Annotated in this window: 32 protein-coding genes and 1 pseudogene (2 of these 33 running past the window's edge); 19 read left to right on the forward strand and 14 right to left on the reverse strand. The window is 69.9% G+C overall.

From position 1 onward, the window contains the following. The 4 genes in view from OO70_RS30625 to OO70_RS30640 are tightly spaced (at most 55 nt apart) and all read left to right on the forward strand, a layout consistent with a single transcriptional unit that may run on beyond the window. Positions 1-884, forward strand: the end of a protein-coding gene (locus OO70_RS30625; RefSeq protein WP_043678187.1) for a non-ribosomal peptide synthetase. 2,470 nt of this gene lie to the left of the window's left edge; the window shows 884 of its 3,354 coding nt (coding positions 2,471-3,354); the start codon falls outside the window, past its left edge; the stop codon is at positions 882-884. Further along, the gene (locus OO70_RS52815) at positions 877-3,435 is read left to right on the forward strand and encodes a type I polyketide synthase (protein ID WP_158711535.1); all 2,559 of its coding nucleotides are present in this window, start codon (positions 877-879) and stop codon (positions 3,433-3,435) included. Before OO70_RS30625 ends, OO70_RS52815 begins: the two co-directional genes overlap by 8 nt. Positions 3,436-3,457: 22 nt before the next feature. Next, entirely contained in the window at positions 3,458-6,706 is a 3,249-nt protein-coding gene (locus tag OO70_RS30635; protein ID WP_234336976.1) for an aminotransferase class III-fold pyridoxal phosphate-dependent enzyme, read from the forward strand. A gap of 55 nt (positions 6,707-6,761) precedes the next feature. After that, positions 6,762-8,474: a carbamoyltransferase N-terminal domain-containing protein gene (locus OO70_RS30640; RefSeq protein WP_043678191.1), complete on the forward strand. Its 1,713-nt coding sequence runs from the start codon at positions 6,762-6,764 to the stop codon at positions 8,472-8,474. Positions 8,475-8,571: 97 nt separating this feature from the next. Here the strand turns inward: OO70_RS30640 and OO70_RS56900 are convergent. After that, positions 8,572-9,249: pseudogene (locus OO70_RS56900) on the reverse strand (transposase); the annotation flags it as partial. Between the two features lie 51 nt (positions 9,250-9,300). Between OO70_RS56900 and OO70_RS56220 the strand changes: the two are divergent. Continuing rightward, the gene (locus OO70_RS56220) at positions 9,301-9,699 is read left to right on the forward strand and encodes a helix-turn-helix domain-containing protein (protein WP_267881241.1); all 399 of its coding nucleotides are present in this window, start codon (positions 9,301-9,303) and stop codon (positions 9,697-9,699) included. 10 nt (positions 9,700-9,709) lie between these two features. Then, positions 9,710-10,000, forward strand: a complete 291-nt coding sequence (locus OO70_RS53960; protein WP_043678194.1) for a hypothetical protein — start codon at positions 9,710-9,712, stop codon at positions 9,998-10,000. On the opposite strand, the gene OO70_RS30655 is transcribed toward OO70_RS53960, so the two are convergent. The 11 genes from OO70_RS30655 to OO70_RS30700 form a co-directional block, all read right to left on the reverse strand. Then, a complete protein-coding gene (locus OO70_RS30655; RefSeq protein WP_051741751.1) occupies positions 9,978-10,757 on the reverse strand; it encodes a thioesterase II family protein in 780 nt (259 codons plus the stop codon). The genes OO70_RS53960 and OO70_RS30655 overlap by 23 nt on opposite strands. After that, positions 10,757-11,491, reverse strand: coding sequence for a thioesterase II family protein (locus OO70_RS30660; RefSeq protein WP_043678196.1), 735 nt, complete (start codon positions 11,489-11,491; stop codon positions 10,757-10,759). Before OO70_RS30660 ends, OO70_RS30655 begins: the two co-directional genes overlap by 1 nt. Further along, complete coding sequence (locus OO70_RS30665; RefSeq protein ID WP_234336977.1) at positions 11,488-12,756, reverse strand: cytochrome P450; 1,269 nt, start codon at positions 12,754-12,756, stop codon at positions 11,488-11,490. Before OO70_RS30665 ends, OO70_RS30660 begins: the two co-directional genes overlap by 4 nt. After that, positions 12,743-14,950, reverse strand: coding sequence for a non-ribosomal peptide synthetase (locus OO70_RS30670; protein ID WP_234336978.1), 2,208 nt, complete (start codon positions 14,948-14,950; stop codon positions 12,743-12,745). The genes OO70_RS30665 and OO70_RS30670 overlap by 14 nt, the downstream gene beginning before the upstream one ends. A 234-nt stretch (positions 14,951-15,184) precedes the next feature. After that, positions 15,185-15,403: an MbtH family protein gene (locus tag OO70_RS52830; RefSeq protein WP_078651620.1), complete on the reverse strand. Its 219-nt coding sequence runs from the start codon at positions 15,401-15,403 to the stop codon at positions 15,185-15,187. A gap of 170 nt (positions 15,404-15,573) precedes the next feature. After that, entirely contained in the window at positions 15,574-16,629 is a 1,056-nt protein-coding gene (locus OO70_RS30675) for a TauD/TfdA family dioxygenase (RefSeq protein ID WP_234336979.1), read from the reverse strand. Positions 16,630-16,675: 46 nt separating this feature from the next. Next, entirely contained in the window at positions 16,676-20,461 is a 3,786-nt protein-coding gene (locus OO70_RS30680; protein WP_043678199.1) for a non-ribosomal peptide synthetase, read from the reverse strand. Between the two features lie 19 nt (positions 20,462-20,480). Next, positions 20,481-21,791, reverse strand: a complete 1,311-nt coding sequence (locus OO70_RS30685; RefSeq protein WP_043678201.1) for an MFS transporter — start codon at positions 21,789-21,791, stop codon at positions 20,481-20,483. Positions 21,792-21,963: 172 nt separating this feature from the next. After that, positions 21,964-28,587 carry a non-ribosomal peptide synthetase gene (locus tag OO70_RS30690; RefSeq protein ID WP_051741754.1) on the reverse strand — a complete coding sequence of 2,208 codons (6,624 nt, stop codon included), beginning with the start codon at positions 28,585-28,587 and terminating at the stop codon, positions 21,964-21,966. Between the two features lie 258 nt (positions 28,588-28,845). Further along, complete coding sequence (locus OO70_RS30695) at positions 28,846-30,648, reverse strand: flavin-containing monooxygenase (RefSeq protein ID WP_043678204.1); 1,803 nt, start codon at positions 30,646-30,648, stop codon at positions 28,846-28,848. A gap of 89 nt (positions 30,649-30,737) precedes the next feature. Next, the gene (locus tag OO70_RS30700; RefSeq protein ID WP_078651621.1) at positions 30,738-33,941 is read right to left on the reverse strand and encodes a non-ribosomal peptide synthetase; all 3,204 of its coding nucleotides are present in this window, start codon (positions 33,939-33,941) and stop codon (positions 30,738-30,740) included. 667 nt (positions 33,942-34,608) lie between these two features. Between OO70_RS30700 and OO70_RS30705 the strand changes: the two genes are divergently transcribed. From OO70_RS30705 to OO70_RS30765, 13 genes are all read left to right on the forward strand, one after another. Then, positions 34,609-35,283, forward strand: a complete 675-nt coding sequence (locus OO70_RS30705) for an LmbU family transcriptional regulator (protein WP_043678207.1) — start codon at positions 34,609-34,611, stop codon at positions 35,281-35,283. 337 nt (positions 35,284-35,620) lie between these two features. Then, complete coding sequence (locus tag OO70_RS30710) at positions 35,621-36,328, forward strand: thioesterase II family protein (RefSeq protein ID WP_043678209.1); 708 nt, start codon at positions 35,621-35,623, stop codon at positions 36,326-36,328. Then, the gene (locus OO70_RS30715; protein ID WP_043678211.1) at positions 36,325-37,173 is read left to right on the forward strand and encodes a mycofactocin-coupled SDR family oxidoreductase; all 849 of its coding nucleotides are present in this window, start codon (positions 36,325-36,327) and stop codon (positions 37,171-37,173) included. The genes OO70_RS30710 and OO70_RS30715 overlap by 4 nt, the downstream gene beginning before the upstream one ends. 59 nt (positions 37,174-37,232) lie before the next feature. Next, positions 37,233-40,130 carry a non-ribosomal peptide synthetase gene (locus OO70_RS30720; RefSeq protein WP_043678212.1) on the forward strand — a complete coding sequence of 966 codons (2,898 nt, stop codon included), beginning with the start codon at positions 37,233-37,235 and terminating at the stop codon, positions 40,128-40,130. A 370-nt stretch (positions 40,131-40,500) separates the two neighbouring features. Beyond that, positions 40,501-41,964, forward strand: coding sequence for a 3' terminal RNA ribose 2'-O-methyltransferase Hen1 (locus tag OO70_RS30725; protein WP_043678214.1), 1,464 nt, complete (start codon positions 40,501-40,503; stop codon positions 41,962-41,964). Next, on the forward strand, positions 41,961-44,507 hold the full coding sequence (locus OO70_RS30730) for a polynucleotide kinase-phosphatase (protein WP_043678216.1): 2,547 nt from the start codon (positions 41,961-41,963) through the stop codon (positions 44,505-44,507). The genes OO70_RS30725 and OO70_RS30730 overlap by 4 nt, the downstream gene beginning before the upstream one ends. A gap of 284 nt (positions 44,508-44,791) precedes the next feature. After that, entirely contained in the window at positions 44,792-46,222 is a 1,431-nt protein-coding gene (locus OO70_RS30735; RefSeq protein ID WP_234336980.1) for a VMAP-C domain-containing protein, read from the forward strand. After that, positions 46,219-47,301, forward strand: coding sequence for a MoxR family ATPase (locus tag OO70_RS30740; protein ID WP_043678217.1), 1,083 nt, complete (start codon positions 46,219-46,221; stop codon positions 47,299-47,301). The genes OO70_RS30735 and OO70_RS30740 overlap by 4 nt, the downstream gene beginning before the upstream one ends. 73 nt (positions 47,302-47,374) lie before the next feature. Beyond that, on the forward strand, positions 47,375-51,730 hold the full coding sequence (gene fxsT, locus OO70_RS30745) for an FxSxx-COOH system tetratricopeptide repeat protein (RefSeq protein WP_324604885.1): 4,356 nt from the start codon (positions 47,375-47,377) through the stop codon (positions 51,728-51,730). A 106-nt stretch (positions 51,731-51,836) separates the two neighbouring features. Next, positions 51,837-53,009, forward strand: coding sequence for a hypothetical protein (locus tag OO70_RS30750; protein ID WP_043678228.1), 1,173 nt, complete (start codon positions 51,837-51,839; stop codon positions 53,007-53,009). After that, on the forward strand, positions 53,006-54,112 hold the full coding sequence (locus OO70_RS30755) for a caspase family protein (RefSeq protein WP_043678230.1): 1,107 nt from the start codon (positions 53,006-53,008) through the stop codon (positions 54,110-54,112). Before OO70_RS30750 ends, OO70_RS30755 begins: the two co-directional genes overlap by 4 nt. 101 nt (positions 54,113-54,213) lie before the next feature. After that, positions 54,214-54,441 carry a hypothetical protein gene (locus tag OO70_RS30760; protein WP_043678603.1) on the forward strand — a complete coding sequence of 76 codons (228 nt, stop codon included), beginning with the start codon at positions 54,214-54,216 and terminating at the stop codon, positions 54,439-54,441. A gap of 63 nt (positions 54,442-54,504) precedes the next feature. Beyond that, complete coding sequence (locus OO70_RS30765) at positions 54,505-56,208, forward strand: HEXXH motif domain-containing protein (protein ID WP_043678232.1); 1,704 nt, start codon at positions 54,505-54,507, stop codon at positions 56,206-56,208. A gap of 5 nt (positions 56,209-56,213) precedes the next feature. On the opposite strand, the gene OO70_RS30770 is transcribed toward OO70_RS30765, so the two are convergent. Both OO70_RS30770 and OO70_RS30775 read right to left on the reverse strand, forming a co-directional pair. Then, positions 56,214-57,113 (reverse strand): NAD(+)/NADH kinase, encoded by a 900-nt coding sequence (locus OO70_RS30770; RefSeq protein WP_043678234.1) that lies wholly within the window; start codon positions 57,111-57,113, stop codon positions 56,214-56,216. Continuing rightward, positions 57,110-57,671, reverse strand: the 3' portion of a protein-coding gene (locus tag OO70_RS30775; RefSeq protein ID WP_043678236.1) for an SPFH domain-containing protein. 476 nt of this gene lie beyond the right edge of the window; 562 of the gene's 1,038 nt are visible here — the last part of the coding sequence; its start codon lies beyond the right edge, outside the window; the stop codon is at positions 57,110-57,112. Before OO70_RS30775 ends, OO70_RS30770 begins: the two co-directional genes overlap by 4 nt.

A 57,671-nucleotide genomic window follows, 5' to 3' on the forward strand; every position in this document is an offset into this window, starting at 1 on the left:
TGCCGCCGGAGTTCACCGGCGAACTGCACCTCGGCGGACAGTGCGTCAGCCGGGGATACGTCAACCAGTCGCAGCTGACGAAGGAGCGCTTCCTCGACAGCCCGCTCGAGCCGCGGGGCCGGCTGTACCGCACCGGCGATCTGGCGCGGGTCAACACCCGGGGGCACCTGGAAATCCTGGGACGTGTCGACAACCAGGTGACGATCAACGGGTTCCGGGTCGAGCTGGCAGGCGTGGAAGCCCAGCTGGACAAGGTGCCCGGTGTCAGAAGGTCGACGGCGTTGGTCGTCGGCGCGGGCGTCGACGACAGCCGCCTCGTCGCCTGCGTGATTCCCGAGCCGGGGTCGAACTTGACGGAGAGCGCCCTGAGAGCGGAGTTGCGTTCCACGCTGCCGCATTCCATGGTGCCCACCGCGATCGGGTTCCTCGACGCGTTCCCGCTCGACGCCGGTCAGAAGGTCGACCGCGCGCGACTGGCCGCGCAGTTCGCGAGCGTGGCCGCTCGAACCGGCGTCGCCGGGGCACCGAGCGACCACGAGCGCCGGGTGACGGCCGTCTGGCAGCAGGTGCTGCAGCGCCAGGACATCGGCCGCGACGACAACTTCTTCGATCTCGGCGGCAACTCCGTGCTGCTGCTTCAGGTCCACGAACTGCTCGCCGGCGACGCCGCAGACCCGCCGTTGAAGGGGTCCGAGCTGTTCCGCTATCCGACCGTGGCCAGTCTGGCCGCGCGCCTTGGCCGGGCCGATGCCGCGCCCGCCGTCGGCGGCGGAGGCGAGGGCCGCGACCGGGATCGGACGTCGGGCCGACGCCCCCGACTGGCGGACGACACGGTCCGCGGCGCGCGCCTGCGGGCCCGGGAACGGGGCGGGAAGAATGCCTGACGCCGACGAGACCGACGTAACGATCCAGCCGAACGACGTGGCCGTGATCGGGATGTGCGGCCGGTTTCCCGGCGCCCCCGACGTGGACACGTTCTGGAGCCGGCTGCGGGCCGGCGACGAGCTGCTGACCACCCGCACCGACGACGAACTCCTCGCGGCCGGTGTGCCCGAGCGGGTACTCCGCGATCCGCGTTACGTCCGGCGAGCGGCCGTCCTGCCCGACGCCTTCGACTTCGACCCCGAGTTCTTCGGCTATACCCGGCGCGAGGCGAAGCTGATCGATCCCCAGCAGCGGATCATGCTGGAGGTCGCGTGGGAACTGCTCGACACCATCGGCTACTCCGGCGGGGCCGACGGTCAGGCGGTCGGGGTGTTCGCCGGCGCGGCGATGAACACGTACCTGACGAACGTCGTCGCCCGGTCCTGCGACCTGCTGACCTACGACGGCATCGAGCTCATGGTCGCCAACGACAAGGACTATCTGACCACGCGGATCTCCTACAAGCTGGGCCTGAAGGGGCCGAGCGTCGCCGTGCAGACCGCCTGTTCGACCTCGCTGGTCGCGGTGCACGTGGCCGCGCAGAGCCTGATCGCGGGGGAATGCGACATCGCGCTGGCCGGCGGCGTCTCGGTGATCGCCAACGCGTATCCGGGCTATGTGTACCGCGAGGGGATGATGTTCTCCCCGGACGGCCGGTGCCGTCCCTTCGACGCGGACGCCGACGGCACCACGTTCGGCGACGGCGTCGGCCTGGTGGCCCTGAAGCGGCTGGCCGAGGCGATCGAGGACGGCGACCGGATCCTGGCCGTGCTGAAGGGATCGGCGGTCAACAACGACGGGTCCGACAAGATCGGCTACACCGCCCCGAGCGTCGAAGGGCAGCGGGCGGTGATCAGCGAGGCGCACGCGGTCGCCGGGGTGGACAGCGACACCATCACATACGTCGAGGCGCACGGGACCGCGACCGCCCTGGGCGACCCCATCGAGTTCGCCGCTCTCAGCGAAGCCTTCGTCGCCGGCGGCGCCCAGCCCGGGCAGTGCGCGCTGGGCTCGGTCAAGGCGAATGTCGGGCACCTGGCCGCCGCCGCCGGGATCACCGGGTTCATCAAGACGGTGCTGGCCCTGCGGCACCGGGAGATCCCCGGCCACCCGACCTTCACCCGGCCCAACCCGGAGATCGAGCTGGCCGGCAGTCCGTTCCACATCAATACCCTGCCGATGGCATGGCAGCCGGGCCCGACCCCGCGGCGGGCCGCGGTCAGCTCGTTCGCCATCGGCGGCACCAACGCGCACGTCGTGCTGGAGGAGGCGCCCCCGCTGCCCGCGCGGCCGACGCCGGACGCCGGTCCCCGGCTGCTCGCGGTGAGCGCCAGGAGCGACCGGGCGCTGCGCGAGCTGGCCGGCCGGCTGGCCGACGTGCTGGCGCGGCCGGACGCCCCCGACCTCGCCGGCGCCGACTACACGCTGCGGGCCGGCCGGCGCGGGTTCGCGTATCGCCGCGCGGTCGTCGCGGACGACCACGCCACCGCCGTGGCCGGACTGCGGGCGATCGCCGCGGGGGCCGCGGCGGCGCCGACGGCGGTGACCGCCCCGGCCGTGTCGTTCCTGTTCGGCGAGGTCCCGGTCGAGGATTTCCGGGTGCTGGCCGAGCGGGTGCCGGCCGTGGCCGCCATCGCGCGGCGGTCCACCGACAGCGTCCTGATCGGCGCGCAGAGTCCGCCGGCCGCGCGGGTGACCGCCGGACTGGTGCTCGCGACGCTGTGGGCCGAATCCGGCGCGCGGCCCGACGCGGTCGGCGGCGCCGGAGCCGGTGAAGTCCTCGCGGCCTGCTTCAGCGGGGTCCTCGACGAGACCGAGGCGCTGGCCCTGCTGTCCTGGCGGGCCGGGCTGCTCGACGGCCCGCCGGAGGTGCGGCCGCGGGTCCCGCGCGTCCCGATCCTGTCGGCCGTCGTGGGCGGCGAGCTGCCGGAGTCGCGAGCCCTCGACCCGCTGCACTGGACTCGGGACGTGTGGGAGGGCGGCCGGCTGGCCGAGGCCTTCGGGGGCCGGACCGCGGACGGGGCGACGGTGGTCGTCGTCGGAACCCCGGCCGAACCGCTGCCGGGGGACTTCGGCCCGGCCGGCGGCACTGAGTCGTCGCCGCTGGCACGGCTGCTCCACGACGCGGCCCGGCTGTGGACCGCGGGTGTGCCGGTGGACTGGTCGCACTGGTCCGGCCAGGAGCCCCGCCGGGTCCCGCTGCCGGCACATCCGCTGTATCGCAGCAGGCTGCGGCTGGACGAACCGGACCAGGCGCCGCCGGCGGCCCCGGCCGGCCCGCCGCGCGGCGAGGAGCTGAAGCGGCTGCTGGCGAAGCTGTGGACCGAGGTGCTGCGTACCGAGGTCGTCCGCTACGACCAGAGCATCTTCGACATCGACGACGACTCGATGCTCGCCGTGCGGCTCGCTCGCCGGATCGGGACGGAGCTCGGCGTCCCCCTGCCGACGATCGATCTGCTGAGGAACCCGACGATCGACCGCCTGGCGGCGCACCTGGCCCGGGTCGGCTGACATGAACCACGAGGAGAACACCGTGGAGCCACTGCTCCCAGAGGTCGTCGCGATGGTCGGCGGCTATTTCGACATCCGGCCGGACGCGCTGGATCCGGACGTCCCGTTCGGCGATCTCGGTGCGGACTCGATGGCGCTGCTCGGCATGCTGCGGCTGGTCGAGGAACGCTTCGGCTGCAAGGTCTCGCTCCGGCAGCTGTTCGGCGACTTCCGGACGCCGGCCGCGCTGGCGGCGCATCTGGCGGCGAACGCGTCGGCCGGGACGCCGCCGGAGGCCGCGGCGACCCCGGCCGCCGGCGCGGTGATCGCCGCGGCCGTCGACGTGCCGCGGACCCTCGCACCCGTGCCGGTGGCGCCGGTCTCGGCCGACACCCTTTCGGTGCCCGGAGCCACGACGGCCGTCGAGCGGCTGATCACCGAACAGCTCGCCGTCATGCGGAGCCAGCTCGAACTCCTGGCGGGCGGTATCGCCCCGGGCGCCGGACCGGTCGTCGTCGAACCGGCGCCCGCGGCCCGTCCGGCAGGGCGACCGGCCTCATCCCGGCCGGCCGTCCCGCTCGCACCCGGTGCGCGCGGCGGAGCCGGCCTCGTGGAGTCGGCGCAGCGTGCCCGGTATCTCAAGGTCCTGGCCGAGCGGTTCGGCAGCAGGACGAAGGGGTCGAAGGAGTTCGCCCAGCGGTTCCGCCCGCTGATCGCCGACAGCCGCTCGTCCATCGGCTTCCGGCCGACGACCAAGGAGATGCTGTACCCGATCGTCGCCGAGCGCGGGCAGGGCGCGCGGCTGTGGGACATCGACGGCAACGAGTACGTCGACCTCACCTTGGGCTGGGGCGTCCACCTCCTCGGGCACAACCCGCCCGCGGTCATGGCGGCGCTGCGCGAGCGGCTGGACCTCGGCTTCGTCATCGCCTCGCGCACCGAGGTGGTCGAGGAGGTCGCCGCCGGCCTGATCGAACTCACCGGCATGGAGCGGGTCGCCTTCCTGAACACCGGCACCGAAGCGGTCATGACCGCCCTGCGCATCGCCCGGGCCGCCACCGGCCGCGACGACGTCGTGGTCTTCTCCACCGCCTACCACGGTCACGCGGACAGCGTGCTCGCCGCGGCCTCCTCCGAGAACGGCGTGCGGACCACCCGGCCGATCACCTCGGGCATCCCGGCGCGCGCGGTGGAGAACGTGCACGTGCTCGAATTCGGCACCGACGAGGCGCTGGAGTTCATCGACAGGCACGGTCCGCGGCTCGCCGCGGTGATGACCGAGCCGGTGACCCTCCGCACCCCCGGAGTGCAGAACCCCGAGTTCCTGCGCCGGGTCCGGGAGATCACCCAGCGGCACGGCACGAAGCTGATCTTCGACGAGATGGTGACCGGTTTCCGCTGCCACCCGGCCGGTGTCCAGGGGCTCTACGGCATCGAGGCCGACCTGGCCACGTACGGCAAGATCATCGGCGGCGGGATGCCGATCGGCGTGATCGCCGGCCGGGGCGGGATCATGGACACGATCGACGGCGGCGTGTGGGACTTCGGCGACGACTCCCGCCCGACCGCGGAGTCCACCTTCTTCGCCGGCACGTTCTGCCAGCATCCGATGACCATGGTGGCGGCCCGGGCGGTTCTGGACCACCTCCGCGGCGAGGGCCCGGCCCTGCAGCGGGACCTCGATCGCAAGACCGAGGTGTTCGTCGACCGGCTGAACGCCGACTTCCGCGAGCTCGACGTGCCGATCGAGGTCCACCGGTTCTCCTCGCTCTTCCGGTTCGAGCACGAACAGAACATGGACCCGCTGTACTTCAACCTGCTCGACCGCGGCGTGTTCGTCTGGGAACTGCGCAACTTCTTCCTGTCCACGGCGCACGAGCAGGCCGACCTCGACCACATCCGGGCAGCGGTCCGCGACTCGGTCACCGAGCTGCGGGAGCACGGTGTGCTCGGCCCCGGCCGGGCGGCCCCGGCCGGGGCCGTGGTGCCGCCGCCCGCGCCGCGCAGCACCCTCGCGCAGCGGCAGCAGGCGGCACTGGACGAGGGTGGCGTGCCGGCGTATCAGATGTCCGTCGGCTTCTGGCTGGACGGCCGGCTGGACCGGGACGCGCTGCGCGGCGCCGTGCGGAGCCTGGTCGCGCGGCACGAGACCCTGCGGACCACGCTCGCTGCCGACGGCGTGACGCTCGTCGTGCGTCCCGCCGCGGAGACGGTGCTGGACGAGGTTCTGACCGAACACGTCTGCCCGGACGACGACGACCTCGACCGCTTCCGGCAGTCCTGGGCCGAGCAGCGGCTCGACCTCGCGGCCGGGCCGGTGTTCCGCGCCGCGATCGTGCGGACCGCTCCGGAGCGGCATCTGCTGCTGATCTCCGGGGCGCACGCCGCGGTGGACGGCTGGTCGTTCGGCGTCCTGGTCGACGACCTCGTCGCCCTGTACAACGCCGGCTGCCAGGATGTCCGGCCCCTGCTGCCGCCCGCGGTGCAGTTCCGGGACTACGCCGCGTGGCACGAGCGGGTCGTCGGCGGTCCCGACGCCGCCGAGCACCGGGACTACTGGCGCACTCTGCTCCAGGGCGCGGCGGCTCCGGAGCTGCCCGGGTCCGGCACGTCCGGACCCTTCCCCTACAGGGCCGTGCGGCACAGCGTCCGGCTCGACTCCGAGTTCTGCGACCGGATGCGCCACACCGCCCGGGAGCAGGGCGCGACGGCGTTCGCCTACCTGGTCGCGGCCTGGGGCGCCGTGCTGCACCAGGTGACGGGGCACGACGACATCGTCGTCCCGGTCCTGGCCGCCCGCCGACCGCCGGAACTGGACCAGGTGGTCGGGTACTGCTCGAACCTGCTGCCGCTGCGTCTGCGACGGACGGCGGACGTCCTGGCCGCGGACTACGTGGCCGAGGTCATGGAACACCTCGTGACCGGGCTCGAGACCCAGGACCACCCGTTCGCCGACCTGATCGTGGAGCTCGCGCCCGGAACCGGCCTGCGCGCCGACCTGCTCGCGACGTCCATTTCGTTCTACCGCCGCGTGGCGGCGCCCCCGATGGACGGGCTCACGGTGTCGGATGCCGACCCGCTGCCGATCGTTCACACGGGCCACCCCCTGGCGCTGAACATCGTCGAGGGCGCGGACGGCTTCCGGTGCGACTTCGAGATCGCGACGGACGTCGTCGCCCCCGACCTCGCCGCCGACATCGCGCGCCGCTACCAGAACCTGCTCGCCGGCCTGGTCGCGCACGGCGAGCGCCCACTGGCCCAGCTGGACCGGCCCGACCATGACGACCTCTGAGCACCACCTCCGACACGACCACATCAGCCCTCGGACACACGGGAGCCGTAAGACCATGATCACAGCAGGCTTGAAGCTCACGCAGAGCGGCGGCATCGCGATCCTCGACGAGGACCGTCTGGTGTTCAACGTCGAGATGCAGAAGATCGCCAACGGCGCCCGGTACAGCAACGTCGACGAACTCGACGACCTGGTCGGCGTCATGGACAAGTTCGACCTCAAGGTCGGCGACGTCGGCACATGGGCGCTGGACGGCTGGGACGGCGCCGCCGGCGGGCGCGTCAACGTGCTCGCCGGCGGGATCCGGACCGAGGTCCTGGTCGCCCCCTACCGGGAGACCGACCTGGTGCCCGACCCGGCGCTGCCGGGCCACCGCGGCCGGATCGTGATCGGCGGCCAGGCGCTGGACTACGACAGCTACGTCCACGTCGCCGGCCACCTGGCCTCGGCCTACTGCACCAGCCCGTTCGCGCGCCGCGGCGAGCCGTCGATGGTGCTGGTCTGGGACGGCGGCTGCTTCCCGCGGCTGTACTGCGTGGACGCCGACGGCCGGATCGAGGCCGGCGGCGAGGCGTTCCCGCTCATCGGCCACACCTACTCGATGACCTCGCAGTACTGGGGCCCGTTCAAGCGGCAGAACAAGTCGAAGAACGTCGACGACCTCTCCGTGGCCGGGAAGATGATGGCGTACATCGCCCTGGGCACCTCGCAGGAGCGGATCAAGCAGGTCTTCCGCGAGGAGTTCTTCGAGTTCTTCGACGCCGACTCGCCGCGGGTGCGGGAGTACCGGCGGACCATCATCGGCTGCGGCAGCACCGGTGAGCAGTCGCACGCCTACGTGCACCAGTTCCTCTCCGCCGTGCAGGCCCGCACCGCCGTGCTCGGGGTCTCGGACGTGGACGTGCTGGCCAGCGTCCACACGTTCATCGAGGACCTGCTGATCGACCGGGTGACCAAGAAGATCCAGGCGTGGAAGGGCGGCGGCGCCTGGAACCTGTGCTTCGCCGGCGGCTGCGCGCTGAACATCAAGTGGAACAGCGCCCTGCGCTCCCACCCGACGATCAAGGCCATGTGGGTGCCGCCGTTCCCGGACGACTCCGGCGTCGCCATCGGCACGGCCTGCCTGGCCGCGGCCGGCGGCTCCGGGCTCCGGCCGATCCAGTGGGGCCCCCGGCTGGGCCCGGCTCTCGAACCGACGCCGGAGGTGCCGCGCGGCTGGAGCACGTCGCCCTGCACGCCGGAGGAACTGGCCCAGATCCTGCACACCACGGGCCAGCCCGCGGTCGTGCTCGACGGCCGTGCTGAACTGGGACCCCGCGCGCTCGGCGGACGCAGCATCATCGCATCGGCGGTCGAGGGGTCGATGAAGAGGCTCCTGAACGACGTGAAGAGCCGGGAGCCCTACCGGCCGGTCGCGCCCATCTGCCTGGAAGAACATGCCCCGACCGTCTTCGACCCGGGCACGCCGGACCCGTACATGCTGTTCGAACACTGGGTCCGTCCCGAGTGGATCGACCGCGTCCCGGCCGTCATGCACCTGGACGGCACCGCACGGCTGCAGACCGTCAACGCGTCCGACGACCCGAACCTGCACGCCATCCTGCGCGAGTACTACAAGTGCAGCGGCATACCGGTCCTGTGCAACACGAGCGCGAACTACAACGGCCGTAGCTTCTTCCCCGACGTCGCGTCGGCGATCGAGTGGGGCCAGCTCGACCTGGTGTGGAGCGAGGGCGTCCTGTACCGGCGGGAGGACTCGGCGTTCTGACTGGGCGTTTGGTCCGGTGATTCGGGTTTGGTCCCGGGTCAGGTTCCGCGCCGGTTCGGGGTGGCTTCGCCGGTGAGTCTGCGGGCCATGAGGTGGATCATCGCTTCGGAGCGGTGCGGGTGGCGTTCGTGTCGCGGGCGAGGCGTCGGTGGTGCGTGAGCCGGCCGATGCCGCGCTCGATGGTCCACCGTCTCGGGATGATCGTGAATCCGCGGGTGCCGGGCGGGCGTTGGACGGGGTGGACGTCGATGCCGAGGCGGGCGCCGTGGTCGATGGCGGTGGTGCGGTAGCCGTCGTCCACCCAGGCCTTCGTGATGTGCGGGTGGGCGGCGGCGATGCGGGACAGCAGGGTCACGCCGGCGTCGACCAGCACGGTCAGCAGCAGGCCGAGGGTGTCGCAGCCGAGGTGGCGCCTGCGCCCGATGATCCGTCGGGCCGCCACTTTTTGCCGGGCCTTCTCCGCCGCGTCGGCGGCCTTCTCCAGGGCCGCCAGGGCGTCGGGGCCCAGGTGCATCCCGGCGGCGTCGTGGTGAGCCCGAACGGTGGTGGAATCCACGCTGACCAGCGACAGGTCCACCTCGCCCCGCCTCGCGGCCTCCGCGATCGCGCCCTCCATCAGGACTTCGAAGACGCCCGCGTCACGCCATTGCCGGAAGCGACGGGAGACGGTCGACCACGCACCGAACTCCGACGGCGTCTCCCGCCACTGCCCTCCGGTCTTGAACCGCCGGATCCCGCCCTCGAACTGCTGCCGCAGCCGCTCCGGGTACGGACCGCAGAGCTGACCCGGTGGGCCCGGCGCGCGAGAACCGCCCAGTTCCTCGCGTTGCGGGCGAAGATCGTGCTGCGGTGTGCGGAGGGCGGGACGAACAGACCGGTCGCGGCGGAGCTCGGGATCGCCCGGGCGACGGTGAACCGCCGGCGTGCCCGGTTCATCGAAGACCGCCTGGACGGCCCGGCCGACGAGCCACGCCCGGGAAGGCCGCCCGCGATCCTCTTGGACCGGGTCGAGGAAATCGTCGTGGCGACCGTACCGGCCTGTCGAAGTCCACCATCGGGCGCACCCGAAACCCTTTACTTGGACCAAGACCGCCGACGAGATCCTCAACTCGCTCGCCGACTGCCTCGCAAAGATCGCCCCGCCGGCAGCGCGTACCAGCCGTCGGCCGCCTCCTCGTCGTCCAGGACCTGCCCGCGACGAGGGCAAGGACCCCGGCCGGCGTGATGTCTACCGGGTGCTGGAGGACGTCCACACCGTCAACGGCCCCCGCAAGCGGGACCCGGTGCTGACCGTGCGCCGGATCCTGGTCGACTCCACCGGCAACGCCGCAGGCCGGCAGGCCTGCGTACCGAGGTCGGCCAGGGCGACAGCCTTTGCCGCCGTCGGCGTCCGCGTACCCCTCGGTGACAGCGATTGCCGCGCAGGGGGCGGGGGAGCAGGTGGGCGAGGCCGGGCCGACCTTGTGGCCGAGGCGTGGGAGTTCGCCGTGGACGCGCCGGACATCACCTTTGATTCCGCACCGTGAATTCCAGATCGGACGCGATCTGGTTGATCATTTTGGTGGTGCCGGCGGGGTCGAAGAAGTGCCCGCCGGACACCGTGGTCAAGCTGAACGCCCCTGAGGTTTCCCGGTACCAGTCCCGCATGAGCTCGGGTGGTGCTTGCGTATCGTCTGTGCCGGCGAAAGCCCGCAGCGGCACCGCCAGAGGCAGCCCGCTTCGCGGCGGGCAGGTGCCGACGACGGTGAGGTCGGCGCGGACGATCGGCAGATACATGTCCAGCAACTCTTTGTTGTCGAGGATTTCCGCGGCTGTGCCGCCGAGCTCACGCAGGTAGGCGATCAGCATCTCGTCCGACTCGTTCCAGCCACGCACCGGCAGGCCTCGGAAAGGAGCGCAACTGCTCGCGGAGAACATGTGCGAGGGCTGCGGCAGGCCCCGCTCGCGCAGCAGGTGCGACACCGCCAAGGCCACACGCGCGCCCATGCTGAATCCGAAACAGGCATACGGCGGATTCAGCTCTCCCGCCATCGCGTCGGCAACGGCCTCGGCCAGCGGTCGCATGTCCCGGAAGGGTTGCTCCGCGAAGCGGTTCCCGCGGCCGGGCAGCTGCACGGCCACCACCTCGACGTACGGCGGAAGCAGGAACTGCCAGTCTCGGAATGAGGCGGCACTGCCACCCGCGTAGTGGAAGCAGAACAGGCGCAGTGCCCTGGCTTCGTGGGCCGGACCAAGCCGCTGGAACCACTTGGTCTCTGCCCCGCGCCGTGACCGAGCAGCCATTAGGCCCCCTTCGTACCCAGCCCGGCGGCGAACAGTTCGAACAACTCCGGTGGTCCGTCAAGGAACCGGTAATGCGCCCCCGGAAGCACATGGTGATCCGTATCTCCGCACCGGTTCCAGCCACTCATTGTGTGGTGCTGGACTTCGCGGTCCTCACTCCAGCCAATGGTCGTGATCGGCATGGTCAGCCTGACGGGGTCGGGGACGACGTACCGTTTGTTGACCTCGATGTCGGAACGCAAGACTTCCAGCGCCAGTTCGAGAACCTCCGGGCTCGGGTTCCCGCCGCGGCCTTCGATCAGGATGCGGAGCTCGTCGGTCAGCCCATCGTCATCGAGTTCCAGGAACCGTCCGGTCGGGCCGTCCTGCGGCGCCACCTGTGAGGAAATGAACAAATGGCCCGGAACAGCCGGGTCTGTCGCCTCGGCCTGGACGGCTGCCTGGTATGCCGCCAAAGCCGAGCCGCAGTGCCCGAAGAAGCCGTACGGCCGGTCGAGGTAAGGCGCCAGGCCGGCCACAAGGTTCACGGCCAACTCTTCGTACGTGGTCGGCATCTGTTCGCGCATCCGGTTCGCGCGTCCAGGCAGTTGTACCGGCACGAGTTCGACACTGCCCACGCTGGACGGCCAACGGCCGTACATCCCTGCGCCGGTGCCCGAGTAGGGGATACAGAATATCCGGGCGGTGGCCAACGGATCGGGCTTGCGCAGCAGCCAAGGATTCATGCCCTTCATGACTTTCTCCCTCCGATGCGCCGCTTCGCGGTTATTGGGATGTGTTTGAAGCCCGAAACAAAGTTCGACCGCAGTCGTTCCGTCGGTCCGGCGGCCTGAAAATCATCGAAGCGTTCGAACAGCTCGTTGAACAGGATGCGAAGGGTCAAGCGCGCGAGTGAGTGACCGACGCAGTAGTGCGGCCCCACCCCGAAGGCGAGGTGCCTGTTGGGCTTGCGCCTCAGATTGAAAACCTCGGCGTCGGGGAACGCCTTTTCGTCACGGTCGGCCGCACCGAGCCATACCACCACCGCGTCTCCGGCGGCGATCGGCGTGTTGTGCATGACTACGTCCTGGGTGGCATAGCGCAGGAAGTGATTGACCGGCGATGCCCAGCGCAGGGCCTCCTCGGTGGCGGTCGCGTCCACCTCGGGGTGCGCGGCCCAGTCGTCAAGAACGTCCGTGCCGATGAACTGGGCCATGACGAAGTTGGGTGAATGCGGGGTGGTGACGTTCGCACCGAGCAACAAGCTGTAGCAGTTGGAGGTGATCTCCCCCGGGGACATATGGCGCCCCTCGAAAGTGGTCCCGATCAATACGCTGAGCAAATCGTCGCCGGGGTTGGCGCGCCGGAACTCCACGAGGTCCTGAAAATAGGCGAACAGCTCGCGGTGCGCGGCCTCCAGAGTGGCGGCCTTGCCATCTGGGCCCTGATACTCCGGATCGTCGGCGGCAATGCAGACCGTTGTCAGCCGGCTCAGCCACGGCCAGTCACGCCGCGGGATGCCCATCAGTGTGCCGCTGACGGCCATGGGGAGAGCCAGAGTGGCTTGAGCGAAGTCGAAGACTCCTCCGTCGCCGAGTGGTTCGATCAGTTCGACCAACAGACTTGTGATCATGTCGCGCTGCCGGTCGACAGCGCGCGCGGTGAGCGCCTTCTGGAGCCGGACCCGCATCTCGGTGTGCCGGGGCGGGTCGGTCACGGCGAGCTGCCGTCCACCCGCAGGGTCGTCGTGTCCGAGCAGGTCCACGAGAGTGCCGCGTTCGGAGGTGAAGACGGCCCAGTCACGCAGGACGCGATCGGCGTCGTCGTAGGAGACGACCGACCAGAATCCGTTCTCGTCGTCCACCTGCTGCCAGTGCAGGGTGTCCAAGGCACGCAGGCGACGCCAGATCGCCGGAGCGTCACCGTCGCTGTACAGCATCGGATCAACGAGGTCGATTCCGCCGTTGTGGACCGGGCAGCCCGGTATTCGCGCCGAGTGGATGGAGTCAGACGTCGTCACGAGTGATCTCCCGGCTGAGGTCGGAGATCTGAGCGGCCAGCTCGCCGATGGTCGGTTGCAGGTACAGGGTCCGGGCGGCCAGCTTGACCTGGAACTCGCGCTGCATCCGGCTGAGCAGCTCCGCGGCGAGCAGTGAGTGCCCGCCGAGTTCGAAGAAGTCGTCCTCGACCCCGATCGGCTCGACGTTCAGCGCCTCACCCCACAACTCCGTCAGGCGTTGTTCGAGACTGTCGCGGGCCGGGACGTATTCGTTCCAAACCGAACGCGCGATGGCGCTGTTGGCCGGCAGCGCCCGGCGATTCACCTTGCCGCTGGCAGTCAACGGAAGCGCGTCGCGGACCAGGATCGCGGCCGGCAGCGAGTACGCGGGCAACGTCGTGGCCAGATGGGTTCGCAGGCGGACCGCGAGATCGGCATGGCTTCGCACCTCCCCACCTCGTGCCTCGACGTACGCGATGAGGCGAGGATCCCCCGAGGGGTCGCGCTGCGCCACGACGGCGGCCAGCCGCACGTCCGGGTGAGCCAGCAACTCGGTCTCGACGGCGCCGGGCTCCACCCGGTATCCGCGGATTTTGACCTGGCCGTCGCGCCGGCCATGGAAGAGCAGCGTGCCGTCCTCGGTCCAGCTGACCAGGTCGCCGGTCCGGTACATGCGTCGGCCCGGCCGGTCGGTGAACGGGTCTGGAAGGAAGCGTTCGGCGGTGGACGCGGGGTCGCCCACGTAACCGAGGGCGACACCCTCGCCGCTGGCCCACAGCTCGCCGCGCACACCGATCGGAACCAACCGCATCCGGGAGTCCATGACGGCGACCGAAGTCCCGGCGATCGGCCGGCCGATCGGCACGGGATCTCCACCGGTCGGGCCGTCGGCGACCCAGCATGTCGTGAAGGTGGTGTTCTCGGTCGGACCGTAACCGTTGGTGAACGTCAGGCCGGGCTGGGCGGCCAGCAGATGGTTGAGGTGAGCCGGAGAAATCACGTCGCCGCCGGCGATCAGCCGTCGGACGTCGGCCAGCGCCCGCGGCCGGGCGGCGACGAGCTGGTGGAAGAGCCCAGCAGTCAGCCAAAGCACGCTGACCCTCTCGGCGGCCAGGGTGTCGGCGAGGGTATCAATGTCCATCGGCCCGGGCGGGAGGACCGCCAACCGCGCGCCGTGGACAAGGGGGGCCCACAACTCGAGGGTGGAGGCGTCGAAGGCCAGCGGTGCCGCTTGCAGGAAGACGTCGCGGGGTATGGGGTCGAGCCAATCGGGGTCGGCGACCAGGCGGCTGACGGCGCGGTGCGGCACGAGAACACCCCGGGGCTGACCCGTAGTGCCCGAAGTGAAGGAGATATAGGCCGGAGATCCATGAGGGAGGTCAGGAAGCGTCGGCGGTACGGTCGTGCCCGCCGTGCTGTCGAACGGGATGGCCCGCACCCTGTCGGGCAACCCGACGGCCAGGTCCGGATCGGTCACAGCGACGTGCACATCGGCGGTGGCCAACAGCCGGTGCATCCGCTCGGCCGGATCGTTGAGATCCACGGCCAGGTACGCGCCACCGGCACGAAGCACGCCGAGCAGGGCGATCACGGCTTCCGGGGAGCGGGGCATGAGAACGGCGACGACCGAGCCGGTGCGAACCCCCGCCGTGCGGAGTTCCGCGGCCAGGGCGCCGGATCGATCCATCAGCTCGCGATACGTGACGTGGTCGCCTCCCTGGCTGAGCGCGACGGCATCGGGAGTCGACGCGGCTCGCTCGGCGATCAGCACTGGCACCGGACGCAGTTCCTTCGCCGGTGGGCCGGCCATGAAGCCGCGCACTGTCGCTTCGTCGGCTTCGGTCAGCAGATCGAGCCGACTCAGGCAGAGGTCCGGCTGCGCCGCCGCTCGCCGCGCCTGCCTGGCGATCGGCGTGTCACCTGCCGGCCGTACGGTCAGCGCTGCCCCGGCTTCTTCGGTGTCCGCGTCGGCAGCCAATACCTCGACGTCCACCGATCGTGCGTCACCGTAGTAGTCCACCTCGGGCGGCGCCGCGTCCCACTCCGCCGCTACCCGCTCGGCCAGAGCGACGAGCGTCGGATCGCCCGAGACATCCACATCCAGCGGTCCGCGTACCCCGTCCGCGTCCCGATACAGAACGCTCATCCGCTCGTCGCCCGTCCGCCGGTGAATTGCCGCGACCACTGTCGCGATCGTCGTAGCCGCGCTGGTCATTGGGACCTCCCGATCGCCCGCACCGGCAAGCGGTTGAAGCCGAACATGAAGTGGGAACACAGCCGTGAAGTCAGGGCTTGCTCCTGGTCTGAGACAGTCGGCTGGTCCGCGTGGACCGCGGTGTTCCGCCCGAACAGTGTGATGGCGCTGGATTTGCTCACGGATGACTCTTCTTTTCGTCCTGAGCACCAGATTCTTGAAGATGATGCGGACGATGCGGTGTGTTCCACGTTCTTATCGCGGTTCATCGACTATCGACCTGATCAGGCTGACCGGCCTTATGTCCGTCCAGTGCGCGGAAACGTATTCAAGGCAGTTCTTTCGAGTTTCCTGGCCGTACACCACCTTCCAGCCGGCCGGTACCGCGCCGAAGGCGGGCCACAGCGAATGCTGGTTCTCGTCGTTCACCAGAACCAGACATGTGCCTTCTTCATCGTCGAAAGGATTCGCCACGGATTCTCCTGAGAAATCGATCAAACGGCCGTCAGCGTAACAGTGACGATAATCAGCCGTCACCGTTGCGGCAGCTGGATAAATTGCCTCGCATCGGGTGTGTCCCGCCGGCGAGACACCGGCGTCGGTGTAATGGGATATCGCTATTCCTGATCGCCGTTTCGAACCGCTCAGCTCATGGCAGGCACGGTCTCGCCGGTCATGTCGCCGAGCGCCACCACGATCTTCCGCGGCCCGGTGAAGGGACTGCGTGAGTGCGCGACCAGCATGTTGTCGATGACGAGGACGTCACCCTCCTGCCAGGTGAAGGCGACCGATTCCCGGTCCATCAGGTCGCGGACCTCGTCCACCAGGGCGTCGTCGATGACAGTGCCGTCGCCCCAGAAGACGTTGCGCGGCATCCCCTGGTCGCCGCAGATCTCCAGCAGCGAGGAGCGCGTTTCCGGGTCCAGTGACGACGGGTGGTGCAGCGCCAGCTGGTTGAAGAACACGGCCTCGCCGGTCGCCGGGTGGCGCAGTACCGCCTCGGCCTGACGCGAGGTCCGCAGGCCTCCGTCCGGCGTCCACTCGAAGCTCGTCCCCTCCGCGGCGCACTTGCGCTCGACCTCGGCGGGATCGTCGGTGCCGAAGAAGCGCGACCAGCTGACGTCGACGCCTTCGATGAAGTTGCGGACATAACGGAGCTTCTTGGTGGCGAAGAGCTCGGCCAGCTCCGGACGCATCCGGGTGAGAACCGTCCGGCAGTCGACGATCGGCGTCTGGCCACCGGACCGCGGGGCCACGATGCACGAGAAGAACTGCCGCATCGGCCACTGCGGCAGATGCGAACTCTCGTTGTGGAACAGGATCGAGAGGTCTTCCGGATACGGTGTCGACTTGTATACGCGGGCCGAGTCGCCCTCTCGCGGAAGGTCCCCGTACTCGGGGAAGAGGGTGCTGCAGATCGCCGAGGCGGCCAGTTCGAACTTCTCCACCGAACCGGCGTGGAACCCCCTGAGCAGGACCGCGCCGTGCCGCAGCAGCTGTGCCTCGAGGTCTTCCCGGTTCGCGCGCAGCCAGCCGGGCAGGTCGACGCCGGGACCGGCCGGAGTGATGAGGACGGGGGTCGTCGGTGACTCCGGCAGGAAGCCGATGTGCACCGCATCCCCGGCCGGTATCCGCACCTGCCGCCGAGTCGCGCCCAGAAGGGAGCGCGGACCCGGTGTCCTGGAAGTCGCTTCGTTCATGTCCTGGTCCTCATTTCCTCGGCGCTGAACCCGGCCGTGCTCTGTGTCATGCGTCGATCTCCCGTCGGATCAGCTCGGCGAGTTCCTCCACCGCGGGCTGTCGCATGATGCCGTGGTGGGTCGTCGCCACCGAGGTGAAGCCGAGCTCGGGTCCGACCACCGATCCCCAGCCCCACGTACGGTCCGGATCCTGCGGCTCGTCGGCCGGCTCGGCGCGCACCAGCAGCACCGGGAAGTCGGCGCGGCCCAGTTCGCCCTGCTCCTGCACGAGGTGGCGGTCCAGCGCGGTCATGTTGGTCATGTAGACGTCCAGCAGGTTCTTCAGCTCCGCCTCACCGGAGTCGGGAGGCAGCCGCCCCACGTCCTGGAGGGCCTTGAGCAGTTCCTGATGACCGAGCCGGCCGACCGACTCCTCCGGCAGGTCCAGCTGGTAATGGAAGGCGAAGCGGCGCAGGAGATAGTCGTCGGGCTGCCGGGCCAGGGCGTTCTCCGCGTTCCCGGGGACCCCGCAGTTGACGATGATCAGCTGCGCCACCTCGCGCCCGGCACGGCGCAGCGCCTGGGCCGTGGCATAGGCCATGACGCCGCCGAAGCACCAGCCGACGATCACCGGAGCGGCGTCGCCGGCGGCCGCGATGTTCGCCGCGTACTCCTCGGCCATGGCGACGAAGTCGTCCTGCGGGGGCCTGCCGTGCAGTCCCCAGGCCTCTATGCCGTAGACCGACCGCTCCGCCGGGATCAGCCGGGCCAGCTCCCAGTAGCTGAGGGTGTTGCCCCCGCCGGGGTGGACGCAGAAGACCGGGGCCTGCTCCTGCGGGCCGCGGCCGGCGCGCAGCGGGACCAGGTTGGAGTCCTGGACGTCGCTCCTGCGCACCAGCTCCGCCATCGCCGCGACGGTCGGGGCGCTGAACACCGCGGACATCGGCAGGCGGCAGCCGAAGGAGTTGTTGATCTGGGCCATGAGTTTGATCGCCCGCAGCGACTGGCCGCCGAACTCGAAGAAGTCCGCGTCCGGGGAGGAGATGTCCTGGTCGAGGATCGAGGACCAGATCGCCAGCAGACGCTGTTCCACCGAGTCGCGCGGCCGGCCCGCCCGGGCCTTCGGCGGCGCGATCGGGGCGAGGGCGCGGCGGTCGAGCTTGCCGTTGCGGGTCAGCGGGAGCCGCTCCAGCACCTGCCACCCGGTCGGCACGAGGGCGGCCGGGAGGTGCAGACCGACGGCTGCTCGTACGTCCTCGACGGAGAGGTCCGCCGCGCCTGCGGCGGTGAGGTAGGCGTCCAGGTGCGTGACGAGTCCTTCGGCGTCCGCGCGCGCCACGACCGCGGCGGCGCCGACGCCGGGCCGGTCCGCCAGCAGCGTCTCGATCTCGCCGAGCTGTACTCGGTATCCGCGCAGCTTCACCTGGTCGTCGATCCGGCCGAGGATCTCGATGCCGTGGCCGGGCACCAGACGGCCGAGGTCCCCGGTCCGGTGGGCGTCCGCGCTGTCCGCCGTACCGAAGCCCGACGCGCCCTCGCGCAACCGGGCGAGGTAGCCGAGACCCACGCCGGGCCCGCTGATCAGCACCTCACCGGGGCACCAGGGCGGCAGCGCGGCACCCGCCGCGTCGACCACCGTCAGGGTGTTCGCCCCGAGGCCGGAGCCCACCGGGACCGAGGCGCAGCGTTCGTCGATCGACTCGGCCGGCGGGAGGCAGGCGGCGCCCACCGTCGACTCGGTCGGACCGTAGTGGTTGTACAGGCGCAAGGACGGCGCGATCTCCCGCAGCCGCTCGTACAGCGGACGCGGCAGCCGTTCGCCGCCGAGCACGAGAACCTCGCTCGGCAGGAGCGCGAGCGGATCGGCGGCGTCGGCCAGCAGCGCCGAGAGATGCGAGGGGACCAGCTTCATCGCGGCCGCGGGGTGCTGCTGGAACCACTCGGTGAGCACCGCGGGGCTCGTGGCGGTCTCGGTGGGGACGAGCTGGACGCAGCCGCCGTCGGCCAGGGTCGGGAAGAGGGCCGTGTAGGCCAGGTCGGCGGCGAGGGTGGAGACCGCCGCGAACTCGGCGCCCTCGGACAGGGCGAGCGTCTCGCCGATCGCCGAGACGTAGTGCGCCAGCTGCTCGTGCCCGATGACGACGCCCTTGGGAAGCCCCGACGTGCCCGACGTGAAGATCACGTAGGCGGTGCCGGTGGCCGCCGCGCCGGAAGTCACCGCACGCCCCGGGTCGACGACCGCGTCGGCCGTGCACACGATGCGGACGGAGGTCTGGTGATCGGCCTTCGGATCGGGGGTGAGCAGCAGCGCGGGGTCGGCCTCCCGCAGGATCGTCTCGATCCGCTGCTGCGGCCACGTGGGGTCGAGGGGGACGAACGCCGCGCCGGCGAGCCAGACGCCGAGCATCGCGACGACCGTTTCCGCCGAGGCAGGAACGAACAGCGCGACCCGCTGCCCGGCCCGCACGCCGTGCTCGCGCAGCAGGTGCGCCACCGCGTCCGCGCCCTGCGCCGCGTCCCGGTAGGACACGACGGTCTCGCCGCAGCGCAGCGCCGGCTGCGCGGGCGTGCGCTCCGCCTGCCCGAGGAAGCGGTCGAGCACCGAGGCGTACGACGCACGGGGCCCGGCCTCGGCGTTCGGCGCGTTCGGCGCGGTGAGGCGCAGGCCGCCGACGGCGCGCTCCGTGCCGCCGGACACCAGGTCGGTCAGCTGATGTCCGAAGGCCTCGGCGACGAGGTCCAGGTCGGCCCGGGCGACGCGGCCCGCGCCGCCGACGAAGGTCAGGCGCAGGCTCCGCGGCCCGCGCACGCAGTCGAGGTGCAGCGCGCCAGGAGCTTCGTGGCCGGACGCACCGGCCGAGAGTTCCTCGGCCCACCGGTCCAGGCGGTGCCGGTACGAGAGCCGGCCCCCGTCCGCCGTACGGTGTGCGGCGGCCGCGGTCCCCGGGTCGACCTCGTTCTCGATCGCCGCCACGGAGCCGAGCGCGTCCTGCGACGCCCGCAGCGCGTCGGCGACCGGGGTGTCCGCGTCGATCTCCAGCCGTACCGGTACCGGACGCTCCAGCAGGCCGAGTACGTTCTCCAGGCCTTCGGTGGCCCGGCCGGCGCCGAGCACCAGCACGGGGTCGTCGGCGTCGGGGCAGTACCGGCCGTACAGCGAGCGCCAGAGCGCCAGCAGCACCGCCGCCTCGCTCACGCCGTACCGTCCGGTGAGCTCGTCCAGCCGGTCCAGAGCCGGCCCCTCGACGACGGCCGAGGCGCTCACCGGCTCGGCGGCCGGGTCCCGGAGGGCGACGGGCGTGAGGAAGGGCAGCGCCGAGGACGGCTTCGACGACTGCCGGGCCGCCTCGTCGGTCACCGGTGGCCGCGGCGACTCGTCCAGCACCTCACCGAGCCAGGCGGCGACATCGGCGTACTGCAGCACCGCGTCCTCGGCCGGGGCGGCCGTGTCCTCCAGCAGCAGGCCGACGAGCAGGGTCCAGGAGGCGTCGTCGACGCTCAGCCGCGGCAGGGTGAGAACCAGCCGCGTGCCGTCCGGACCGAGTTCGTGCTCGACGGTCAGCGCGCCGGCACGGAACACGGTGCGATCCGTTCCGGACCGCTCGATCGCGACCGGGCCCACCGGATCCACGACCTGGACGAGGGTGGGGAATCCCGCGAACTCGGTGTACCGGGTCCGCAGGCTCTCGTGCGTCGCGACCGCCGTCGCGATCCGGGCCTCCAGGTCCGGCACCGGTATCCGGGTGGCGGTGCGGACGGTGCGCACCGCCGTGCTCCGGGCCTCGCCCGACCGGGCGAGCTGTTGCGGGGAGAGCTGATAGCCCTCCTCCTGCGAGGTCTCGACGCTCGTCATGATGTCTGCTCCTGAATGGTCATGCGGGCTCCGGCGCGGCGACCGAGTCGGAATCGGTGGCGTGCGCCTCAAGGCGGCGTACCGTGCGCACGGGCGAGAACAGCAGGGCCAGGGAGGCCAGGAACGTCCCGCTCGCGGCCAGCACGATCGCCGTCCGCAGCCCGGTTCCGGAGGCGAGCGCACCGCCGAGCAGCGAGCCGAGCGAGAACGCGCCCAGGGCGCAGGTACGGGCCGTGGCGTTCACCCGCCCGAGCAGCTCGTCCGGGGTGGAGACCTGCCGGAAGCTGATCACCGTCACGTTGAAGACGGGGATGCTGAACTGGACCACGAAGGAGGAGGCCGCGACGACGGCGAGGGCCACCAGTGAGTGGCCGTGCACGGCCGCCAGGACGAGATAGCCCAGCCCGGGCAGCGCCATCGTCAGGATCAGGGTCGGGCCGACGCCGAACCGGTCGGTCAGCGGGCGGACCAGGAGGACGCCGACCAGGGCACCCACGCTGCCGACCGCGACGATCAGGCCGACCTGCTTCGAGCCCATGCCGAGCATCCGCAGCAGATAGAGGAAGAACACCGACATCAGGGCGCCGGAGAACAGATTGATGATCAGCGCGGCCGTGGTGAACCAGCGCAGCATCGGATGCCGCACGATCGCGGCGAATCCCTCGCGGATCGAGGCACCCACCGAGAGGGTCGCCGCCGCCCCGGGCTGGGGCTTCGGCCGCTCGTCGGCCGGCAGTCCCGCCACCATGAAGAAGGACAGGGCGTAGCTCGCCGCGTCCACCGCGATCGCCACCGGCGCGCTGAGCGCGCTGATCAGCAGGCCCGCCGCGCCCGGCCCGACGACCTGCGCCATCGAGCCCGACAGTTCCAGCTTCGCGTTCGCCTCGCCGAGCCGGTCCCGGCCGATCAGACCGGGTGTGTAGGACTGGTGGGCGAGGTCGAAGAACACGGTCATCACGCCGACGACGAAGACCACGACGAAGAGCTGACCGATGTTCAGCACATCGAGCCAGTGCGCGACGGGGATCCAGGCGAGGGCCGCGGCACGCACGACATCGGCGACGATCAGCACGGAACGGCGCGCCCGGCGGTCCAGCATCACGCCGACGAAGAGGCCGAAGAGCAGGAACGGCAGCGTCTCGAGGGCGACGAGCACGCCGGCTTCCATCGGCGTCGCGTGGAGCAGCAGGACCGCGGTCAGCGGCATCGCGACGTAGGTGATCTGGGAACCGAAGAGCGAGGCCGACTGACCCGTCCACAGCAGCACGAAGTTCCGTCGGCGGAACAGCGAAGCCGGCTTCTTCCCGGCGCTCGCGGCATCCTCGCTCATGAGCGCCACACCGCCGCACGGATCTTGGCTCGCGGTCGGGAGCGCCGGGTCTCGGCGTGTTGGTCCATCACAGTCTTCCTATCGGGTCGAGTTCGCTGCACGGGTGATCGAGGGCGTGCCCGGCGGTGTGGGGACGTGCCTGGACTTCCCCCGGGCACTCGGTCACGTGGGGTCAGGCGAGCGGCTGCTCCGGCGGGACACCGGGACGGGCCGGCACCCGCCGTCTTCCGGGGCCGAGCCCCGGCCGGGTCGCCGGCCGGTCCGGGTTCGCGTTCCGGCGAGCCGGTTCCAGGACGTCGACCTTGCCGAGGGGCCGGTCGGGGTCGGAGGTCAGCTCCGCGAGCAGCAGGCTGAGCCGCTCGGCCCATGCCCGGACCGTCTCGTGGTCGAACAGGTCGGTGGCGTACGCGATGATCCCCGTGATACCGGTCGGTCGCCCGTCCGGCTCGTACGACCCCCGCAGCAGGAAGTTCAGGTCGAACTTGGGCGATTCGTGTTCCGGGATGTCGAATTCGCCGATGTCGAGTCCGGGGAGTTCGAAGGCGACCTCGGTGTTGGTGTCGAAGGACAGCATGACCTGGAAGAGGGGATGGCGTGCCGCGGTCCGCGGCGGGGCGATGATCTCCACCAGGCGTTCGAGAGGGAGGTCCTGGTTCTCGAAGGCGGCGAGATCTGATTCCCGTACCCGGGTGAGGAGTTCGGTGAAGGTGGGGTCGCCGGAGACGTCGGTGCGCAGGACGAGGGTGTTGAGGAAGCAGCCGACCAGGTCGTGCAGGGCCTCCTCGGCGCGTCCGGCGACCGGCGTGCCCAGCGGGATGTCGGTCTCGCCGGTGAGCCGGGACAGCAGGACGGCGAGGGCGGCCTGGACCACCATGAACGGTGTCACTCCCGTCCGCCGGGCCAACTCCGCGACACGGACGTGGACTTCGGCGTCGACGGTGACGGGGACCCGGGCGCCGTGTCGGGCGGGGGTGGCGGGGCGCGGCCGGTCGAAGGGCAGGTCGAGTTCCACGGGCAGTGCGGCCAGGGCGTCGCGCCAGAAGGCGGACTGGCGGGCGACGGTGCTGGTGGGGTCGTCCTCGGAGCCGAGCAGGTCGCGCTGCCACAGGGCGTAATCGGCGTACTGGACGGGCAGTTCGGTCCAGGCCGGTGCGGTGCCGGCGGTCCGTGCGGTGTAGGCGGTGGCGAGGTCGTTGCCGAGAGGGCCGACCGACCACCCGTCGCAGGCGATGTGGTGCACCAGCAGCACCAGGACGTGTTCGTCGGGGCCGGTGCTGAAGACCTGTGCCCGTAGCGGGATTTCGGTGGCGAGGTCGAAGACATGTCCGGCGGCCCGGATCACCAGGTCTGTCACCTGCTCGTCGTCGGTGTCCGTCCAGGCCGACGGCAGCGTGACCGCGTCGGCGGGCAGGATCTGCTGGACGGGTTCGCCGTCGACGACCGGGAAGACGGTCCGCAGGCTCTCGTGCCGGCCCACCACGTCGGCCAGTGCCGCCGCGAACGCCTGTCGGTCCAGCGGTCCGGACAGCCTCAGCACCAACGGCATGTTGTACGCCGCGCTCGGCCCCGCCAACTGGCCGATGATCCACAGCCGTTGCTGTGCGAACGACAACGGCAGCGACTCCGGACGCACCCCGGCCACCAGCGCCGGACGCGAGGAGCCCCCCTCGACCAGCGCACCGGCCAGGGCGGCGACCGTCGGCGCCTCGAACAGCGTGCGGATGGTGATCTCCATCCCGAGCAGGGCGCGGACGCGGGCGACCAGCCGGGTCGCGAGAAGGGAGTGCCCGCCGAGTTCGAAGAAGTGGTCGTCGACGCCGACACCGGGCAGACCCAGCACCTCGGCGAACGCCGCGCACAGCATCTCCTCCCGCACGGTCGTCGGAGCGCGGTGGGTCGAGGCGACCGCGTAGTCCGGGACGGGCAGGGCCTTGCGGTCCAGCTTGCCGTTGGCGGTCAACGGCAGCCGGTCCAGGACCACGACCGCGGCCGGCACCATGTAGTCCGGAAGCGGCCCCGCGGCATGCCGGCGCAACAGGCCGGGCAACTGCGCGATCTGTTCCGGGGACTGCCCCGGAGCGGGTACCGCATAACCGACCAGACGCTTGTCACCGGGGATGTCCTCGCGGACCACCGCCACGGCCCGGGCGACACCGGGACACCGGGCCAGCACCGCCTCGACCTCCCCGACCTCGATCCGGAACCCCCGGATCTTCACCTGGTCGTCGGCCCGGCCGACGAACTCGAGGGTCCCGTCCGCCCGCCACCGCGCCAGGTCCCCGGTCCGGTACATCCGCTCGCCGGGCGCACCGAACGGGCACGCCACGAACCGCTCCGCGGTCAGTGCGGGACGGTTCAGATAGCCACGCGCCAGACCGGCACCCGCCACGTACAACTCGCCCGTCACACCGGGGGCCACCGGTTCCAGGCCGTCGCCGAGCACGAACACCCGCATGTTGAAGGTGGGTCCGCCGAGGATCGGCCGCGGTGTGGAGCGCGGTTCGGCGAAGACCTGGTAGACCGTGCACTCCGTGGGCCCGTAGAAGCTGAAGCTGCGGGTGCCCTCACCCAGCGATCCGAGCCACTCCCAGAGCGAGTCGGGCACGGCCTCGCCACCGACCACGAGCAGTGCCGGAGTACGGCGGCCGTTGTCGAACAGGCCCTCCGACACAGCGGCGGCCATGTGCGTGGGGGTCAGCTCCAGGAAGTCGACGTCGTGTGCGTCCAGCCAGGTCGCGAGGAGGCCGATGTCGGAGAGCACCTCCGTGCTCACGACGTGCAGCTCGTGTCCCTCCAGCAGGCACGACAGCTGGTCCCACACCGCGTCGAAGGATATGGAGGTGGTCAGCGCGACCCGCAGCGGGCGACGGTCCGACAGATCGGCGGCGCAGGCGAAGACCGACTCACGGTGAACGGTGATGAAGTTGGTGATGCTGTGGTGCGGTACGGCCACGCCCTTGGGAGTTCCGGTGGAGCCGGAGGTGTAGATGACGTAGGCGGGATGGGCGGGGGTCAGCGGGCCGGTGCGCTCGATGTCGGTCGGGTCGTGACTCCAGGCCGGGTGGGCGCTCAGCTCCTCCTGGACGGCGTCGTCGTCCAGGACCAGCAGGGGTGCGTCGGCCGGCAGCCATGCCGCGGTGGCCCGGAGCGTCACCACGTACGACGGCTTCGCGTCCTCGATCATGAACCGGACCCGTTCCTTCGGGTACTCGATGTCGATCGGGAGATACGCCGCGCCCGCCTTGAGTACGCCGAGCAGAGCCACGACGAGGTCGATCGACCGTGGCAGTGCCATGCCCACGATGTCCTCGGGGCCGACCCCGTGCTCGATCAGATGGTGCGCGAGCCGGTTGGCGCGGGTGTTGAGCTCGCCGTACGTCAGGGTGGTGCCGTCGAGGACGACCGCGGTGGCTTCGGGGGTGCGGGCGGCCTGGTCCTGGAAGAGCACCGGCAGGGTCGTGGGCGGGACGGGGCGGGCGGTGTCGTTCCAGGTGTGCAGCACCTTGTCCCGCTCCGCGGCCGAGAGCAGCGGGACCTGGTCGACCCGCTGGTCCGGGTCGGTGGCCAGGGTGTCGAGGACACGGGTGAAGCGTTCGGCGAGCTGCTCGACGCTCGCATGGTCGAACAGGTCGACCGCGTAGAAGACCGCGCCGGTCATTCCGGCGGGCCGGCCGTGCTCGTCGAAGCGTTCGCGCAGGTCGAAGGAGAGGTCGAACTTCGCCGCGGTGTCCGCGTCGGGCAGGACGCTCGTGCGCAGACCGGGCAGGTGGAGCACGGGATCGGCGTTGTTCTGGAGCGCGAGCGCGACCTGGAACAGCGGATGGCGGGCCATGGAGCGGGCCGGGGCCAGCTCCTCGACCAGGCGCTCGAACGGTACGTCCTGGTGCGCCAACGCGTCGAGCGCGTGCTCCCGCACCCGGGCGAGCAGTTCACCGAAGGACGGACCGCCGGACACGTCCGTGCGCAGGACGAGGGTGTTGACGAAGAACCCGACGAGGTCGTCGAGCGCGGTGTCGGTGCGCCCGGCCGTCGGGGTTCCGATCACGATGTCCTGGCCGGCGCCGAGCCGGGAGAGCAGCACGGCCAACGTGGCCTGGAGCACCATGAAGACCGTCGCGCCTTCGTCCCGGGCCAGTTCGGCGACCCGGGCGTGCAGCGCCGCGGGGATCTCCAGCGTCACGCTCCCGCCCTGATGCGTGGCCACCGCGGGGCGGGCCCGGTCGACGGGCAGCGGCAGTTCCTCCGGTATGTCGGCCAACGCGCCGCGCCAGTAGGCCAGTTGCTTGCTCAGCAGGCTCTCGGGGTCGGTCGCCTCGCCGAGCAGTTCACGCTGCCAGAGCGTGTAGTCCGCGTACTGGACCGGTAGCGGCGCCCATCCCGGTTCCTGGCCGGCCAGTCGCGCTGCGTACGCCACCGAGAGGTCCCGGGCCAGCGGCACCAGCGACCAGCCGTCACCGGCGATGTGATGCACGAGCAGCACCAGCACGTGTTCGTCCGCACCGGCTTCGAACAGCCAGGCCCGGAACGGCACTTCGGCCGAGAGGTCGAAGCAGTGGCCCTCCGCCTCGCTGATCGACGCGGTCAGGCCGGACGGCCCGACCAGGGCGGCCGGTACCACGGTGAGCACCTCGCCGAGCGCCTCGACCGGCACCACCCGCTGGTAGGGCCGTCCCTCGACCGACGGGAAGAGCGTGCGCAGCACCTCGTGGCGCCCGAGGACATCCCGCAACGCCGCGTCCAGCGCACCGGTGTCGATCGCACCGGAAAGCCTGATGGCCGCCGGGATGTTGTAGGTGGCGCTCGGGCCCTCCAACTCGTGCAGGAACCACAACCGCTGCTGCGCGGACGACAACGGCAGCGGCTCCGGACGATCCGCGGTCACCAGCGCCGGACGCGAGGGGCCTGCCCCGGCCAGCGCTTTGGCCAGGGCGGCGATGCTGGGGGATTCGAACAGCGTACGGATGCCGAGTTCGACCCCGAGCAGGGGGCGGATGAGGGCGACCAGCCGGGTCGCGAGCAGGGAGTGGCCGCCGAGAAGGAAGAAGTTGCCGTCGATGCCGACGGTGGACAGCTCCAGGTTCAGCACCTTGGCGAACGCGGAGCACAGGATCTCTTCCTGGACGGTCGTCGGAGCACGGCGGGCGGCCACGACGGCCTGGTCCGGTGCGGGCAGGGCCTCGCGGTCCAGCTTGCCGTCGGCGGTCAACGGCAGCCGGTCCAGGACCACGACCGCGGCCGGCACCAGGTGCGCGGGCAGCAGCCCGGCAGCGTGCTCGCGCAGGATCGCGGGCAGCCGTACGGTGGCTTCCGGGTCGAGGCCGGGGCCGGGCACCACGTAGCCGACCAGACGTTTGTCGCCTGGGATGTCATCGCGGGCGACTATCACGGCCTCGGCGATGCCGGGGTACCCCGCGACCACCGCCTCGACCTCGGCGAGTTCGCTGCGGAACCTGCCGGTCTGCGTCTGGTGGTCCGTCAGGTCGATGGGCCGGTCGGGGTCGGAGGTCAGTTCTCCGAGCAGGTGGTCGAGCTGCTCGGCCAGTGCCTGGACCGTGTGGTGGTCGAACAGGTCGGTGGCGTACTCGAGAAACCCCGTGATGCCGGTCGGCTGTCCCTGCGGACCGAACCGCTCCTCGAACTCGAAGTTGAGGTCGAACTTGGCTGTTTCGGGTCCGGGGATCTTGAACTCGCCGGTCTTGAGTCCGGGGAGGTCGAAGGCGGCTGCGGTGTCGGTGCCGATGGACAGCATGACCTGGAAGAGGGGGTGGCGTGCCGCGGTTCGTGGTGGGGCGATGATCTCGACGAGGTGTTCGAAGGGGAGGTCCTGGTTCTCGAAGGCGGCGAGGTCCGTTTCCCGTACCCGGGTGAGGAGTTGGGCGAAGGTGGGGTCGCCGGAGACGTCGGTGCGCAGGACGAGGGTGTTGAGGAAGCAGCCGACCAGGTCGTGCAGGGCTTCTTCGGTGCGTCCGGCGACCGGCGTGCCGAGCGGGATGTCGGTGCCGCCGCCGAGTCGCGACAGCACGACGGCCAGGGCGGCCTGGACGACCATGAACGGTGTCACGCCGGTCTGTCGGGCCAACTCCGTGATGCGGGTGTGGACTTCCGCGTCGATGGTGATGGGTACCTGGGCGCCGTGGCGGGCGGCTGTCGCGGAGCGTGGCCGGTCGAAGGGCAGGTCCAGTTCGACGGGGAGTGCGGCCAGGGCGTCGCGCCAGAAGGCGGACTGGCGGGCGAGGGTGCTGGTGGGGTCGTCCTCGGAGCCGAGCAGGTCGCGCTGCCACAGGGTGTAGTCGGCGTACTGGATGGGGAGTTCGGTCCAGGCCGGGGCCGTGCGGGCGGTTCGTGCCGTGTAGGCGGTGGCGAGGTCCTTGCCGAGGGGGCCGATGGACCAGCCGTCGCAGGCGATGTGGTGGATCAGCAGCACCAGGACGTGTTCGTCCGGCCGGGTGGCGAAGACGTGGGCGCGCAGCGGGATTTCGGTGGCGAGGTCGAAGACGTGTCCGGCGGCCTGGACGGCGAGGTCGGTCACCTGCTCGTCGTCGGTGTCCGTCCAGGCCAGCGGCAGCGTGACCTCGTCGGCGGGCACGATGTGCTGGACGGGTTCGCCGTCGACGACGGGGAAGAAGGTCCGCAGGCTCTCGTGCCGGCCCACCACGTCACCCAGCGCCGCGACCAGCGCCTTCCGATCCAACGCCCCGGACAGACGCAGCACCAAAGGTATGTTGTACGCCGCGCTCGGCCCCGCCAACTGACCGATGATCCACAAACGCTGCTGCGCAAACGACAACGGAATCATGCAGGCTACCTCGCTGTTTCCGACCGCTACCAGTCTCGATCCGCAGCCGATGACTCAGGCGCCGAAATCACCGGCCGGGCGTCGGGCCGCAGCGGGATCGGGAGCCGTTATGTCGGCGGAATTAATTGGCAAAGAGAAAACGGATTTGCGTCGACTTCGCGAGGCTAACAGGCGGCACTCGCCAGGGTGAATGAGTCCCGGGCACCACTCGACGGAGCCCGGGAGGACTGTCTCGCCGGCGAGACGGGGCAAGCGGCTTCAGCTGTCCGAACGGTGGAATTCCAGGCCGTCGAACTCCCCGCTGCCACGCCATTCCTGAAGGTGCTGGAAGAAGCCCAGGCCATCGGGGAAATTATATGCGTCCCAAAGAGAATGCGGACCGAGATCCGTTCCCTCGTTGTTGGAGTAGCCGGGGGTGCATTCCGTGCCCAGGAACGTGCGCCACTCCGGATCGATTCCCACGTTGCTCATCCAGGAGTCCTCTGCCTGCTGGGTGAGTTCGACGACGTCGACCCCTGTGGTGACCGCGTGCGCGATGACGGCGGCGACGGTCTTGGCCGCCTCGGACAGGTTGTGCGAGAGGTTGGAGAACCGCGTCCCGCCCGTGAGCGACTGAACGAGGAACGCGTTCGGGAACCCGTGCACATGGAGTCCGTGCATTGTGCGCATGCCGTCGGTCCAGTGTTCCGACAGTCGCCTGCCGTCCCTGCCGACGGGGTCGAATCCGGCGCGCCGGGTGGGCGCGGTGCCGACCTCGAACCCCGACGCGTAGATGATGCAGTCCACCTCGTACTCGGTGCCGTCCACCACGACACCGCGCGGTGTGATTCGCTCGATCCCCTTGCCGTCCGTGTCGACGAGACGGACCGTCGGCTCGTTGAAGGCGTCCAGATACTCGTCGTGGAAGGTCAGGCGCTTGCACGCCAGGTGGTACCAGGGCTTGAGGAGTTCCGCGGTCCGTGAGTCCTTGACCGTCTCTTCCACCCGGGCGTGGATCTGGCCCATCTTCTTCAGGTCCGCGTAGTACCAGGGCTTGAGAGGCTCCTCGGACGTGTCCGACTCCGCCGGCACGTCCTTTTCGGCATTGCCCCACATCTTGGCCATGGCGGTCCAGCTGTCGTTGATCAGATCCTCGGCCGGCGGCTCGGCCGACGTCATCGTGGCCGCGTAGTTGTCCAGCCAGCGCTGCTGCCATCCAGGCGTGGCTATCTGCGCGAACCACTCCGGGTCGATCGGCCGGTTGTTGCGGACCTCGATGACGGAGGGCGTGCGCTGGACCACGAACAGTTCCTGGCATGCGGTGGCCAGGTGAGGGATGCACTGCACCGCGCTGGCGCCGGTGCCGACGATCGCCACCCGCTTGTCCCGCAGGTTGCCCAGCGGTCCGCCGACCGGGTCGCCGGTGTAGGCGTAGTCCCACCGGCTCGCGTGGAAGGTGTGGCCCGCGAAGGTCTCGATGCCCGGGATGCCGGGGAGCTTCGGCACGGACAGGTGGCCGAGCCCCAGGCTCACGAACTGGGCGGTGAACTCGTCACCGCGGTCGGTCCGCACCGTCCACAGCTGGGCGGACTCGTCCCAGTCCAAGCCGGTGACCCCGGTGTGGAAGAGCGCGTTCTCGTACAACCCGTACTGCTTGCCGATGCGTTGGCAGTGCTCCAGGATCTCCGGGCCGCGCACGTACCACTCGGTGGGCACGTAGCCGGTCTCCTCCAGCAACGGCAGGTAGATCATGGACGCGATGTCGCACTGGACGCCCGGGTACCTGTTCCAGTACCAGGTGCCGCCGAAGTCGCCGCCGGTGTCGACGATCCTGACATCGGAGACCCCCGCCTCCTTCAGATGGGCGCCCGTCATCAGGCCGGCGAACCCCCCGCCGATGACCGCGACCGTGACGTGGTCGCGGTACGGCTCGCGTTCGATGCGATCGGTGAAGGGGTCCTCGTTCATGTGCGCGAAACCGTCACTGAGGGGCAGGTATTGGTCGATGCCGTCCGGTCGCAGCCTCTTGGCCCGCTCGGCGGTGATTTTCGCGAGATGCTCCGACATCTTGTGCGTGGACATAAAAGTCTCTCCTCACTCATGCATTTCTCCGGCCGCCCCGACACCGGTTTCAAGAACGCAGTCATCGAGCTACGAACGCGTCGCCACCGTCATGAGTCCGCTCTCCTGCCCAGCACGGGCCGCGGCGCGCTGACCTCGGCACTGAGCTGAGCGGCGAGCTCCCCGAGCGACTGCACTTCGAAGAACGCCCGCAGCCGCAACTCACAGCCCATGACGGCGCGCACCCGACCGATGACGATCATGGCGAGCAGCGAATCCCCGCCGAGAACGAAGAAGTTGTCGTCAACGTCCGTCTGCGGAACGCCGATCACCTCGGCCACGATCTGGCACAGCTGCCGTTCACGGGGGTCGTCGGACACCGAGACGCTTCGGACGGTGTCCGACACGGTGCTCGATGGCGCGCCGCCCGACAGTGTCCTGCGGTCCAACTTCCCGTCGGGCGTGGTCGGAAGAGCGGCGAGAACCTGCACCCGGTCGGGCAGCAGCGCGGAGGGGAGCCTGTCGCGCAGGAACTCCCGGACGGCGGCGGGCGTCAGCGCGTCCCGGCCTTCGGCGCCGGGCGCGACATACGCCACCAGTTCGGCCATGCGGGTGCCGACCCCGGTCGCCACGACCGCGGCGTGGGTGATGGCGGGGTGCCCGAGCAGTACGGCCTCCACCTCCGCCGGCTCGACGCGCAGGCCGCGGATCTTGACCTGGTCGTCGAGACGTCCCCACAGCTCCAACTGCCCGTCGGGACGCAGTCGGCCCTTGTCGCCGGTGCGGTACATGCGCTGTCCGGGGACGGGGCTGAAGGGGTCGGCCACGAACCGCTCGCTGGTGTGCGCCGGCTGTCCCGCGTACCCCTGGGCCACGCCGGGTCCACCGACGCAGATCTCACCGACGAACAGGGGCGGCAACAACTGCAACTGGTCGTCGACGACGTAGATCCGGGACGTGCCGGCCGCGCGTCCGGCCACCGGCTCCGGATGTTCGCGAATCTCCGCCCTCGCCGACTCGACGGTGCACTCGTTGAGGCCGTAGGCGTGGAACGCGAGCAGCCCGGGCTGGTCGTGCAGGCGCCGCCACAGCCGGTCGGACGGTCGCTCGCCACCGATCACCACGATCTTCGGCGGGTGCGGGAGCGTCAGGAGGCCGTCGTCGACCAGCGTTTCCAGCGTGCCGCTCGCGCAGTCGAGCACCTCGATCGCCGTCTCGGGATCCGATCCACGGGCGAGGAGCTGATACGGGTCCGTTCGCTCCTCTTCGTCGATCAGCAGCAGCCGGTGCCCGAAGGCGATCATGCCGAGAAGGTGGGTGACGAACACGCCGGAGGTCAGGGAACTCAGCGCACCGACATTCAGCCGACGGCCTTCGGGCAACCGCGCGTACATGGGCGCCAGTTGGGTGGTGACGAGCGCGAGAAGGCTCGCCTGATCGACGACCACACCCCTCGGCTGTCCCGTGGAACCCGGTGTGAAGACCACGTAGGCCGGAGCGGCGGCCGGGCGACGCGCGAAGCCGCCGTCGGCCGGATCGTCTCCGGAGACCGTCTCCGCGTCCGCCAGGAGGGCGGCCGCCGAGACGGTCTCCACCTCGGCGAACGCCTGGTCCGCGATGACGAGAGCGATGCCCGCCTCCTTGAGGAGCAGGCGGCGGCGGAACTCGGGCTGTTGCGGATCCAGCAGCAGGAAGGCGCCGCCCGCGCACCAGGTGGCGAGCATCGCGACGAACAGATCGCCGCGCCTGTCCAGGCAGATCCCCACCACGGTGCCGGTCCGTACGCCGCGAGCCGCAAGGCCCGCGGCCATCGTCCGCGCCCGGCCGGCCAGTTCGGCGAAGGTGAGCCGCTCGCCGTCCGCGACGACCGCCTCCCGTTCGGGAGCGGTGGCCGCGGTCAGCTCGAAAAGGTCCCACGCGGACGTGGGTTCCGAGGGGGTACGGCTGCCTTCCGGTTCACCGCTCGCGCCGAGCGCCAGCGTCTCCGTCAGCGCGGCTTGGTCGAGCAGCGGGATGCTGCCGAGCGCGACATCGGGTTGCCGGCTGAGTGAGCCCAGCAGGTCGCCGTAGGCCTTGGCGAACCGCTGCATGGCTGCCTCGGAGAACCGCCGGCGGTTGAATTCGACGTTGAGTGAGACTTCGCCTGCCAGCTGCTGTATGTCCAGCCTCAGGTCGAACTGAAGCCCCGACAATTCCGCAGGTTCCGGCAGGAGCGTCACCTGGAGACCTTCGAGTGCCCATACGTCGCTCAGGTCGAGCATGCCATAGGTGATGGCAGCCTGGAACAGGGGGTTGCGGTCGGCGTCACGCTCGGGAGCCAGTGCGCCCACCACCACCTCGAACGGAACGTCCTGGTAGTCCAGTGCGTCGTGAACTGTTTCGCTCACGAGGCCGAGAAGCTGATCGAAGGTCAGTGCCGAATCCACCCGGCAGCGCAGTGCCACTGTATTGGAGAAGAATCCGATCGTTCCGAAAAGTTCTGGGACCGGTCGGCCGAGCGTCTGCGTTCCGACCGATATGTCGCTCGTTCCCGCCCAACGCTGCAGCAGAACGAAGTACACGGACAACAGGCCGGCGAACGGGGTCACCGAGCGAGCCCGGCAGAACTCTTCGAATTCTGCCACCACACTCTGTGGGACGGCGATCGGCAACCTCGATCCGATCATTCTGCCCGGGTTCTTCTCTCCGTCCTCGGGCATCGACGCCGGCTGAATACCTGCCAGCTGGCCACGCCAGTAGTCCAGGTCGGCGTCATCCACCTTGGAGGCGTTCTCCGTCAGGCAGAAGTCGGCGTACTGTGCGGCCGGCACCCCGAAGGCGGGCGCGTGCGGGTCCGCATAGGCGAGACCGAGCTCTTCGGCGAACACCTTCCCGGAAACTTCGTCCGCGATGATGTGGTGGAACACGAAGACCACCAGGTGGAAGCTCGGCGATATCCGTATCACGGACGTTCGCCAGAGCGGGCCCGACGAAATGTCGAACGGAAGGTCGACGACCCTCCTGGCCTCGGCGTCTGCCCACGCTCGGCGCTCGTCCTGCGAGTCGCCCTCGGCCTCCACGAGGTCGATCAGGACCGGCTGCGTGGCGTCGCCGTCCTCGTCGTGCACCAATTGGAAGACTTCGCCACCGCGTTCCAGGAATGTGGTTCGAAATGCCTCGTGCCTGCTGCGCAGCACCTGAAGCGCGCGCTCCAGCCTGTCTGTCGAGAGATCTCCGTCGACGGTGAGAACCGGCCTCCAGACGTCGGACGAGTTGTTCGGTCGCATCACCGAGGAGAAGTACATCCTGCGCTGCGACGACGAGGCGGGAACCATACGCGAATGACGCTTGCCCGCGAGACTGTCACCCTCAAGATCCGGCATATCCAGCCCATGTGTGTGACGTATTCGGGGCACGGAAGCCCTCCCCTGTCGATCGGCCGTTCCTTCGGTAACACCTTATTTTCAGGCTCGATCAAAGCAATCGTTCGAGCGTGTGTCGGACGGTCTCGCTCGCTCCGCATCAAAAGCCTGTCGCGGCGAGAAGTACGTAGACCCAAACATGACGCCTTTGCGGGGTCGTATCCAGCCCTGGCGGGGTGGTTCGCTCCGCTCGGTGTCTCGCCGGCGAGACACCGCCAGGACGCAGACGCACTCTCGCACGCAAATGGGGGAGCCGGCGCCAGAGAGATTTTGCTTAAAGAAAGAATCTTATTGGTGAACGGCTCCCTGATCCGTGTGCGCTCTCGCGCTCGTGTCGATCCTGGGCGAGAAGCAATATGCGAGTGCGGGCGGCAGTCGATCCGTCCCCGTGCTGTAGCGGGCGGCCCGCGTATCGCGCAGAATTACGCCCTGGATGACGTCCAACCGTTACGATTGGCCGATACATGCGAAAGCATCAACCAACGGGGGATCGTTGCGTACTGCTATCCTAACAAAGAGGACAAACGAGACAACTGCGCGAAACGCTGCAACAGCAAGCACTACGGGACAGCTGCTGAGTATGGGCGTACAGTTCCACAAGTCCGGCTTGTCGTTCACATCCAGGCAGAGCCTCAATATATGGGAGCAAGTCGGGACCGGACTGCTCTCTTTCGCCGACTCGTCCACCTGGTGGATCGCCGACTGGCTGGTCTACGGTGAATCCGAGTTCCAGGACCGTTACTACGAAGCCATCAAGCGGACGTCGCTCAGCTACCAGACGCTTCGTAACTACACATGGGTCGCGCGCAATTTCCCGCTGGCCCGCAGGCGGCAGAATCTGAGCTTCAGTCATCACCTTGAAGTGGTGGCGCTCGATCAGCCGGAACAGGACTACTGGCTGAGGAAAGCGGAAGCGATGGGCTGGAGCAGAAACAAGCTTCGCGGGGAGGTTCGTAGCAGCCTCCGCGCGCGGCAGGGCGAGGTGACCGAGTCCGAGAGCCGGGCTGAGCTGGACAAAGTCGGTCCCGCCGGGGCCGGTTCGGCTTCGGAGCGGGCCGAACCCGCCGCGACCGGATCCGGATCCGGATCGAGTCCGGACCGGCGCGATGCCGACCCCTCGCCCGAAGCGGGCCTGCTGAGCATTGAACTCCCGGCCGAAATCCTGGCACAGATCCGGACCGCTGCCAGGAAGGAAGGCGCGCCGGTCGAGACCTGGGCGATGGAGATACTGCGGCGGGCTGCCGGCGAGTCCTGAGGCGAGGGGGCCGTCGCACGTCGGGAGTCCTCCTGGGGGCCTTTCCGACGTGCGGTGGCCGCCGGTACCGTCCTGAAAGCGAGCCACGGCGAATGGTGTCACCCGCCATTGTCCAGGCCCGGGTAAATGCCTTCGGCGCCCTCGAATGGATTCGCCGCAAAATATCCTGAAGAACGAACCTGGCGCCCGGTGCAGAGTGCGCTTGTCCCGCCGGCGGGACAAGATTTTCACCGGCAATGCAAACCAGGATCCCTCATTTGTCTGGACGCGTTTAACCGGTGTCCATGACGATGAAGGCGCTGTTGGGCGAATGGCATTCCAAGTATGAGGATGATAAATGACCCTGTCATTGTTGTGCGTACCCTTCGCCGGGAGTGGCGCCGGCTTCTACAGGGCCTGGCCGGACGGCGGTGAGCACGGTCTTCGGATCGTCCCGTTGCAGATGCCCGGCCGGGAGGAGCGTTTCCTGGACGACCCGTACAAGGACGCCGCGGAGGCGGCCAAGGACCTTGCCGGCGCCGCGCTCCGCCTGGTCGGCGGGGCGGAACGAGTGGTGCTCTTCGGGCACAGTCTCGGCGCCCTGCTCGCCTACGAGACGGCTCGTGAACTCCAGGCGCAGGGCTTCACCGCGCTGGAGCACCTCTTCGTGAGCGGGTCCCCCGGTCCCCGGAGCGGTCGCACCGGGCGGACCGCGGACCTCGACGACGACGCCTTCGTGGAGCGGGTCGCGGAGCTCGCCGGGTACCGGCATGCGGCACTCGACGACCCCGACCTGCGGGAGGTGCTGCTTCCCTTGCTACGGGCGGACGTGGCCCTGCACGAGGAGTACCGACCCGCCTCGGACGAGCCGTTGACGCTGCCTGTCACCGCCCTGCGCGGGACGGACGACGCCCTGGTGAGCCGGGCGCAGTGCGCGACCTGGGAGGCGGCGACCACCGGGCCGTTCGAGCTGAAGGAGCTCGCGGGCGGACACATGTACCTGACCGAGAGGGAACAGGATCTGTTCGCTGTCATCGGCGCCGCGGCGCGAGGCGCCCGCACATGACGCGCGACCGGAAGAGTGCCGCGGGTGCGGCCCTGGAGGGCAGTACCGCGGTGATCACCGGCGCGGGCCGTGGCCTGGGACGCGCCTGTGCGCTGCGGTTCGCGGAGGAGGGAGCCGACCTCGTTCTGCTCGACGTGGGCGAGGACATCGAGGGCGTGCCCTACCCCCTGTCGACGAGCGGTCAGCTCTCGCACACCGCCAAGCTCTGCGAGGAGCGCGGCGCGGCGGTGCTGGCGGAGTCCGTCGACGTACGCGGCAGTGTCACGCCGGCCGTCGAGAAGGCGCTCGACCGCTTCGGCCGTATCGATGTCCTCGTCAACAACGCCGGTATCGCCGCCCCTTCGGGCAAGGCCGTCCACGAGATCACCGAGGACGAGTGGCATCTGATGATCGATGTCGACCTCTCCGGCGCGTGGCGCATGATCAAAGCAGTCGCGCCGACGATGATCGCCCAGCGGCGGGGCAGCGTCGTCAACGTCTCATCCACCGCCGGCCTGGTCGGCTACCGGCACTTCGCGGGGTATGTCGCCGCCAAGCACGGGCTGATAGGGCTGACCAAGGCCGCGGCTCTCGACTACGGGCCGCACCAGGTCCGGGTCAACGCCCTCTGCCCGGGCTCCGTCGCGGACGACCCGGCGGTCGACGGCCGGATGCTGTCCGAGATCGCTCGCTCCCTGGACGTGGCCGTGGAAGACCACGAAAGGGTCTTCGTCCAGGCCCAGCCGATGAACTCGCTCATCGCTCCCTCCGACATCGCCGGCGCCGCCCTCTGGCTCGCCGGTGACGATTCCTCCCAGGTGACCGGCAGCGTACTGACCGTCGACGGGGGCTTCACCGCGCGCTGACCCGCGTCGGCCGACCGTGTTCCCCGCACCCTTCTTGGCGCACCGACAGGAGTTCTCCCATGGCGACAGCCCACTGGCCCGTGCCGTTCCCGTGCCACGAGCAGGCCGCCATGTGCCACAGCCTGACGGTTAGGTGCCCGCAGACCCCCAGCAGCAGTGAGCTTCGGCGACGGTTGGAACAGGTCGGCGAACTCGCCGAAGGCGTGCTGTGGGAACGGCGCACCCGGGAGCGCTCGACGGCACCGGCGGCGCAGCAGCACACGGAGCAGGAAGCCCGCAGGCCGCTGCGCGCCACCTCCGGTCCGCGGCTGCGCATCACGCTCGTGCGGCATACGGACGACGTCGCCGATCTGGTGCTGGTCGCCGCCCGTGACGCCCTGTCCCGGGCGGCACTGAGCGACTTGGCCGGGTTCCTCACCGGCGGTTCCCTGCCCCGGGCAGGCCGGCATGGCACCGCGCCCGAAACGAGCGGGGCGGGGGCCGCCCCGCTCGCGGGGCCGGAGTGGGGTCTCGGTGACCTCGCGCGCCGCGGTTTCGTCGGCGCGGCCCGATTCTCCACGACGGTCTGCGAAAACCCGGTGGACCAGAAGCTGTTGACCGCCGCGACCGCCATCGTCCTGGCCCGGTACGACGCCGACGAGACACCGCGGATCGCCCTGCTCGACCCCGACGCGGCAGGACCGGACGCGCTGTCCACGTATGTCCTCGAGTTCGACGAGGCCATGTCCGTCGCCGGGTTCCTCGCCGGTTGGCCCGAGACACCGGAGCCGGGCGGCGAATCGGCGACAGACACCGGGGGTGGCCTCGCGATTCCTGTGGGCATGGTCTTCGGCGAGTGGGACGAAGCGCGGCAGTACCACCCCTGCCTCGCGCCCGTCTTCCCCCTCACGCTCCAGGCCGAGCAGCGCCCGGACCGGTCCTGGAGCGGCACCTGCTGGTACGACGAGGGTGTGGTCGACCCACGGATCGCGCGCGCCTTCGCCGAGCAAGTCGCCTATGTCGCACAGCGGTTGGTGGATCTGGGCGGGTCCGGGGAAGAACTGCCGTTGTCGGCCGTTCCCCTGATGCCGGCCGAACGCGCCGCGGACATCGTGCGACGCGGAGCCACTCCTCCGGTCGCCGCGACCCGAACGGCCGGTTCGACCGTCCACGGGCGCTTCGAGGACCTGGTACGCCGCCATCCGGACGCGGTCGGCGTCACGGACGGCACCCGCACTCTGACCTATCGCCAGCTCGATGAGCAGGCCGAACTCATGGCCGAGGGGCTGCGCTCCTCGGGGGCGGTGCCGGGGAGCACGGTCGGCGTGTGCCTGGAGCGCGACGCGACCCTCGTCGTCACCTTGCTCGCGATACTCAAGTCCGGCTGCGCCTACGTACCCATGGACGTCAAGTACCCGCACGAGCGCCTGCGTTACACGGTCGGCAGCGCCGGGGTGCGCGTCGTTGTCGCCGCGGCCGGCGCGTTCCCGGTCGTCGAGGGCGTTCGGTCCGTGCCCCCCGAGGAGCTGCTCCGGCTCGGCGAACGGAGCGTCTCCCGCGGCCGGACCACACCCTGCGACGAGAACGACCCCGCCTACATCATCTACACGTCCGGATCGACGGGGCGGCCCAAGGGCGTCGTCGTCCCGCACCGCAACGTGCTGGCCCTGGTCGAGGGCACGGCCGAGGACTTCGGGCTCGGCGCGGACGACGTCTGGACGATGTTCCACTCCAGCGCGTTCGACTTCTCCGTCTGGGAGATCTGGGGCTGTCTGCTGACCGGCGGGCAACTCGTGGTGGTGCCCTTCTGGATCACGCGGGACACGGGGGAGTTCCACGCACTGCTCGCCGAACGACGCGTCACCGTGCTCAACCAGACGCCCTCCGCCTTCCTGCCTCTCGTCGCACAGGACCGGGAATCGCCCGCCGAGCTCGCGGTGCGCCTGGTGATCTTCGGCGGTGAGCCGCTGGACGCCCGTGAGCTGCTGCCCTGGTTCGCCCGCCACCCGCAGGCGGAGTGCCGTCTGGTCAACATGTTCGGGATCACGGAGACCACCGTGCACGTGACGGCGCAGACCGTGACGCCCCAGGCGGCTCTGCGGGGGAGCCGGTCGGTGGGCCCGGCGCTCCCCGGCTGGTCGGTGTCCGTACGTGGACCGCGAGGAGAGGTTCTGCCGGTGGGAGCGGCGGGCGAGATCTGGGTCGGCGGGGCTGGAGTCGCCCGTCACTACCAGGGGCAGCCGGAACTCACGGCGCGACGTTTCGTCATCGACCCGGTGACCGGTGAGCGGATCTACCGCAGTGGCGACAAGGGCCGCATGAGGCCCGACGGGTCCCTGGAACACCTGGGCAGGATCGACAGCCAGGTGAAGATCCGCGGGTACCGGATCGAGCCGGACGAGATCCGCAACGTGCTGCTCGGAGCACCGTCGGTCTCCGGGGCGACCGTCGTCGTCCACCACGACAAGAGTGGCGATCGAGCGGTCGACCGGCTGGATGCCTACGTAGTGCTCAAGAAGGACACGACAGTGGCCATGGTCGCGGAGCATGCCAGGCAGCGTCTGCCCGACTACATGGTCCCGGCAACGCTCACAGAACTCGATGCCATCCCTTTGACGATCAACGGGAAGGTCGATGTCGCACAGCTCCCCGCACCGACTGCCGCTCGGCCGGCCCTGACGGAGTCCCCGGATCCCGTCGAGACCGGGTCCGCCGACCGGCTGGAGCGTGACCTGCTGGACATCTGGAGCCGGCACCTGGGTACGCAGGTGGGCGCGGAGGACAACTTCTTCAAGCTGGGCGGCAACTCGCTCCTGGTCGTCCGCGTACTGGCCGAGGTCAAGGAGCTCGGTGCACCGAAGATCGCCGTACGGGATTTCTACCAGAACTCCTTCGCACGACAGTTCATCCAGCTGGTCAGGGAGCGGATCACTCTCGCTTCCGACGCCCCGGCCGCCACTGGCAGCGCGCGGAGCTGACCCCTCGTCGCATCGACCAGACCCGTGCCGTGGAGTCGTACGGCCTCACTGCTCCGACCGGCCTGCCGGAGGCGGCTCTGGTGCCGGCGGCCGAGCGTGTGCGGGGGAGGGAAAATGCCTGAGTACGTGAGGGATGTTCGCTGTACGTTGTGGATGCGCGCTGAACCAGGGGCGCCGCGTGGCCGGCCGACCGCTGCGTGGCGTGCACATCACTACGAGGGCGAGGACAGCTCCGGAGCAGTGATCGCCGAGGCGCGCTCTCCCATCGTTGCGGTTCCCCGGCATTCGGCGCGTGTGCACGGAATGTGCACGACAGTGGACCGCACGACAAGTATCCGCAGCTCAGAAGACGTTTCGAGGCCTACCCACCGTGTTCCTGACGATCACCACCACCGGCACCCCCGAACGCCCCGCCACCGACCTCGGGTTCCTGCTGCACAAGCATCCCGAGAAGGCGCAGGCGTTCTCCACGTCCTACGGCAAGGCGTACGTCCTCTACCCCGAGGCGGATGCCGAGCGCTGCACGGCGGCGCTGTTGCTGGAGGTCGACGCGGTGGCGCTGGTCCGGCGGGGCAAGGGCAAGGGGCGCGGCGGCGCGCCCGACGCGGCACTCGCGCAGTACGTCAACGACCGCCCGTACGCGGCCTCTTCACTGCTCGCCGTCGCCTTGAGCGCGGTCTTCTCCAGCGCGATGCGCGGCGTGTGCAACGCCCGCCCCGAGCGCGCAGGCCAGCCGCTGCCGCTGCGCGTCGAGGTGCCCGCGCTGCCCGCCAGGGGCGGTACCGACCTCGTACGCAAGCTCTTCGCGCCGCTCGGCTGGACGGTCACGGCCGAACCGGTCGCGCTGGACGCCGAGTTCCCCGAGTGGGGCGACTCGCGGTACGTCAGCCTCGTACTCGAATCGGAGACGCTGACCCTCGCCGAGGCGCTGCGTCACCTGTACGTCCTGCTTCCGGTCCTCGACGACGCCAAGCACTACTGGGTCGCCTCCGACGAGGTCGACAAACTGCTGCGCGCCGGTGAGGGCTGGCTGCCCGCGCACCCGGAGCAGAAGCTCATCACCAGCCGCTATCTGTCCCGCCGTTGGTCCCTGACCCGGGAGGCCATGGAGCGACTGGAACTGGTGCGGCTCGCGGAGGCGGACGACAGCGAGGTCGAGGAGATCGACAACGCCGTCGAGGCGGAGACGGAGGCCGAGGAGAAGCCGACGCCGCTCGCCGTGCAGCGCCGGGACGCGATCGTCGACGCGCTCAAGTCCTCCGGTGCCGCCCGTGTGCTCGATCTCGGGTGCGGGCAGGGCCAGTTGGTGCAGGCGCTGCTCAAGGACACCCGGTTCACGGAGATCGTCGGCGTCGACGTGTCGATGCGCGCGCTCACCATCGCGGGCCGCCGCCTCAAGCTCGACCGCATGGGGGAGCGCCAGGCCGCGCGCGTCCAGCTCTTCCAGAGCTCGCTCGCCTACACCGACAACCGACTCAAGGGGTACGACGCCGCCGTGCTCAGCGAGGTCATCGAGCACCTCGACCTGCCCCGGCTGCCGGCGCTGGAGTACGCGGTGTTCGGCGCCGCCCGCCCGAGGACGGTCGTGGTCACGACCCCGAACGTCGAGTACAACGTCCGCTGGGAGACCCTCCCGGCCGGACACGTCCGGCACGGCGACCACCGCTTCGAGTGGACGCGCGCGGAGTTCGGGGAGTGGGCGGGGAAGGTGGCCCAACGGCACGGCTACGACGTCGAGTTCGTGCCGGTCGGCCCCGACGACCCGGAGGTGGGACCGCCCACCCAGATGGCTGTGTTTCACCAGATGACCGTGAAGGAGGAGAAGGCCGCATGACGAACGAGACCCCCGCGAAGGTTCGCACCCTGCCCGTGACCGACCTCTCCCTCGTGGTGCTGATCGGCGCCTCCGGTTCGGGCAAGTCCACCTTCGCGCACCGCCACTTCAAGCCGACCGAGATCATCTCCTCGGACTTCTGCCGGGGCCTGGTCGCGGACGACGAGAACGACCAGAGCGCCAGCCGGGACGCCTTCGACGTCCTGCACTACATCGCGGGCAAGCGCCTCGCCGCCGGCCGCCGCACGGTCGTCGACGCGACGAGCGTGCAGCAGGAGAGCCGACGCCAACTGATCGACCTGGCACGGCAGTACGACGTCCTGCCCATCGCCATCGTGCTCGATGTACCGGAGGAGGTGTGCGCCGAGCGCAACGCCTCCCGCAGCGACCGGGCCGACATGCCGCGCCGCGTCATCACCCGTCACACCCGCGAACTCCGGCGCTCCCTGCGGGGCTTGGAGCGCGAGGGCTTCCGCAAGGTGCACATCCTGCGCGGCGTCGAGGACATCGAGAACGCCACGATCGTCACCGAGAAGCGCTTCAACGACCTGACCCACCTCACCGGCCCCTTCGACATCATCGGCGACATCCACGGCTGCGCCGCCGAACTGGAGACCCTGCTGGGCAAGTTGGGCTACGACGACGGCGTCCACCCGGCGGGCCGTACGGCAGTCTTCGTCGGCGACCTCGTCGACCGCGGCCCGGACTCGCCCGGCGTGCTGCGTCGCGTGATGTCCATGGTCGGCTCGGGCAACGCGCTGTGCGTCCCGGGCAACCACGAGAACAAGTACGGCCGTCACCTCAAGGGCCGCAAGGTCCAGCACACCCACGGCCTCGCCGAGACGATCGAGCAGATGGAGGAGGAGACCGACGAATTCCGTTCCCGGGTAAGGGAGTTCATCGACGGACTCGTCAGCCACTACGTCCTCGACGGCGGCAAGCTCGTGGTCTGCCACGCCGGCCTGCCCGAGAAGTACCACGGCCGCACCTCGGGCCGGGTCCGCTCGCACGCGCTCTACGGCGACACCACCGGCGAGACCGACGAGTTCGGCCTGCCGGTGCGCTACCCGTGGGCCGAGGACTACCGGGGCCGCGCGGCCGTCGTCTACGGCCACACCCCGGTCCCCGAGGCCACCTGGCTGAACAACACGATCTGCCTGGACACGGGTGCCGTCTTCGGCGGCAAGCTGACGGCCCTGCGCTGGCCGGAGCGGGAGCTGGTCGACGTACCGGCCGAGCAGGTCTGGTACGAGCCGACCCGCCCGCTGCGCACGGAGGCACCCGGCGGCCACGACGGCCGCCCGCTCGACCTGGCGGACGTGCACGGCCGCCGGGTGGTGGAGACCCGGCACGCCGGCCGGGTGTCGGTCCGCGAGGAGAACGCGGCGGCGGCCCTGGAGGTCATGAGCCGCTTCGCGGTGGACCCGCGCCTGCTGCCGTACCTGCCGCCGACGATGGCCCCGACGGCGACCTCGCGGGTGGACGGCTACTTGGAGCACCCGGCCGAGGCGTTCGCGCAGTACGCCGAGGACGGGGTCGCACGGGTCGTGTGCGAGGAGAAGCACATGGGCTCGCGGGCGGTGGCCCTGGTGTGCCGGGACGCGGAGGCGGCGGCGAAGCGGTTCGGCGTGGACGGCCCGACGGGATCGCTGTACACGCGCACGGGCCGCCCGTTCTTCGACGACGCGACGGTCACGGAGGAGATCCTGGACCGCCTGCGGACGGCACTGGACGAGTCGGACCTGTGGTCGGAGTTGGAGACCGACTGGCTGCTGCTGGACGCGGAGTTGATGCCGTGGTCGCTGAAGGCGTCCGGGCTGCTGCGCGGTCAGTACGCGGCGGTCGGCGCGGCGGCCGGGGCGGTGTTCCCGGGTGCGCTGGCGGCGCTGGAAGGTGCCGCCGGGCGGGGCGTGGACGTGACGGCCCTCCTCTCCCGTCAGCGCGAACGCGCCGCCGACGCCTCGGCGTTCACCGACGCGTACCGCCGCTACTGCTGGACCACGGACGGCCTCGACGGCGTCCGCCTGGCCCCGTTCCAGATCCTCGCGGTCCAGGGCCGCAGCCTCGCCGGACTCCCGCACGACGAACAACTCGCCCTGCTGGACCGGCTGGTGGAACACGACAGCACCGCCCTGCTGCAGACCACCCGCCGCCTGTACGTCGACACCGGCGACCCGGAGTCGATCCAGGCCGGCGTCGACTGGTGGCTGGAGATGACCGGCCGGGGCGGCGAGGGCATGGTCGTCAAGCCGGTCGGCGCGGTGGTGCGCAGCGAAGCGGGTCGACTGGTCCAGCCCGGCATCAAGTGCCGTGGCCGTGAGTACCTGCGGATCATCTACGGCCCGGAGTACACACGGCCCGACAACCTGGCCCGCCTGCGCGGCCGTTTCCTGAACCACAAGCGGTCCCTTGCGATCCGGGAGTACGCACTCGGTCTCGAGGCGCTCGACCGGTTGGCGGAGGGGGAGCCGCTGTGGCGTGTGCATGAGGCTGTGTTCGGGGTGCTGGCGTTGGAGTCGGAGCCGGTGGATCCTCGGCTGTAGGCGTCCATTCCGGGTGGGGAGGCGTGATCGCGTCTCCCCACCCGGAATCCCACCGGACCCACTGGTCCGGAACCTCAAAGGCCCCTGGTTAACCGTGAGTTGCCGTGCTATCTTCGCAGGTCGGTCCAGCAGGTATACCGACTCATGGGGGACAGTCGGTGGAGACAGGCGCGGGGTTCGGTGAACCCGGGAGCGATCTCGAACGTGTAGACGGACTTCAGCTGCTCGCCGAATTGACCGACAAGTTGTGCGAACTCAGCTGTCTGGACGATCCACAGCAGCGGGTGCAGTTCGGCGTCGTGCTCGGGGAGCACTTGAACCGGCCGGTCGACTTACGGGGCGTCAAACTGCGCGACGACGCCATCCTTCTCGCACGTGCGTCATTGAGCGTGGCGGGCGGAGAACGCGTACTCCAGTTGGTGGTGCGAGTTTATGAAGGACCGACGGCGGCAGGTGAGTTGGAGCGACTCTTCGCCCCGGTCGTCGGGACGTCCGCAAACGAGGTGCCGTCCGGTCCGCTGCTCTGGGAGGAAGAGCGCGACGCCCGCACCCTTCTGGACTCCGCCAAGGGTGAAGTTCCCGCACTTCGCCTGCGGGACGAACTCGTCGGGGAACTGAACGGCGTCGACCTCCCCATGGGGCTCTCGCCAGAACAACTCTTCACCTACGTCGTCGAGTTGAATGTTCAGCCCGACGGCCTTCCTCCCGCGGTGCTCCTTTTGGAACACGCGGCCCTGCTCGCCGCGACTCCCGATCATCGGACGGATCTGGCCGACTGGGCCAGGAACTGGGCACAGCGGGCGGGCCTGTCGGAGGCACTGGAACGCCGCCGCGTCCGGCGCGCCGCCGCTGCGTACAACCCCGGCATTCCCCGCTGCCTCGTCGTGGCCGTGGAGCCCGCCAGGGACGGTTCGGACGAGATCGTGGTCCGCCCTTGGCTCAACACCGCGCCCGGCCGCTGGAACCCGCAGCCCGGAGAACCCGAGACGACCACGCTGGACGACCTCGGCCCGGCCGTCGAACGAACGCTGCGCCGGGGCGCCTGGCTGTGGACGGCCCAGCAGGAGTCACCCCCCGATGGACGGGAACAGGCGCCGCCGTACGTGGAGTTCGTCCTTCCGTACGACCTCCTCAACCACGATGTGTCCGGATTGAAGTTCCAGACCGGCGACGGGAGACCGTTACCGCTCGCGCTGAAATACGCAGTGCACCTACGCAGTCTGGAGCGGATGCGTACCACCGACGTACGGATTCGCCACCAATGGCTCGCACGTTGGCGCGCTCTCAGCGAGCAAGGAGTCGTGGTGCACGGCTGGCGGGAGCCCGACGCCGACCGGCTGGACGAGTGGGAAACCGTGCTCGCCGGGGAAAGCAGACATACGGCAGTCGTCATGGACGCTCCTGGATCCGCCTCGCCACTGGCGGCGCTCAAAGCGGCCATCGCCGAGGGTATCGGGCTGGCTCTCTGGGACCGTCGGGGCGTTTTCATCGAGGAGCGGCGGGAAGTGGTGACTGCTGTGTTCGCGTCAGTGCCGACGCCGACACAGATCCCCTTGGCCATCCATCGTCTTCGCCTCAGGGCCGAACTCAACAACACCGACGGTCCCCATCTGCTCGGGCGTCACATCGCTTTCTTCTGGGACGACCCCCATCGACTCGTCGACTTTCACGACTTCGACCAAGACGATCTCGCCAGCGAGGAGGCACCGGCATGACCACGCAGGAGCAGACGGTTCCCAGTGACTGGCACGTCTTCCACGCCACCGGACATGCCCCGGACGGTCTGCCGCCCGAACTGCCGGCGGCCCCGGCGTGGCGGCAGTTCCGCGGCGGCCCGCTCCAGCCTTCGCCGCCGGACGACGAAGAGGCCGCGACGCGGCGCCTGGGACCCGGCGATGTGACCAAGCAACTCGGCGCAGGGGAGACCGACATCGTCAACGCGGCGTTACTGCTGCGTCGACCGCTGCTGATAACCGGCCCACCCGGCATAGGGAAGTCCACCCTCGCCTTCCTCATCGGACGCGAACTCGGCCTGGGACGCGTCCTGGAATGGAACATCGTCAGTCGCACCACACTGCGCGATGGGCTCCACACCTATGACGCACTGGGGCGGGCACAGGCCATCGCGGCCTGGCGGGCCGGACTGCGGGGGGCGGCTGCCGGGCTCGACGACGGCGCCGACGACACCGCATCTGTTTCCCCGTTCGACCCTCAACAGAGCCCCACGTTGGGGGAGTTCGTCACCCTCGGCCCGCTGGGCACAGCCTTGCTGCCCTACGCCCGCCCCCGTGTCCTGCTCGTCGACGAACTGGACAAGAGCGACATCGACCTTCCCAACGACTTGTTGCACGTCCTGGAGGACGGCAGCTACGAGATCCCGGAACTGGTGCGCGACGCAGCCGAGTCGGCCCCCGTACACACCAGCGACCCCGGCGGCCACGCGGTGATACGTGACGGACGGGTCGAGTGCCGGGAGTTTCCGGTCGTGGTGATCACCAGCAACGGGGAACGGGAGTTCCCGGCCGCGTTCCGCAGGCGCTGCCTCCCACTGGAGATGCGGCCGCCCACCCGGGAGCAGCTTCTGGCCATGGTGGAGAGCCACTTGAGGGCGCGCCCGGAGGGCACGGAGAACCTGGTGGACGGCTATCTTCGCCGGGTAGGGAGCGGAGGTACCCACTCTCTCGATCAGTTGCTGAACGCAGTACAGCTGACTACTCTCGGTGGTATCCAGGCCGACGCTCCCAGCAGTACGCTGAGGGAATTGCTGCTCCGCGATCTCGCGAAGGGCCGCTGAATTGACCGGCGTTGACAGGGAGCGCTCATCCGAGCAAGGCGACGAGGACCCTACTGCGGGGACGTCGTCCGTCTTGTCATTCCCTGAAGCCGAGGCGGACGCGTTACCGCACTGGAAGGAACTGGTCGACGGCGTGTGGCTGGCGGCCTACTGGGATCGCTGCGGTCACCGTGCCTACGACAGCACGGTACCGGATCCGGCCGACGACGGGGCCTTGGTCCACCCGCAGAGTGACCCGCCGGTCTCCACCGCCACGGAGCAGCCTCCTGAGGCACCTTCCGACGATGAGAGCCGATCCAGTGCCTCGTACGCTCGCCGGCCGGTTGCGGCGTCGGTCGGAGTTCAGGGCGTCGGCGGCACGGTGTCGAGCCCCCGGCTGTTACCTGATCCCGAAGGCACCGAGGTATTACACCTCGACCGGCCTCTGCTGCCGGACACGGAGTCGGCGCGGGGAACACCGGGTCCCGGCAGGGAGACAGCCCGACTCGCCCGCGCCCTGCACAGGCTCACCCGCCGTGTTCCGTCCTGGGTGACCAGAGAACTGGACGAGGAGACCACCGCGGAGCGGGGCATCGTCGACGGGTTGTGGATGCCGTACCTGCGGCCGGCTCTCACCTCGGCCTTCGATCTGGTTCTGCTGATCGACGACGCGCCCACCATGTGGATCTGGCAGGACACCGCCGACCAGGTGGTCGAGGCGGCCGAGCAGAGTGGCGCGTTTCGTTCCGTGCGCGTCGCGAGGGTCACGGTGCCGCGCGAGGGATTACCCACCGTGCGGCGCGGCACCGAACAGGTCGCCACCGATCCCGCCGAACTCCTCGACGGAAGCGGCGGTCGCGTCTTCGTGGTCGTCACCGACGGTCTGGCCCACGGCTGGGCGGGACCCGCCGCCGACGCCCTGCTGGGCCGTCTGGGACGGGCGGGCCCCACGGCCGTTGTCCATCTGCTTCCCAGCCACCTTCGACGCCGCTCCTCGCTGTACCCGTACGAGGCGGAACTCGGGGCCGGTGGCTTCGGCGCGACCAACACCGGCCTCGAACACTGGCCGCCGCCCGGCGGCCCTGATCCGATGCGTCCCCTGCCGGAGGGAAGCGACGGGTCCGTGCCAGTGCCCGTCCTGTCGCTCAACCCCGGATCGATCGCCTCTTGGGCCGAACTCGTCACGGGGAAGCAAGGGGTACGGCGTGGACTCCAGGTCGTGCTGGCCGGAACCCTCACCAAGGGCGCGCCCGCACTGGGCCTGAACGTGCCGCGGTTTCCCCACGCGGCGACGGCCACCGTGCGCCGTTTCCTCAAAGTCGCCACTCCGTCGGCACGCAAGCTCGCCTGTCAGTTGGCCGCGGCTCCCTTCGAGCGGGAACTGATCGGCCAGATCCGCAGCCGGATCAAGCCGGAGGCCCGTCCCGATCACCTCGCCGAGATCCTGATGGGCGGCCTGATCGACTGGAACGGAGAGGGTGAGGGGCAGCCGGAGTTCGCCGAGGGCGTGAGGGAGGCACTTCTGGCGACCACGACCCGAGTCGAGCTCTGGAACACGGTCAACGCCCTGGTCGGCCTTCCGGCAGCCGGTCGGCGAGGTGTGGCGCTGCGTGCCGCTCTGCTTGATCCGGAGGACACCGCGCTGCCCGATCCCGCGGAGCACAGCTCGGTACTCGCCGAGTTGGCGGTAATGCGAGCTCTACGAAGCAAGGGCTACTCCGAACGGGTGAATCGCATCGAAGCGCGTTTGGCTGCATCCGGCGCGGCGAAACCTGCCGCTTCTGGTGGAACCGGCGGAGGAACGGGCATTGATCACCCCGTGTCCAGAGTCCCCGATCTTCCACCTGGAGGGCACGTGGCGAGTCCGGTTACCGACGCATCCCATCCCGAAACACCGGAGGCTGAAACCCCCATGCCGAGCACCGTGACCGGAACGTCGATGACCGGAGCATCGGCTCTCCTGGTGAACGTCCCTCTGCGGAACACTTCGTTCGTGGGCCGGATGAGGCTCCTCGAAGCGGTGGAGGAACAGCTGAGCGCCCAGGACACCGCAGCCGTGCTGCCGCACGCGCTGCACGGGATGGGAGGCGTGGGCAAGTCCCAGCTCGCGCTCGAATATGTCTACCGCCATCAGCAGGACTACAAGGTGATCTGCTGGATCCCTGCCGAACGGGAAAGTCTGATTCTTACTACGCTCGCCAACCTGGCCGCGCGGCTGCGAGTCGTTCCCGCGGTGCAGGACGGCGGTAGCGCACCGGCCGCCAACACGGCCGTACCCGCCGTCCTGGAGGCGCTGCGTTCGGGAGCGCCGTACGACAACTGGCTGCTGATCTTCGACAACGCCGAGAACGTCGAGGGGGTGCGGAGCTACTTTCCCGCCAACGGTCCGGGGAAGATCATCGTCACCTCCCGCAACCGAGAGTGGGAACGCGTGGCGACACCGCTTCGGGTCAACGTGTTCGAGCGGGAGGAATCGATCGAGCTGCTCCAGAAGCGCTCCCCCGACCTGTCCCAGACCGACGCGGGTCGGCTCGCGGCGGCCCTGGGAGACCTTCCGCTCGCTGTGGAACAGGCCGGGGCCTGGCGTGCTGTCACAGGGATGCTCGTAGACGAATACCTCGATCTCCTGAACCAGCGCAGTCCGGAGATCCTCGATCTCGCCCCGGCTCCCGACTACCCCCTGACCGTCGCGGCGGCGTGGGACATCTCGCTGGAGCGGATCGGGGAGAACAGCCCGGGCTCGCGCGAACTCCTGGACATCTGCGCCTGCATGGCTCCGGAACCGGTTCCGCTCTCCATGCTCCGCAAGAGTCGTGGTATCGACATCACACCCGACGTCGACCCCATTCTGCGTGAGTCGATCAAGCTCAGTCGGGCCATTCGTGACCTGACCCAGTTCTCTTTGGTGAAACTGGACCTTCGGTCCGATACGTTGCAGATGCACCGTCTGTTGCAGAACGTACTGCTTGCCAAGCAGGGACCCGAGGAACGTGAGCGTATGCGCAACGCCGCCCATCAACTACTGTCGGCGGCCAAACCCGGCCACTTTGCCTCGTCCCAGGAGTGGCCCGCCTACCAGGCTCTGCTGCCGCACGTGCTCAGCTCCCAGGCTGTGACGAGTACGGACACGTATGTGCGTGAACTGGTCTATGACACCGCGCTGTTCCTCTACTACTGGGGTGACGTCGAAGGTGCCGCCGACCTTGCCCGACAGGCGTACGAAGCCTGGTCCGAGGCGTCCGGCGAGGAAGACATTCGTGTCATCCGTATCTCGAAGATCCTGGCGTTCCTGCTGCGCGTGGTCGGCGAGAGCGGTGAGTCCATCCTGCTCAACGAGAAGGCGTTGGAGGTGTCTCGTCGAGTGGAGGTCGATGAGGAGGACCTCATCGACTCCATGATCGAGCTGGCCGACGCACGGCGCTTCCAGGGCAGGTTCGCGGAGGCCCGTGATCTCGGCCAGGAAGCCACGGAACGGGCTCGCGCCCAGTTGGGGCCCGTTGACGAGATCACGTTGCGGGCCGCACACAGTTGGGGCGTCGACCTGCGTCTGTGCGGTCAGGTCCGTGAGGCGCTGCCCATGGACCAGGAGACGGCGCGCCTGCGCGAGGAAGTGTTCGGCCCCGCCAGTTCTCTGACGCTCAACAGTCTCAACGGACTCGCGAGTGACATCCGCGAGAGCGGTGACTATCCCGCCGCTCGCCTCCACCAGGAGGACGTACATCGCCGGGCGCGCGCCGCGCTTGGCGACGACAACCCCCTCACCATGCGCATCGCGGGCAATCTGGCGGTCTGCCGTCGTCGCGACGGCGCGATCACCGACGCCGCGAAGCTCTCCGACGAGACGCTCAACGGGTTTGTGGCAGCCTACGGTCACAATCGCCCCGACTCTCTCGCGATGGCGATCAACGTCAGTGTCGACCGGCGTCTCACCGGTGACTTGCAGGGCTCGCTCCAACTCGGCGAGGAGACGGTGGGGCGCTGTGCGGATCGCTTCGGTGAGAACCACGGTCATACCCTCCTCATGAAGGCGAATCAGGCGGCCACCCTGCGCGCCCTGGGGGAACTCTCGGCCGCCCAGGATTGCGAGGACGACGCGGCCACGCGGTTGGCCGAGACGGTCGGGCCCAACCACGTGATGACGCTGACCGTCGCGATCGGCCAGGCGAACACGGCATACCAGTGGCTGGACTTCGACCGAGCCCGCCAGATCGACGAAGCCACCCTCCCGCTGCTTGCCGAGGTGGCTGGAGAGGATCACCCGCTGACTCTCTCCTGCACTTCGAACCTGGCACTCGATCTGCGGGGGCTGAGCCGCGGGGCAGAGGCGGACGAGATGGAGCGACGCGCGGTGGAGGGCTTCAAGCGAGTCGTCCGGGAGGACCACCCCTGGCTCCTGGCGGCCCGTCAGCGCCGGCGGATCGAATGCGACATCGCGCCGATGCCGTTGTGACACGGTGTCCCGGCTGCGTGCGGCACGTGATGCCGCCCAGCCGGGATGCCGTGCCGGTCAGCACAGGAAGTCGTAGGGGAACTCGGAGCCGTGTCACGGGGGCCACATGTCGACAGTTGTCTTCATCCATGGGACAGGGGTGCGTGAACCCGGCTTCTCGGCCTTGGCCGGCCGGGTCGCTGCCGGGCTGGGCGCGCTGCGCGACGGACTTCGGGTCGTGCCCTACTACTGGGGAGGCCCGCACGGGGCCACGCTGGCCGCCGGCGGGATGAGCCTGCCGCCGGAGACGGGCGCGAGCCGCGGCCTCGGTGATGCCCCCGCCGGATCGGACGCGGACGACGACACAGCCGCCTGGGCCGTGCTGTACGCGGACCCCGACGCCGAACTCGCCCTGGCGGCCGCGGAGGCCGCGTCGGACGTGGAACGCCCGCCGGGGACCGTGCCGGCCGAGCAGAAGTTACAGGCGCTGCTGGTCGACCTGGCAGCCCAAGGTGACGGACCCGCAGCCGAACTCGGCCCCGGCCTGGCGCGCGCCGCGTCGGACCTCGCCTCCCACCCGCTGCTGGGCCCGGCAGCCGCCGCCCTGAGCCCCGATGAACTGGCGATCGTCGCCGCCCGCGCTCTGGTCGCGCGTCTCATGGCCGACACGCTGGACGCCGACTCTCCGCTCATCCCGGTCGGTGACGTCCGGGACACCGCGGTCGACAGGGTCGCCCAGGCACTGGGCGCGCCGGCCCGGGGCGCGGAACGCGGCGTGGGGACACGGCTGTTGCGGATGGTGGGCCGTGGCGTCTCCCGTGCCGTCGTGCGCCGCCGACGGGCCCTGACCGAGGCCGCCCACCCCGCCGCCGGGGACATCCTGCGCTACCTCAGCCGCGGTGAGGCGGTCCGGGCCGACCTGCGCGCACTGATCGAAGGACTCGAACCACCCGTCACCCTCGTCGGCCACAGCCTCGGCGGAATCATCGCCCTGGACACGCTGGTCACCACCCCGCTTCCGCAGGTCCGCCTGCTGGTCACCGCAGGCTCCCAAGGGCCCTTCCTCTACGAGTTGGGCGCCCTGCCCTCCCTCATGCATCCTGACCCACTGCCGCGTCACGTCCCGCACTGGCTGAATCTGTACGACCTTCGGGACCTGCTCAGTTACCTCGGCGCCGGTCTCTTCGCCGGGCGCGTCACGGACATCGCGGTCGACAGCCGTCAGCCGTTCCCCGCCGCGCACAGCGCCTACTGGACCAACCCCGCCGTGTACCGGCACATCGTGGACCGGTTGCCATGAGCGGCGCCGGGGTGGCGAGCCGGGTCCACGCCTTGATCGTCGGCATTGAGAAGTACGACGCGGGCAGTGCTTGGGACCTGCCCGGACCCGCAAGGGACGCTCTCGCGTTCCATCGGCTGCTACGTGGTGCCGGGGTTCCGGAGTCCCAACTGCGGCTGCACCTCGCCCCTTTGCCTCCGTTCGTTCCTGACACTCCTTACGGGTCCGCCGACCATGCCACTTTGCGTCGCGTGCTCGTACGTGAACTCCCGTCCGTCCAGGGTGACGTCCTGTGGGTGTGGTGGGGCGGTCATGGCGTCCTCGACCGTGCCGAACACCTCCGACTGCTGTGCTCCGACGCCACCACGGGCGACAAGGTGGCACTCGACCTCGACTCCGCTCTGGCCCGCTACGCAGGTGACGCCGTGCCCGGACTCGCCGAGCAACTGTGGCTGGTGGATGCCTGCGAGACGTTCGAGGAGGCGCTGGCCTTCCGCGTTCCGCTCCCCGCCGACGCGCTGCCCGTGGGGCATCGCAACCTCGCGCACCGGCAGTCGCTGCTGCGTGCCGCGGGGCGCGGCCGAGCCGCTGCCAACGATCCCGTGCGGGCCACCGGCCTCTTTTCGGAGCTCCTGCTGGACCTGCTCGCGGCCCGCGCCGACGTGCTGCCCGGACTGCCCGATGCGGAGGAACTCTTTTCCGCCGTACGGGTTCGGGTGGATGCCCTGCGCGAGGAGGGCCGGACATTGCAGCATCCGGAGATCCGACTGCAGAGTCCGCGGCGGACCGAGGTGCTGCCCTCGGCGGAGGAGCGCGCGCTCTCTCCGCTCGGCCGCGTGGTGGAGGCGGTCATGGCCTACCCATGGACTGCCGACCCCGTCGAACGGCAGGCCGTCGTCACCGCCCTGGGCTCACGCGTCTACGCGACTCTGCCCCGCCACCACAAGGCCCGCACCGACGTCACAGGCATCCTCAACGCGCTCGGCCGCCGCCGTCCCGAGGACCTGTGGGAGCTGTTCGACATCGTGGTGACTCTCGACGACGATCCCGAGAGGAGGTCCGAACTCGCGGACGCTCTGCGGGAATTCGCGGCATTTCGCACCCGACGGCTTCGTCTGGGCTGATCAGGTGGCGTGATCGTACGGGTTTCCGACTGGGGCTGTGTTCGTCATGATGGACAGTAATGCGGGGCATCGAGTGCCACTGTGTGAAAAGGGGATGCACCTTGGACCAGCCGCCTGCTCTGCACGACGCCCAAGCCGCCGCCCGCGAGCCGGCAGTCGCGGCAGGTGATGTTCTCGACTGGGAGTCCGATCTGGCCGACCTCACAGCGGTGCCGTTGGCCGCCGTGGACGGTCTCACACCGCTCCCCTCCGACTCCCGCATCCTCACCGAGGTGCTGCGTGCCAGGAACAGCACGCGAGGCGGGGGTGAGCCAGGCAGAGCGGAGTGACGAGCAGAGACCGCGCGTGCTCTGTCCGCCGTGTGTTCACACGCCGCACCGGAGGTTCTCGGAATGACCAGCGAGCAGCCCAGGCCCCCGCTTCGCATGCCGAGCCACCTCTTCGAGGAACTCGCCGTCGGCGGGGGCTCGGCCGAGGCTCTCGCCTTTCTCGCGCGCGGTGAACGTGTCCGCAGGCTGCTGCTCCTGCGCACCTTGCTCGCTCGCCTCGACGCAGTGCCCACACCGCTCGACGCACCGGCCGAGGCATGGCGCATCCTGAAGAACGCGGCCGCCAAGGATCCCGGGCGGGTCGAGCGATTACTCCTCGCACCGCAGACCGGCAGTTGGCTCGGCCACGTGCTGCGCCGCCTGCACGGCACCGCCCCGGGGCCGGAACTCTGGGCGGAGACGGGCCACTTGAACGCCTTTGCTGTCTCGGCGGCGCTGCGCGCCGGCACGGAGGCCGACCTCACGGTTCCGCTCGCCGACGGTGCCCTGATCCTGCCGGGGCTGGGAATGGCGCGGTTGCCGGGCGCGCCGCCAGGTCTGTCGGTCGGCCGGGCGAGGGCGACGGGCGGCGAACTGACCCTCGTGTCCGAGGTGACCGAGGTGCCCGCTCTCGTCCTCCGTGACCCCGCCCCCGTCCCCGCTGCCGAGGACTTACCGGACCCCGCTCCGCACTGGGTGCCCCTGCGCACCCTCACCCTCGCCGGGCCGTCGGGAACAGCCGCTGCCCCACTGGACGACCTCGACCCGTACCGCGACCTCGACGACCCCATCGCTCCGGCCAGGCTCGACGCCGAGGAGGCGGCGGAATGGCAGCGGCTGGTCGACGAAGCGGTGGGAATCGTCATCGCCCGGGGCATGTACGGCCCCGGGCGGCTCGATCCCACCGAGATCCGTGCTGTCGTGCCGTGGGGCCGCACAAGTGTCCTGCCCGCCGCCCCACCCACCGTGCGGCTCTCCGCGTCCAGCGGCGATTCCTACGGCGGCATGGTCATCGCTCGCCCCGCCGACCCCCTCGCTCTTGCGGAAACCTTTATCCACGAGTTCCAGCACAGCAAACTGGGCGCCCTGCTCCACCATTTCCGGCTGCTGGACGACGACCGCGAGGAGCGGTACTACGCCCCGTGGCGCGCAGATCCCCGGCATCTCACCGGTCTCCTGCACGGCGCGTACGCGTTCACCGGTGTCGCGGGCTTCTGGCGGGACCGGATGGCCGAGGCGCGGCGGCCCGAGACGGTGGAGGTGGCCGGGTATCACTTCGCGCTGCGTCGGACGCAGAGCCGTCTTGCCGTGCGGACCCTGCTGGTGAGCGGCCGACTGACAGTTCAGGGGCGCGCGTTCGTGGGAGGTCTTGCGCGCACGCTGGACGGCTGGCTGCGCGAGCCCGTCCCGGTGGCCACGCTAGTCCGGGCCCGCATGGCCGCGGCCCTGCACCGCACCGAGTGGCGGCTGCGCAACGTGCTCCCCGTCCCGGTGTCACCCACCGCCCCGGACACCCCTGTTTTCCGTACCGACCGGGTGTCCTGGCCCGACACCCGCACGTACGCCTTCGCCGTGCCGCCCGACGCCCCTCGCACCGCCGACGAATACCTGGCCGCCGGTGACCCGGCCGCCGCGCTCACCCGGTACGCCGACGAGCTGTCCGCCGATCCCGACGAGCCGCACGCCCTCGCCGGATGGATCGTCGCCAGAGCGGCCCTGGACCCGGGTCGGACCACCCGCCGCATGCTGGCCCGCCCGGAGCTCCTACAGCCGCTGCCCAGCGGGTGAGTAGTTCACCCGACCAACCGCAACCTCTCCCCACAAACCCCCACCCGCACCCCCTGCCCCCACGTCAACTCCACCGCATCCCCCTCCATCCCGTCCCCGAACACAATCAACTGCTCGGACTCCACGGTGAGTTGAAGCCCCGCCGAACCCCCCAGCTCGCCCGCCACCAACGACGTACCGGTGACCGGTGAAGGCCAGGCCTCCCGTACGAACCACACCAGTCTGTCCTCCGAGGGGTGTGGCAGGGCGAGGTCGCTGCCCCGCTCCTGCCACACCGACCGGAGCCAGCCCGTGGCCCCGGTGCCCGTTCCCACGAGCACCCCGGAGGACGCCTGGGCCTCGACGACACCCCCGTCGCCCTCCAGGCCCAGGCGGTATCGGGCCGTCTGATGTCCGACGGCTCCCAGATAGATCTCGTTGAGCGCGACCAGCCGCTGGGTGTCGTCGGCGACGGCCTCGACCATGGTGAGTTCGTCGACACCGGTACGGGCCGCGTGGGCCGAGGGCAGCAGCGTGGCCGCGGCCGACGGGCGGTGTCGTACCAGGACGCCCGGGTTGCGGCCGGGGTCCGTGTCGAAGCCCAACACCGGTTGTCCGGAGAGGTACTTGGCGACGTTCGCGACCAGGCCGTCCTGCCCGACCACGGCCACCACGTCCTCCGGCGCGAACAGGAACCGGTCCAAGTCGGCCCGCTCGACCTGGGTCTGACGCCAGGTCAGCGGTACCGAGGACGACACCTCGGCCAGTGCCCGGCGCGTCCGGCGGTGGCGTTCGGCGACCTCCTCGATGTCCCGGCCCCGCGACCGCAGGAAGTACGCGGCCTGGCCGTGCGTGCCGTGCCGGGCCACCAACTCCTCGTACTCCGTGGTCCGATGGACGAGGACGACCCGCGGGGCGAGACTCACGCCGGCTCTCCGGTGCCGAGCCTGGCGAGCAGCCCGGTCAGGACATCCGGCGAGATCGTCACGCTGTCGATGTTCGGCAGGTTCTCCGCGAGCCGGGTCCCGGTGAGCGCGTGCAGGGTCGCGACGTCGACGTCGGCGTGCACCCGCAGCCACGCCGCCTGGGCGTGCGCCCGTGCGTCACCCACCTCGCGCGCGCCTTCGGCCTCGGCACGGGAGAGCCGTACGGAACGCGCCGCCTCGGCGTCCGCGAGCCGTACCGTGCGTGTCGCCTCCGCCTCGGCCCGTACTCCGTCCGCCGCCGCGTGCTCCTCGGCCTCGCGGCGGGTGTTCGTGCCGCGCTGGTCGACCAACTGCTCCTCGCGGCGGGCGAGTTCGATCTGGCTGTCCAGTTCGTTCTCGGCGATCGCGCGCTCTCGCTCGACCGCCACCGCCCGGCGTTCGTAGGTGGCCTTGTCGGCCTCCTGCTGGATCTGTTCGCGGGCCGGGGTGCGCAGTGCCCGTTCCACCTCGGGCTCGGGGCGCAGTGCCATCACGCGGACGGCGACCACCTCGATGCCG

It is taken from the genome of Streptomyces xylophagus (genome assembly GCF_000716435.1).
Classification (GTDB): Bacteria; Actinomycetota; Actinomycetes; order Streptomycetales; family Streptomycetaceae; genus Streptomyces; species Streptomyces xylophagus.

Coding starts and splice junctions, on each gene's coding strand:
- OO70_RS52815 (WP_158711535.1), top strand. CDS start 877: ATGCCTGACGCCGACGAGACCGACGTAACGATCCAGCCGAACGACGTG.
- OO70_RS30640 (WP_043678191.1), top strand. CDS start 6,762: ATGATCACAGCAGGCTTGAAGCTCACGCAGAGCGGCGGCATCGCGATC.
- OO70_RS30655 (WP_051741751.1), bottom strand. CDS start 10,757: ATGGCTGCTCGGTCACGGCGCGGGGCAGAGACCAAGTGGTTCCAGCGG.
- OO70_RS30660 (WP_043678196.1), bottom strand. CDS start 11,491: ATGAAGGGCATGAATCCTTGGCTGCTGCGCAAGCCCGATCCGTTGGCC.
- OO70_RS30670 (WP_234336978.1), bottom strand. CDS start 14,950: ATGACCAGCGCGGCTACGACGATCGCGACAGTGGTCGCGGCAATTCAC.
- OO70_RS30675 (WP_234336979.1), bottom strand. CDS start 16,629: ATGAACGAAGCGACTTCCAGGACACCGGGTCCGCGCTCCCTTCTGGGC.
- OO70_RS30680 (WP_043678199.1), bottom strand. CDS start 20,461: ATGACGAGCGTCGAGACCTCGCAGGAGGAGGGCTATCAGCTCTCCCCG.
- OO70_RS30685 (WP_043678201.1), bottom strand. CDS start 21,791: ATGAGCGAGGATGCCGCGAGCGCCGGGAAGAAGCCGGCTTCGCTGTTC.
- OO70_RS30690 (WP_051741754.1), bottom strand. CDS start 28,587: ATGATTCCGTTGTCGTTTGCGCAGCAGCGTTTGTGGATCATCGGTCAG.
- OO70_RS30695 (WP_043678204.1), bottom strand. CDS start 30,648: ATGTCCACGCACAAGATGTCGGAGCATCTCGCGAAAATCACCGCCGAG.
- OO70_RS30700 (WP_078651621.1), bottom strand. CDS start 33,941: ATGGTTCCCGCCTCGTCGTCGCAGCGCAGGATGTACTTCTCCTCGGTG.
- OO70_RS30705 (WP_043678207.1), top strand. CDS start 34,609: ATGGGCGTACAGTTCCACAAGTCCGGCTTGTCGTTCACATCCAGGCAG.
- OO70_RS30710 (WP_043678209.1), top strand. CDS start 35,621: ATGACCCTGTCATTGTTGTGCGTACCCTTCGCCGGGAGTGGCGCCGGC.
- OO70_RS30715 (WP_043678211.1), top strand. CDS start 36,325: ATGACGCGCGACCGGAAGAGTGCCGCGGGTGCGGCCCTGGAGGGCAGT.
- OO70_RS30720 (WP_043678212.1), top strand. CDS start 37,233: ATGGCGACAGCCCACTGGCCCGTGCCGTTCCCGTGCCACGAGCAGGCC.
- OO70_RS30730 (WP_043678216.1), top strand. CDS start 41,961: ATGACGAACGAGACCCCCGCGAAGGTTCGCACCCTGCCCGTGACCGAC.
- OO70_RS30740 (WP_043678217.1), top strand. CDS start 46,219: ATGACCACGCAGGAGCAGACGGTTCCCAGTGACTGGCACGTCTTCCAC.
- OO70_RS30750 (WP_043678228.1), top strand. CDS start 51,837: ATGTCGACAGTTGTCTTCATCCATGGGACAGGGGTGCGTGAACCCGGC.
- OO70_RS30755 (WP_043678230.1), top strand. CDS start 53,006: ATGAGCGGCGCCGGGGTGGCGAGCCGGGTCCACGCCTTGATCGTCGGC.
- OO70_RS30765 (WP_043678232.1), top strand. CDS start 54,505: ATGACCAGCGAGCAGCCCAGGCCCCCGCTTCGCATGCCGAGCCACCTC.